Source organism: Actinoplanes sp. NPDC051861 (assembly GCF_040681145.1).
Classification (GTDB): domain Bacteria; phylum Actinomycetota; class Actinomycetes; order Mycobacteriales; family Micromonosporaceae; genus Actinoplanes.
In genome coordinates this window covers 452,881-510,041 of sequence record NZ_JBFAYE010000004.1, presented here as the reverse complement: position 1 = coordinate 510,041, position 57,161 = coordinate 452,881, and the positions used below count along the sequence as shown (strand labels likewise).

Genomic DNA, 57,161 nt, shown 5'->3' with positions numbered 1-57,161 from the left:
GGACGAGGCCCCGGTCGCGATAGGTTTCATAGAGGGTCTGGAGTCCGGCGTACTGCGGGGTCAGTCCGCAGAGTGAGGCCACATTGACCACGAGGACGACCGAGCCGCGGTAACGGTCCAATTCGGTCGGGCCACCGGTGAGGGCGTCAATGTCGACGTCGAAGATGGTCATGACGGAAGACTACGCGCTGTGCCCATCCGAATGCACGCCGTCGCGTCGCGCTCCGCGATGTTAAACAGACCTTAAAGCTGTTCACCTGGCTTGACTGTTGTTAATCGATGTGACTACGGTCTCTTCAACCCTCTCTCTGGAAAGTTTCCTAACTGTTGAGGAGACATCCCCGTGCACAAATCCGCCCGCCGGGCGATCTTCGTCGGCGCAGTCATGGTCGCCGGTGGTATCGCCGTCCCGGCCATGTCAGCCTCGGCAGCCGCCGCCTGTGCCCCCGCATGGAGCTCCACCGCCGTCTATGTGAAGGACAACGTCGCCTCGCAGAACGGCCATAACTACACCGCCAAGTGGTGGACGCAGAACGAGTCGCCGGCGACGAACAGCACCCAGTGGGCTGTCTGGATCGACAACGGCGTGTGTGGTGGTACCACGACGCCGCCCACCACCGCTCCCACGACGACTCCGCCGACGACCACCCCCACCACTCCGCCGACCACGTCGCCCACGACCAACCCGCCCACGGGCAGCAAGTGGGTCGTCGGCTACTTCGCCGAGTGGGGCGTCTACGGCCGCGGTTACCACGTGAAGAACATCGACACGTCGGGCTCGGCCTCGAAGCTCACCCACATCCTGTACGCGTTCGCCAACACCACCGGCGGCCGCTGCACGATCGGTGACTCGTACGCCGACTACGAGAAGGCGTACACCGCCGCGGAGAGCGTCGACGGCGTCGCGGACACCTGGGACCAGCCGCTGCGCGGTTCGTTCAACCAGCTCCGCAAGCTGAAGAAGAAGTACCCGCACATCAAGGTGATCTACTCGGTCGGTGGCTGGACCTGGTCCGGCGGCTTCACCCAGGCCGCCGCGAACCCGACCGCGTTCGCCGACTCCTGCTACAACCTGGTCGAGGACTCCCGCTGGGCGGACGTGTTCGACGGCATCGACATCGACTGGGAGTACCCGAACGCCTGTGGTCTCTCCTGCGACGCCAGCGGCCCGAACTCGTACGCCAACGTGATCACCGCGCTGCGCAACAAGTTCGGCTCCAGCAACCTGATCACCTCCGCCATCTCGGCGGACGGCAGCAACGGCGGCAAGCTCGACGTGGCCGACTACGCCGCGGGCATCGCGAAGCTCGACAAGGTCTTCCCGATGACCTACGACTACTTCGGCGCGTTCAACGCTCAGGGCCCGACCGCTCCGCACTCGCCGCTGACCTCGTACTCGGGCATCCCGCAGGCCGGCTTCAACTCCGACGCCGCCGTGCAGAAGCTCAAGAGCAAGGGTGTTCCGGCCAGCAAGATCCTGCTGGGCATCGGCTTCTACGGTCGCGGCTGGACCGGCGTCACCCAGGCCGCGCCGGGTGGTTCGGCCACCGGCGCCGCTGCCGGTACCTACGAGGCGGGCATCGAGGACTACAAGGTTCTCAAGACCAAGTGCCCGGCCACCGGCACTGTCGGCGGCACGGCGTACGCCTTCTGCGGCAACAACTGGTGGGGCTACGACACCCCGTCGACCATCGCCGGCAAGATGACCTACGCGAAGAACCAGGGTCTCGGCGGTGCGTTCTTCTGGGAGCTCTCCGGTGACACCACCAACGGTGAGCTGATCACCGCCATCAAGAACAACGTCGGCTGATACTCAGTGAGATGGGGGCACCGGCCGCGTGGCCGGTGCCCCTCTTCCGTAGGCTTGGAAACCATGCGCCGAGAGTGGCATCAGCTCAGTCACCCGGGAGTGGGCAACCCCGCCCTGCAGACCTCCCGCCCGTCCACCGACTCCGCCGAGGACGAGGCTCTCGGCCTCGACCACTGGCGGACCCTGCCGCGGGTGCAGATGCCGCCCTGGCCGGACATGGGCGAGGTCGCCGAGGTCTGCAAGGTCCTCGACAACGTCCCGTCGATCGTCGCGCCCTACGAGGTGGACCAGCTGCGGTCCCGCCTCGCAGAGGTGTGTGAGGGACGGGCGTTCCTGCTGCAGGGCGGCGACTGCGCGGAGACGTTCGCCGACAACACCGAGAGCCACCTGCTCGCCAACGCGCGCACGCTGCTGCAGATGGCGGTCGTGCTGACGTACGGGGCGTCGATGCCGGTGGTGAAGGTGGCCCGGGTGGCGGGTCAGTACACCAAGCCGCGCTCGTCGATGACCGACTCGCTGGGGCTCCCGGCGTACCGGGGCGACCTGATCAACTCGCTCGACGCGAACGAGGCGGCCCGGGTCGCCGACCCGCAGCGCATGATCCGGGCGTACGCGAACTCGGCCGCCGCCATGAACATGCTCCGGGCGTACCTTTCGGGTGGTCTCGCCGACCTGCACGGCCTGCACGACTGGAACAAGGACTTCGTCCGCGCCTCACCGGCCGGCGAGCGCTACGAGGCGATCGCGCGCGAGATCGACCGCGCCCTCGACTTCATCCGGGCCTGCGGCATGACCGACAGCGAGGCGCTGCGGACCGTCTCGCTGTACTGCTCGCACGAGGCGCTGGCACTGGAGTACGACCGGGCGCTGACCCGGGTGTCGGACGGCCGGGCGTACGGGTTGTCCGGCCACTTCCTCTGGATCGGCGAGCGGACCCGTCAGCTCGACCACGCGCACATCGACTTCATCAGCCGTCTCGCCAACCCGATCGGTGTGAAGCTCGGCCCCGGCACGTCGCCGGAGACCGCCATCGAGCTGTGCGAGAAGCTCAACCCGCACAACATCCCGGGCCGGCTCACGCTGATCAGCCGGATGGGCAACGGGAAGGTACGCGACACACTCCCGCCGATCGTGGAGAAGGTGACCGCGGCCGGCGCCAAGGTCGTCTGGCAGTGCGACCCGATGCACGGCAACACCCACGAGTCCTCGAACGGCTACAAGACCCGGCATTTCGACCGGGTCGTCGACGAGGTGCTCGGCTACTTCGAGGTGCACCGCGGCCTCGGCACCCACCCGGGCGGCATCCACATCGAGCTGACCGGTGAGGACGTCACCGAGTGCCTCGGCGGCGCGCAGGGCATCGAGGACCTCGACCTGCCGGACCGCTACGAGACCGCCTGCGACCCGCGCCTGAACACCCAGCAGTCGCTGGAGCTGGCCTTCCTGGTTGCGGAGATGCTTCGTGGCTGACCTGCGCTCCGACACCGTGACCCGCCCCACCCGCGCGATGCGGGAGGCGATGGCCACCGCCGCGGTCGGCGACGACGTCTTCGGCGACGACCCGACGATCAACGCGCTGGAGAACCACGTCGCGGCGCTCTTCGGGCACGAGGCGGCGCTGTTCGCCCCCTCCGGCACGATGGCCAACCAGATCGCCCTGCAGCTGCTCGTCCCGCCCGGTGGCGAGTTGCTCGCGGGCGCCGACGCGCACGTCGTGACGTACGAGGTGGGCGCGGCCGCCGCGCTCGGCGGCATCTCCACGCGGACCTGGCCGTCGGACGGCGCGGCCCTGGACGTGGACCGGATCGCCGGGATGATCCGGCCGGCCGGATACCCGTCGGTGCCGACCGCGGCGATCGCCGTCGAGCAGACCCACAACCTCGGCGGCGGGGGAGTGGTGCCGCTGTCGGTGCTGCGTGACCTGCGCGCGGTCGCCGACGCCCACCACCTCGCCCTGCACTGCGACGGCGCCCGGATCTGGCACGCGCACGTCGCCGACGGTGTGCCTCTGACCGAGTACGGCGCTCTGTTCGACACCCTCTCGGTCTGCCTCTCCAAGGGGCTCGGCGCGCCGGTCGGCTCCCTCGTGATCGGCAACCGGGAACGGATCGCGCGGGCTCGCGTGGTCCGCAAGCGGATGGGCGGCGGCATGCGGCAGGCCGGCATTCTCGCCGCCGCCGGCCGGTACGCGCTCGACAACCACATCGACCGGCTCGCCGAGGACCACGAGCGGGCGCACCGGATCGCCTCGGAACTCGCGGCCTTCGGCGTGGTTGACCCGGCCCGGGTGCGCACCAACCTGGTGCCGCTGGACCTGTCCAAGTCCGCGCTGGACGCGCCGACGCTGGCGACCGAGGCGGCCCGCCGGGACGTGCTGATCGCGGCCATGCTGCCCCGGACGGCGCGCCTGGTCACCCACCTCGACCTGGACGACGCGGCCGCCGATCACGCGATCACGGTACTGAGCGAGTTGCTCTCCAAATAAAACCTCAGGGGCGTGGCGGGACCCGCCGATATTGGGTCTCGCCATGACGAACTCATTCCGCGCCCGCAGGGCCACCGCGCTGGCAGCCACCGCTGCCGTCGTGGTAGCCGTCCTTCCACAGACCGCTGCCCTCTCCGCCCCGATGGCCGCGGCCGTCCCCTCGGCCCCGGCTGTCTCGGCGGCCGCGGTGCCCAAGATTTCGGGCCTCACGCCCGCTCTCGCGGACGTCGAGGGCGGCACGGTCGTCTCGATCGCGGGCACCGGCCTCAAGACCACCTCGGCGGTCACGTTCGGCGACCAGCCGGCGGCCCGGATCGTGGTGATGAGCGACACCCGGGTGATCGCGGTGGCGCCGCCCGGCACGATCGGTGCCGTCACGCTCACGGTCACCACCGGCGGCGGCGTCGTGACCGGCAAGTTCGGCTACCGGATGTCGCTGAGCGCCGATTTCGACACCGTCACCGCCGGCACCAGCGGCGGCACCGGGATCCCGGTCACGGTGACCGGTGGAACGGTGGGCGCGACCGCGGCGCAGTTCAAGACCCTGAAGATCACCGCGACCGTGGGCGGGGTGAACGCGCAGGTCGCCTACATGGACGCGAGTCACGTGCGGGTCGTCGTCCCGCCCGCGACGAAGATCGGATCGGCCGTCCTGCGGCTCGTCCACGACGGGTTCGCCGGGCCCGAGTCCGTCTCCACCGTCGACTACGTCGCGGCGGTCACCTCGGTCAGCCCGGCCAAGGTGAGCACCGAGGGCGGCGCGACGGTGCGGATCACCGGTTCGGGCTTCCTCGGCCTGGACGACTCCGACACGTCCCTGGTGACGTTCGCGGACGTTCCGGCGGAGTCGTTCCGGGTCGTGTCCCCGACGGTGATCGAGGCTCAGGTGCCGGCCGGCACGAACGGCTGGGCGGCGGTACGCGTCGGCGACAGTCTCGCCTCGGCGGGTGCGCGGATCGCGTACCGGACGCCGCTGTCGATCGACACCGCCGGTGACTGGGTCCTCAAGGCGGGCGGCGGCCCGGTCGTCATGACCGTCAGCGGCGGCGTGCTCGGTGCCGACGCGAAGGCGTTCACCGCCGAGGGAATCGTGGTGAAGTCGGGCGGGCGGTCGCTGCCGGCCACGTATCTCGACCCGACCCGGCTGCGGGTGACCCTGCCGATGCTGGCCGGTGAGGAGGCGACGCTTCAGGTCGTGCACGACACCATCGCCGGGCCGCCGGCCACGATCACGGTGGCGCCCGCGGTGGTCAGCCTCTCCGCGACCAGCGGCCCGCTCGCGGGCGGCAAGCGGGTGACCGTACGGGTGGCCGGCCCGGGAGCCGCGACGGCGACCGACTTCAAGTTCGGCGCGAACGCGGCCACCTGCACCGGATCGGCGTCGGTGTTCGTCTGCACCGTCCCGCCCGCCTCGCAGGCCGGGCCGGTCGGGGTCAGCTTCACCTCGGGCAGCGGCATCGCCAGCCGTTTCACGGTGCCCGCCACGTTCAACTACACCGATCTCGACTGAGAGGCCGACCGTGAAGAAGTCCCTGGCGACCGCCTGCGCCGCCGTCGTGACGGCCGGTGTCACCCTCGTCGCTGTCGGCGCGTCCGCGGCACCGGCCGTCCCCGCGGTGGCGAGCATCTCTCCCGCGAGGCTCAGCGCGGCCGGTGGCACGCCGGTGACCATCACCGGCTCGAACTTCACCGGTGTCACCGCGGTCAAGATCGGCGGTAGCGACGCGACAGAGGTCACCGTCGTGTCCGCCACCAAGATCACCGCCGTCGCGCCGGCCGGCTCCAACGGCAACGCCGCGGTGGCCGTGACCTCGTCCGCCGGCACCAGCGGAGCGCGCAACGTCATCTATCGCACGCCGCTCGGCATCGCCGCCTCCGGCGGCCTGGTGGTCAAGGCCCTGGGCGGCCCGCTGACCCTGGAGATCACCGGCGGGACGATCGGCGCCACCGCCCGGGACTACGCCGCCGAGCGGATCACCGTGAAGATGGGCCGCTCCGTGCTGAAGTCGGCGTACGTCGACTCCACCCACCTGACGGTCACCATGCCGGGGCTGGCGGCCGAGGAGGCTCAGATCACCGTGGAGCACGACACGGTTCCCGGTGCACCGGCCACGGTGGATCTGGCGCCGGTCGTGTCCAGCCTGTCGGCGAAGGAGGACACGGTCGTCGGCGGTAAGACGGTCACGGTGAAGGTGGCCGGGGCGAACATCGCCGGTGCGACGGGCTTCACGTTCGGCGGCGTGCCGGCCGACTGCGAGGCGAAGGGCACCGGGATGGCCACCACGTTCGCCTGTGTGGTGCCGCCGGCGACCGAGGCCGGCCCGGTCTGGGTGGCCTTCACCTCGGCCGCGGGCACGCCGAGCCGGTTCACCACCGCCGCGACGTTCAACTACACGGACTGAGCGGCGCGCACGAATCCGCGGATCACCGGGTGCGGTGTGTCGCCGCTGAGTTCGGGCTGGAAGAGCGTGGTCAGATGGAACGGGTGGCCGGGTAGTTCGGCCACCCGCACCGCGCCCTCGTCGTCGTGCCCGGTGAACCGGAGGCCGTGCTTCTCCAGCAGCCCGAGGTGTTCGGGAGCGACGCCGTAGGCGCAGTGGTAACGCTCGACGGTGCGTCCCGCGCCGATCAGGCGCTCGATCAGCGAGCCCGGGGTCAGGTTGATGGGGGCCTCGTGGCCGGCCAGGGAGCAGGCGAGCTCGACGATGAGCTCGTCATCGCCGGCGGGGCCGTACTCCGCGTGCCGCGCGGCCGGAAAATCGCAGACGTTGCGGGCGAACTCCCAGAGGGCATGCTGGAAGCCGCCGCAGGTGCCGAGGAACGGGATGCCCTCGACGCGGGCGGTGCGGGCTGCGGCGATGGCGCCTTCGGGACTACGGTACGGGCTTCCGGGCACGAGCCAGATACCGTCGAAATTCGATAAGTCGCCTATTTCGTGGGTCGGTATCCAATAGACGTCTATGTCGATGTCTTCACGAAGTGCGTCGAGCAGTCCCGGGATGCGGGTGTGCGCCCGCACGGACGGCGATCGGTCTCCCACCAGGGCAATCGAAATCATGCCCCCATCGTCGGCCGCGGCACGACATCACGTCCAACGATCAGTTCTGACGTTGTCATTAGCATTGCTGATGTGGATCCGCACCTGCTGCGCACCTTCGTCGCCGTCGCCGAGACCGGCTCGTTCTCGGCGGCCGCGCAGCGCCTGGCCTACACGCAGTCCGCCGTCTCCCAGCAGATCGCCGCCCTCGAGGCCGACCTCGGCACCGCGCTGCTGACCCGCCGCCCGGTGACCCTGACACCCGCGGGCGAGCGCCTGCACCGGCACGCCACCCTGATCCTGATCCGCGTCGAGGCGGCCCGCGCCGACGTCACCCGCGCTCTCGCCCCGCCCGGGCGCCTCCGGCTCGGCCTGACCCCGCTTGCCTGGTCACCGGCGGTCGTCACGGCGATCACCAGGGTTCGGGAGGCGCGGGTCGTGGCCGCCGACCGCGACCGGATCGTCACCGCGGTGTCCACCGGCGAACTCGACGCCGGACTCATCGACGGCTTCACCGCGCCCAGCGACCCGATCCGGCTGCCCGAGCGGACCGCCGTGGGTGTCTCCGAGAACCCGGCCGTGGTGGCGGTGGCCGCCGGGCACCCGCTCGCCGGCCGGACCGGCGTGAACCTCGCGGACCTGGCCGACAGCTACTGGATCGACGCGCCCTCGATCGCGCCGTTCTCCCGGCTCCCCGTCGACGGCCCGCGGGCCGGGCTGCGGTACGAGGGTGCCGACGTCACGATCCTCACCGGCCTGATCGCCGCCGGGCACGGACTGCTCGTCCTGCCCGCGGCCCTGGTCGCCGGGCGGCCCGGCCTGGCCGGGATACCGATCACGGCACCCCGGCTGGTGCACCGGGTCGAACTGCTGCACGCGCCGGGCAGCGAGGCCTCACTGAGTCCGCAGGCCCTTCAGTAGCGCGATGTCCGCGGCGTGTCCCTCGTGCTCCACCGTCGGCGTCTCCACGATGACCGGCACCCCGGCCGTCGCCGGGTGGGTGAACAGCGCGCCGAACGGCTCCACACCGATCCGGCCCTTGCCGATCGTCTCGTGCCGGTCCCGCGTCGACCCGCACTCGTCCTTCGAGTCGTTCGCGTGGATCAGCTGGAGCCGGCCCGGTCCGGCGGCGGCGACCAGCGCGTCCAGGGTCCCGGTCATGCCGGCCGGCGTGGACAGGTCGTGCCCGGCCGCCCAGGCGTGACAGGTGTCGAAGCAGACGCCCAGCCACGGGTGGTTCTCCACCGCCGCGAGATAGGCCGAGAGGTCCTGCACCTTCGACGCCAGGCTGCGGCCACCGCCTGCGCTCGGCTCGACCAGCAGCCTCGGCATGCCCTCGGCGGCGGCCCGGTCCAGCAGCGGCAGCAGCGACTCGTGCAGCTGGTGCATGGCCTTCTCGGCGTGCGCCTCGTCGACCGAGCTGCCGGCGTGGAAGACGACGGCCGTCGCGCCGATCGCCTGTCCCCGGTCCAGGGCGTGCGCCAGCGTCGCGATCGAGCGCTCCACGGTCAGCTCGGTGGGCGAACCGAGGTTCACCAGCAGCGACGCGTGGATGTACGCCGGAACGCCGCGCTCGCCGCACCCGTCCCGGAACAGCGTGTCCTGCTTCGGGTCGCCCGGTGGCAGCGCCCAGCCACGGGAGTTGGAGACGTACACCTGGAGGGTCTCCGAGCCCGCCGCGTCCACGTACGGCAGGGCGGCCTTGGCCAGCCCTCCCGACGTCTTCGTGTGTGAACCGATCCGCCGGTCTAGATGCACGTCAGGATGACCTCGGTGTCCGGCGGCACCGGCGTGTTCGGCCCCGGGTTCTGTGCGCGGACGAACGCGTTCGGGTTGATGTCCAGCCGGGCACGCAGGCCCAGGCCCTGCAGCGTCTGCGCCGCCTGCTGGCAGGGCTGGTTGGTCAGGTCCGGCACGGGCACCTGCGGCGGGCCCTTGCTCACGTCGAAGGTGATCTCGGTGCCGCGGTCCACACCGGTGCCCGGCTTCAGCGACTGGGCCAGGATGGTGTCGGCCGGCTGGTCGCTCTCCTTGGGCCGCTCGAGCGCGGTCAGGCCGAGCCTCTGCAGCTCGCCCCGGGCGTTGTTGATGTTCTGCCCGACCAGGTTCGGCACGGTGATCGGCGCCCGGCCCTTGCTGAGCACGACGGTGACCGTGTCACCCGGCTTGAGCTGCTCGCCCGCCTTCGGGTCGGTGGCGACGACCACGCCCTCGGGCGCGGTGTCGCTGTACTGCGCCTTGCCTTCCTTGACCTTGAGCTTGAGGCCCTCCAGGTCGGCCTTGGCCTGGGACAGCTCGACGCCGACGACGTCCGGCACCGGGTGGACCTCGGGGCCGAGCGACAGGTTCACCGTGATGGTGTCGCCCTTGACGATCTTCGAATTCGCCGCCGGGTTCTGGTTGACCACGGCGTCCTTGGGCACCGCGTCGTTGTAGACCCCGTCGCCGACCACGAGCTTGAAGCCCCGGTCCGTGGCGAGCGCGGAGGCCTCCGCCTGGGTCAGGCTGGTCAGCTGGGGCGTCTCCGTGTAGCGACCCGAGGTCACCCACCAGATGCTGCCCAGGATGACCACCGCCATCACGGCGAACAGCGAGGTGAGCACGACCTTGCGCCGGTCGTCGAAGAAACCGGCCGGTCCGGCGGCCCGCCCGTACGCCCCAGGACGGGGTGCTGCGCCCTGCTCGGGCAGCCGGGCCCAGGACGGGCGGTGTGAGGCTTGATATGTCCCGGCGGCCGGCACCGGCGGCACCATCGCGGTGGCGTCGGCGGAGGGAACCGCGGGCACGATGCTGGTGGCGTCCGCCGGGCGGCCCGGGACCTGGCGCAGCAGCGCGGTCTCCACGTGGGTGGCGCCGATCCCCTCACGGACCGCCTGCACCTCGCTGAGGAGCTGGCCGGCGTCGGTGGGCCGTGCTCCGGGGTCGCGGCGAGTGGCCCGCGCGACCAGCCGGTCCAGCACGCCGGGCAGGCCCGGTGTCACGGTCGACGGCGCGGGCACGTCGTTGTCGACGTGCTGCCAGGCCACCTCGACCGGCTCGTCGCCGTCGTAGGGCACCCGGCCGGTGAGCATCTCGAAGAGCACGATGCCGGCCGAGTAGACGTCGGTGCGCGCGTCGGCGTGCCCGGTCTGGACGAGCTCAGGAGCCACATAGGCCACCGTCGCCATGAGCTGGCCGGACTCGTCGACGGTGCTCGCCTCGATGGCCCGGGCCAGACCGAAGTCGGCCACCTTGACCACCGCGTCGACCAGGTCGGCGGTGCCGCCGCTGGGCGCCTCGGCGACCAGCACGTTCTCCGGCTTGACGTCGCGGTGCACCAGCCCGGCGCGGTGCGCGGCGGCGATGGCCGCGAGCATCTGCTCCAGGATGGCGAGGGCCTCGGCCGGGCTCAGCTTGTGGCGCTGGCTGAGCAGGTCGCGCAGCGTGCGCCCCTGCACGAACTCCATCACCAGGTAGGGCAGGCCCTGATGGCGGCCCTGGTCGTAGACGGCGACGACGTTCGGATGAGTCAGCCTGGCGATCGTTTTCGCCTCGTCGGTGAACCTGTCCACGAAGTGGACGTTGGTGGCCTGCGACGGGTGAATGATCTTGAGGGCGACCGTGCGCTCGAGCCGCTCGTCGGTGGCGCGGTAGACGGTCGCCATGCCACCACGGGCGACGCGACCGGTGATCCGGTAGCGCCCGTCAATCGTTGTGCCGATCAACGTATCGGCGACTGTGGTGTCCATCGGCGTGAAGTGTATGTGTCTTTCCGGTGGGGGTAAGTCAGGATGTCACAGCTGAGTCCAAACGGGTACCTGCACGCTTGTGACCTGCGTCGATTCCCCCGGAACCGGTTTCGCAAATCGGATTTTCAGGACCAATCACGGTGCCGGCGGCGGTGCGGGCGGTCACCGGTCGGTTCCGGTTCGACCGATTCGCTAGGTTCCGCGGGTTGAGCGGAGCCGCTCGGATCGGCGGATGGCGACCCGGACGTCGCCGACGGCGAGGGGCTTCCCGTACGGCTCGGCGACGGGCTGCTCGTCGCGGCCGTCGGCGTGGGCACCGGCGGGGTCGCGCAGTGGCACTCCGGGCCGGCACTCCGGGTCGGCGGCGGCGCCGTGGTGCTCCCCGGGCGGGTGACGGTCCGCGCCGATGTGGTCGCCGCGGCCCCGGACGTCCCGGCCGGCGGTGCGGACGGCGGCGTGGTCCGGGGCCGCACGACCTTCCCCGGCCCCGCGCCCATGCCCGACTGCTCCGCCCCGTCGGCCGCCACCGGCGCGGGCGCGGCCACCGCCTTCACCGGCGCTGCGGCCGCTCCACCCGCCGGCTCCTCCGCGAAAACGCTGGTGGCGGCGAAGTAGGACCCGCTCGCCCCGAGAACCGCCAGCATGCTGAACGTGACGACCGCGACAAATCGCCGCGGCGGCCGGGCGTCCGTCCGCACCGGCCCGGCCGGCATCTCCACCAGCGAACCCGGAAACGTGCCCATGCCCGTCGAGGTGACATCCGGCCCCTCGTCCGGGCCGTCCGCGCTTCGGCGCCCCAGGTCGTAACTGACCGAGCGCCACGCTCCGGCGACCTCGCCGTGCACCCTCCGCCACAGGCTCATCAACTGTTCTCCGATCGGTCTGGCACGCTGTACCGGTGAGCGAACCCGTAACCGCCCCGAGCGAATGGATCACCCTGCCGGACGTCTCCGAGAAACTCGGCGTCTCGATCAGCAAGGTGCACCAGATGATCCGCGAGGGAGCCCTGCTCGCCGTCCGTCGTGACGGCATCCGGCTCGTGCCCGCGGAACTGGTGGCCAACCCCACCGTGCTCAAGCACCTGCCCGGCGTTCTCACCCTCTTGCATGACGCGGGGTACAACGACGAAGAGGCCCTCGAGTGGCTCTACACCCCCGACGAGGGATTGGGGAATGCGGCTACGGCTCTCGGGGGCCATCAAGCGCGTGAGGTTAAGCGCCGGGCTCAGGCGTTGGGCTTCTGAGCGTTTCCCCAAGATCAAGATCAAGAGCTTGATGTCGTAGCGGGGTGGGGGGTACAGACCGCCGCTCCCGCCGAGGGCCGCGCGGCGGCGAGCTGGCCGCTGACGCGTCCAAAACACTCACCCCCACCCGGCAACCTGCGTAAGTGGTCACCCCCACCCCAACCCGGTTCCGTGTCGACTTACGCCCCGCCACGCACCCCAACTCCACACACCAAGCCCACACAAACGTTGCGTGTGAAGTTCGGCCCCGCTGCGCACCCCAACTCCACACGCTGGGTGGGGGTTGGCGGGTCAGAGCGCTCACCACCACCCGGCGACGTGCGTGAGTGGTTGCGCCCAAAACCGAAACCCCGTCGGTGTCGGCGCTTGCTCGTCGGTCAGACGGAGCGGCGGGTGGAGGCTTCGGCGAGGGCGTGGAGGACTGTGCGGGCCTCGTCGTCGATGGGTGCGTCGCGCAGGGCCGTGAGGGCCTGGGTGTTGAGGGTGTCGATGCGGCGCTCGGTGGCGGCCAGGGCGCCCGAGTCGCGGATGACGGTGCGCAGGCGCTCGACGCCGGTGTCGTCGAGTTTCGGGTTGCCGAGGGCGGTGTCGAGTTCGGAGCGGCCGGGCTCGTCGAGGGCGCCGAACGCGGCGGCGATCAGGTAGGTGCGCTTGCCCTCGCGCAGGTCGTCGCCGGCGGGCTTGCCGGTCTGTGCCGGGTCGCCGAAGACGCCGAGCACGTCGTCGCGCATCTGGAACGCCTCGCCCAGCGGCAGGCCGAACGCGGCGTAGGCGGCGAAGACGTCCGGACCGCCACCGGCGAGGGCGGCGCCGAGCAGCAGCGGCCGCTCCACGGTGTACTTGGCGGCCTTGTACCGGGCGACCTTTCCGGCCCGTTCGACAGAGGTGTCGGCGGTCGCCTGGGTGAGCACGTCCAGGTACTGGCCGACGGTCACTTCCGTACGCATCTGGTCGAAGACCGTCCGGGCCCGCGCCAGGTCCGCGAGCGGCAGCCCGCTCGCGTGCAGCATCTCGTCCGACCAGACCAGGGCGAGGTCGCCGAGCAGGACCGCCGCGGCGTCGCCGAAGCCGTCCGCCGGCCCGCGCCAGCCGGCACCGGCGTGCCGTGCGGCGAACCGGCGGTGCACCGAGGGCTCGCCGCGGCGGGTGTCCGAGCGGTCCATCAGATCGTCGTGGATCAGGGCGCTGGCCTGCACGAACTCCAGCGCGGCGACGGCCGTCACGACCTCGTCGGAGTCCAGGCCGCCCGCGCCGCGGAACCCCCAGTACGCGAACGCGGGCCGCAGTCGCTTGCCCCCGCCCAGCACGAAGTCCGCCACGGTCCCGGCCACCTCGTCGAGCGCCGGGTCGATCTCCAGGAGCCGGGCGCGCTGGGTGGCGAGGAAACCGGCGAGCGCCTTGTCGACACGCTGGCGCAGTCCGGCCAGGTCCTGGGGAGAGTTCGTCACGGCAACGACGCTATCTGGTCGAACAGCGCACGGCGCGAGCAGATCACCCGCCGGGGCGGCCCGGTACAGTGCTGACGTGTCTCTCGGACTTCCCTCACGCCTGCCCGGTACGCCGTCGATCGGCGCGCTGATCCGCGGTGAGACGCCGACGTTCTCGTTCGAGTTCTTCCCGCCGAAGACGGCCGAGGGGGAACGGCTGCTCTGGCAGGCGATCCGCGAGCTGGAGTCGCTGCGGCCCAGCTTCGTCTCGATCACCTACGGCGCGGGCGGCACCACCCGGGACACCACGGTCGCGGTGACCGAGCGGGTCGCGACCGAGACCACCCTGCTGCCGATGGCACACCTCACGGCGGTCAACCACTCGGTCGCCGAGCTGCGCAACGTGATCGGCCGGCTGGCGGGCGCCGGGATCCGCAACGTCCTCGCGGTCCGCGGTGACCCGCCCGGCGACCCGATGGGCGAGTGGGTTCAGCACCCGGAGGGCGTTCTCTACGCCGAGGACCTGGTCCGGCTGGTGCGCGAGGCCGGCGACTTCAGCGTCGGCGTGGCCGCCTTCCCCTACAAACATCCCCGGTCCGCGGACGTGGAGAGCGACACCCGCAATTTCGTACGCAAGTGCCGCGCCGGTGCCGACTTCGCCATCACCCAGATGTTCTTCGACGCCGACGAGTATCTGCGGCTGCGCGACCGGGTGGCGGCGGTCGGCTGCGACACACCGATCGTGCCGGGCGTCATGCCGGTGACCCGGATGGCCACGATCGAACGCTCCGGGCAGCTCACCGGGGCGCCCTTCCCGCCCGCGCTGCTCCGCCGCTTCGAGGCGCTGGCCGGCGACGACGAGGCGGTCCGCAAGCTCGGCATCGAGGTGTGCAGCGAGATGTGCGCGCGGCTGCTCGACGAGGGCGTGCCGGGCATCCACTTCATCACCCTGAACCGGTCCACGGCGACTCGTGAGGTGTGGCAGCAGTTGGCGCCGTCGCAGGTGGCCGCGGCGGCGTGACCTGGGACGAGTACGTCAGCGCCTGGTCAAGGCTGCACGGCGGATTCGACCCGCGGAACGCGTCGGTGCTGGTTCGCGGGTGGGTGCTCTGCGCGTACAAAATCGGCATTTTTCTCGGCAATCGCCGCATCTCACCGCTGACCGTGACCGTCGCCGGCGTCGTGCTCTGCCTCGCGGTGCCGGCGGCTGTCCTGCTCGGCCCGGCCGGCCTGATCGTGGGTGCGCTGCTGGTGCTGCTGGCGGCGATGGCGGACGGCCTGGACGGTGCGGTGGCGGTGCTGACCGGGCGGACGTCGCGGGCGGGCTTCGTCTACGACTCGGTGGCCGACCGGATCGGTGAGCTCGCCTGGCTGACGGCGTTCTGGCTGGCCGGGGCGCCCGGGCCCCTCGTCGTGGCGGCCGGCGTGACCAGCTGGCTGCACGAATACGTCCGGGCGCGCGCGGCTGCCGCCGGAGCACCCGAGATCGGCGCGGTGACCGTCGGTGAACGACCGACCCGGGTGGCCGTTTCCGCCGTCGCGCTGCTGGTCGGCGCGGTCCACCCGGCGGCCCTGGTCGTCGCCGTGACCGTCTGGCTCGTCCTCCAGGTCGCCGGTCTCGCGCAGCTCGTCGTGGCTCTGCGCCGCACCCTTCGCTGATCGGTTAATCGGTTGTCGGCGATTCCTGCCACACCTATCTTTACCTGCGAAATCCTTCTCTCCTAATTGCCCGGAGGTGACAACTATGAGCGCGGTACTGGTACTGAACGCCGACTGTGGGCCGCTGCACCGGGTCAGCCTCCGGCACGCGATCCGGATGCTGTTCCGTCAGGTGGCCGTGGTGCACGAGTCCCGCCCGGACGCGACGATCGGTGTGTACCCGGTGCCGACCGTCGTGCGGCTGGTCAGCTACGTCGTGACCCGCTGGCGCCGTGGCCGGGGCCCGGCGTGGTCCCGCGCGGGTGTGCTGGCTCGGGACCACCGGACCTGCGCCTACTGTGGCGACCCGGCGTCCACGATCGACCATGTGCTGCCGCGTTCGCGGGGTGGCCGCAACGAGTGGGCGAACACCGTTGCCGCTTGCGGGCGGTGCAACAACCGCAAGGGTGACCGTACGCCGTCCGAGGCCCGCATGCCGCTGCGCGTGACTCCGTCCGCGCCGGTGTGGGCGGTCTTCGGCTGAACCGGCGGCCGGCGGGTGAACACGGGGACCCGCCGGCCGCCCTCTTCCTCCCTGACGCCGGCATGCCGTGGTCAGGGCACGGGGACGGCGTCGGCTTCGGTGCGTTCGGGTCGGGTGGGTGAGCGGGGGCGGGAGCGGTCGCGTTCCAGCCACCACTCGGCGATCAGGAACGGGATCGTCCAGCCCAGCCAGGTGGTGGCCCCGGACGCGACCCACGCGAGCAGGCCCTCGTCGCCGTGGAACGTGGTCTCCAGCTGCGGGCTCAGCCCGATCACGAAGACGACTGCCCAGACGCGGTTGGTGATGATGGAGGCGGTCAGGGCGAAGCTGCGGATCATCCAGCGCCGGTGCTCGCCGTAACGGCGGTGCCGGGCGGCTTGCCACCCCTTGACGGTCACATAGATCCAGAGGATCGCCAGGACGACGTTGCTCGCGCGGCTCACCGGGCCGAAGGGGCTCAGCGCGCCGATGGTCAGCGCGGCCGTCGCGGCGGGTAACACGCCGCCGAAGACGTAGACCCGGCCGATCCGGCGGTGGGCGACGGGATGCCGTCTGCGGAACCACGGCCAGATCTGGAAGACCGTGGTGACCAGCGCGACGCTGCCGAACAGGACGTGCGGCACGAGCAGCCAGAAGTGCGCGACACCGAGCTCGGGCGGCTGTGGAACGCGCGACTGGGCGGGGTCGAAGCTGAGGTACGGCGGGATCGAGAAGGCCACGAAGATCACCACGATCGCCGCGAGCGGGACGATCCAGGGGCGGCGCCACCATCGGGTCATGTCGAGCTCCTAACTGCGTATGGCGTACGCATCGAGCGTACGGCATACGCAGTAGCGTCGGCAGCCCCTACGATGGGCCGGTGACGTCAGAGTTTCCCCGTACGCTCAAGGTTCTTTGGGGTCTGGAAGGCCGATCAACCCGTGGCCCGCAGCCGGCGCTCAGCCTGGACCGCATCGTTGCCGCGGCGATCGAGATCGCCGACCGGGACGGCCTCGCCGCGCTCTCCATGGCCCGCCTCGCGGAGCGGCTCGGCAGCGCGCCGATGTCGCTCTACCGGCACGTGGCCAACAAGGACGAGCTGCTCGTCTTCATGCAGGACGCGGCGCCGGGCGAGCCTCCCGCACTGCCGCCCGGCTGGCGCGCGAGCCTCGAGACGTGGGCGCGGGCGCTGCAGGCTGTCTACTTCCGGCATCCGTGGGTCCTGCAGGTCTCCGCCGGTCGACCGCCGCTCGAACCCGGGCAGCTGATCTGGTTCGAGTGCGGTCTGTCGGTGTTCGCGGGCACCCCGCTGACGCAGCGCGAGCGATATCAGGCACTGATGGCGACCCTCTATTTCGTACGCGGTCAGGCGCACGTCAACACCGTCCTGCTCGGCGACACCCCGGACGCGGTCGTCGGCTACGGCGAACTGCTCAGCGGGCTGGTCACCAGGGAACGTTTCCCGGCGCTCGCCGAGCTGATCTCGTCCGGTGAGTTCGGTCGCGAGGAGGAGGACGTCACGTTTGACGTCGGGCTGGCCCGGCTGCTCGACGGCATCGACTTGCTGATGTCAACAAAACGTTGACATATGCTAGCGTGGCTGCGTGGCTGATCTGACGGAGCTGCGGGAGATCCCCGCGCAGCGGGCGCGCCTCGACGCCGCCGAACTCGAGCTGATCGACCGGGCCCGGCGAGCCGGTGCTACGTGGCCGGAGATCGCCGAGGCGCTCGGCCTGGCCAGCCGGCAGGCCGCGGAGCAGCGCCGGTCCAGGCTGGCTCGTGCGGTGCCGACGCTTGATCAAGGGTACGGTGAGGCCGTCCCCTATCTGCGGGAATCCGCTGCTGACCTGCACCGGAGGATCGCCGCCGACCGTCGGTGGGATCGCCGCTTCGCCCGCGCGGCGCTGGTGCGCGAGACGCTCCGGAGCGCCACCGAGGCGCCGGCCGGAGGGCTGTTCGACCTGGTCGCCGCGGCGCTGTCCGACCTGTCCGGGGCCGACGTCCCGCCGCTGCCCGGCGCACTGCACCTCGCCGTCAACCGTCTCCGCGAACGATGGGCCGCGGCAACGCCGGATTGACACGGCTCCGCTCAATCGCCCAGGATGTGAGTCCAGCCGACTCAATTCCTGGAGGTGGTGGTGCGCCGCAACGCCACCCTGTTCGTGCTGATCTCGCTCTTCTCCGGCTTCGGCGGCACCGCCATGACCCTGGCCGCCGGCATCTGGATCCTCGACCTCACCGGCTCCGCGGCGCTGGCGGCCCTCGCGTCGTTCGGCATCTACGCACCCTCGCTGGCCGCTCCCTGGCTGGGTGTCCTCGTCGACCGTCTCCCGCGCCGGGCGCTGCTGGTCACCGTCGACGTCGTGGTCGGGTTGTCGCTGCTCGGACTGCTGACGGTTCGGTCACCGGCTCAGGCACCGCTCATCTACCTGGTCCTGCTGGTGCGAGGACTCGCCTATGTCCTCCTCGACGCCGCGGAGACGGCGTTGCTGCCGGCGGCGATACCGGCGAGCCGGCTCGGTGACGTGAACGGCTGGCGGTCCAGTGCGCAGGAGGGCATGCGGTTGCTGGCGCCGTTGGCGGGGGCGGCGTTGTACACGTGGGGTGGTCCGGTTCCGATTGTTGTGGTGTGCGCTGTTCTGCCTCTGGTGACGGCGGGTCTCTACGGTTTGGTCCGCCTTCCTGCTGGTCGGCTCGCTCCTGCTTCCGGCGGTGCCGGCCCGGGCCGCGCGCCCGGCGGGGTCTGGTCTGAGGTGCGTGCCGGGATGGTTGCTCTGTGGCGAGGTCCGGCACGCACCCCGGTACTGGTGGCTTCGACAGCGACCGCGGTGTCCGGGATGACGAACGCGGCTGTCCTGTCGCGAGTGGTTGACGGCCTGCATCTGCCGGCCACCCACCTCGGCTGTCTGGCGAGCGCGCAGGGTGCCGGCTCGGTGATCGGCGGTGTGCTGGCCGGACGGCTGCTCGCCCGGATCGCCCCGGGCCGGTTGGCGGTGATCGGTGCGGTGACGTTCGGGGTGGCCTGTGTGGCGTGGACTCTGCCCTGGTGGCCGATGCTGATCGGCGGAAGCGTGCTGGCCGGGCTGGGGCTGCCGTGGACGCTGATCGCCGCGCTCACCGCGATTCAGCTGAACACCCCGGATCATCTGCTGGGCCGGGTCGCCGCCACGGGCAACATGCTCATGTTCGGCGCCATCGCGCCGGCCGTGTTGCTGGGGGCGGCGCTGGTGCTTCAGGGTGCGCGTCTTCCGCTTCTCCTCGGGGCGGCGGTCGTGTTCACCAGTGCCGTCGTGGTGGTCGGACGCTCCCGGATCAGTGAGGGATCACTGAGGTAGCAGGGCTCCACTGATCTGCTCCGCATACGCCACGACGTCCGACGGGTTGTGGGTCGCGCACCCTACGTATCCGTCGGGGCGGATCAGGAACAGCGTCGGTTCGCGTACGTCATAGGCTTTGAACGCATCGACATGGTGCACGCGGATGCCGTCCGGCAGATCTGGCAGCCGCTCCGACCAGCCGAAGGCCAGCAGCGTCGCGTGCGGCCCGCGCAGCAGGTCGAAGATGCGTCCGGAATCGATCAGCGCGTCGGGAGCCCGGTCGCCCGCCTGCACCTCACCCGGCGACGTGCGGCATTCCGAGGCGAGCGGCCCGTGGCGGTAGTTCAGCGACAACTGGCGGAGCACCGGGTCGTCCCGCCGCACGGTCGACGAGGACTGTCCGTTCGTGACATGTCCCCGATGCAGGCGCGTGCTGATGCCCAGAACGTCCGCGGCTACCGGCAGGCGCTCCGCCTCATACGTGTCGAGCAGCGCCGAATCGCCGGTCGCCAGCTTCCAGCCCAGGTTGTAGGCGTCCTGAACGCCGGTGTTGAGCCCCTGCCCGCCAGCCGGCGAATGAACGTGCGCCGCATCACCGGCGAGGAACACGTTGCCTGATCGGAATCGGGCGGCCATGCGCATGTTCGCGCGGTACTCCGACGTCCACCCCACGTGCGTGACGGTGATCGACGGGTCAACTGAGGCGAGGAGCTCGACAATCGACAGCTCGGAGGGCGGCGCGGTCAGCTGGAACTGATCCGTGCCCGGCAGCGGGCAGAGCCCGACCCTGAGCTCCGGCCAGACATGCCAGTGTGACCGATCCAGACCGGTCACCGTGACGTCGGCGATCAGCATCCGCTCCTCTTCGCGCGTCTCGCCCTCGAACGGGATCCCGAGCGTCCGGCGCACCACGCTCCGGCCGCCGTCGGCGCCGACGAGATAGCGCGCCACGACGGTCTCGCCGGTGTCGAGGGACACGATCACGCTGTCGTCGCGCTGTTCGAATCCGGTCACCGCGACGCCGAATTCGACAGGCACCGACGACGCCAGAATCGAGGACGTCCGCCACTGCGGAATCATCAGCATGTTGGGGTACGGCACTGAGGGCGTCGCCTCGTGCAGCTCGTCCATGCGCCACGTCACGGTCGTTCCGTCGGGCTGGCGGACGAGCATCACCGGATATTCCGCCCCGAAAGCCGAAATTTCCGGTAGGAGCCCGAGGTCGTCGAGCACCTCGAGCGTCCGGGGTTGCAGTCCCTTGCCACGCGATCCCGCAAACGGTCCCTCAAGCGGAGCCGGCGGTCCCTCAAGCGGCGACAGCGGCGACGGTGACGGCGGCCCCTCTGTCGGAGACAGTCGCCCCGCGGAGGCCGGCCCCTCAGAACCCGGCGCCTGCTCGAAGATCCGGAACGGCACCCCGCGCCTCCCCAGGTCCCGGGCGAGCGTCAGCCCGGTCGGCCCGGCGCCCACGATTACTGTGAATACAGATTCAGTGAACATGGATTCACCGTAAGCGGCTGATAGCCTCCACGTCAAGGAGGCGGCATGACGGTTGCGGGAATCCGCAGGCAGCAGGCGGTGCAGACGGAGGCGGAGCTCAAGGCCGCCGCGATCCGGGTGTTCGAGCGCGTCGGCTATCTCAACGCCAAGATCACGGACATCACCGTGGAGGCCGGCCGTGCGACCGGCATGTTCTACAAGCACTTCGCGAGCAAGGAGAAGCTGCTCGAGGCGCTGCTGGTGGACCTGCTGGCCGAGGGTGACGTCAGTGCCGAGCAGCCCGATCACCCCACCGACTTCCGGGACCGGGCCGCGATCCGCTGGCACGTGGCCGCCTACTGGGGCTTTTATCGGCGGCACCGGGCGGTCATGACCGCGCTTCAGCAGGCCGCCATCGTCGACGAAGGGTTCGCCCAGCGCAGCCGGGAGCTTCTCGAACCCGATCTCGGCCACATCGCCGGACATCTCGCCGGGCTCGATCTGCCCGGGGATCCGCTGGTCGCGGCGTCGCTGTTCACCATGACCGTGTCCACCACAGCTGCTAACTGGCACTCCGGCGGCTGGCCCGGGCTCGACGAGAACGCTGCTGTCGAGACGGTGACCAGCTTTCTGCACACGGGCCTGGGCGGTTAGGTCCGGCTGCGCATTCCGGCAAAAACCACATTGAGCGTACGCGTGCGCAACTCACCATCCCACCCACCGTGCAGCGCGCCCTGGCACACGCTGACGAGGAGCGCTGTCACCTCGGGTAGTTCGAGCTGATCCGAAACGGTCCCCGCGTTCTTGGCCTGGTCGAGGAGCGCGCCCACCGCCTCGGAGAGGTGACCGACCGCCTCGGGCAGCCGGATGTCCACGCCCGAGCCGGCGAGCAGGTCCACAACCGTCTTCTTCTCCGCGGCCTGAGCCACCATGTACGTGAAGAACGCGAAGAGGTCGTGCCGCCCGGCCTCTTCCACGAGGCGGGCGAGCAGCCGCTTCATGATCGCGGCGAGCAGGTCGTTCTTGGTGGGGAAGTGCCGGAAGACCGTACCGATGGCAACACCCGCCCGCCTCGCCACCTCCTCGGTGGAAGCGCGCGGTCCGGCCTCCGCGAAGACCGCCTCCGCGGTGTCCAGGATGCGTGCACGGTTGCGCTGAGCATCGGCGCGCAGGGGACCCTCTGGCAAAATGAGTCTCCACTCACTATTCTCGCTACGAAGTCGAGTCGGCACTCATCTTAAGGGAGAGCGACAATGACACCGAGCGAGATCTTCGCGAGCATGCGCACCCGGTGGCTGGCCAACCGCCCCACCTACGACCCCGACCTGCTCGCCGACGACGTGGTGGTCGAGACCCCGTTCGCCGCCCCCGGCCACCCGACCCGCCGCGAGGGCAAACAGCAGGTGCTCGCGTTCACCGAGGCCGGCCGCGCCTCGTTCCCCGTCCACTTCACCGACTGCCGCGACGTGGTCATCCACCAGACCGCCGACCCCGACGTGATAGTCGTCGAATACGAACTGGTGGGCACCCACACCACCACCGGCGTCTCCGCCGCGGCCCCGTTCATCGGCGTCCTACGAACCCGAGCCGGCAAACTGACCCACTGGCGCGAATACCAGCACACCCTGGCGATAGCCCAGGCCCTCACCCAGCCCACCGGATAACGCAGCCCCACGCCGCCCCGCGCCTCGCGCCGTCTCGCGCCTCGCGCCGTCTCGCGCCTCGCGCCTCGCGCCGTCTCGCGCCTCGCGCCGTCTCGCGCCTCGCGCCCCGCGCCCCTCCGGGTCGTGGGGCCGCTCTGGCCGGCGCCGGAAAGCCAGGTGCCGGGCACGTCGTTGTGCCCGGCACCGTGGATCCTGTGCAACCCGCCTCGCCGAGGCGGGTTGCCGTGCGTCAGCGCTTGGCGATCGCCTTGCGGTAGTCGCTGTTGAGGCGGCCGATCAGGCTCAGCGGGATGCCCTTCGGGCAGACCTCAGCGCACTCGCCCATGTTCGTGCAGCCGCCGAAGCCCGCGTCGTCCTGCGCCTGGAGCATGTCGATCACCCGGCTGTCGCGCTCCGGCTGACCCTGCGGCATCAGTCCGAGGTGGGTGATCTTCGCGGCGGTGAAGAGCATCGAGGAGCCGTTCGGGCAGGCCGCCACGCAGGCGCCGCAGCCGATGCAGGTGGCCGCCTCGAACGCCGCGTCGGCGTCCTTCTTCGGCACCGGCGTCGCGTGCGCGTCCGGCGCGGTGCCGGTCGGTGCGCTGATGTAGCCGCCCGCCTGAATGATCTTGTCGAAGGCGGTCCGGTCGACGACCAGGTCCTTGATCACCGGGAAGGCGGCGGCGCGCCACGGCTCGACGTCGATCACGTCGCCGTCAGAGAAGTGCCGCATGTGCAGCTGGCAGGTGGTGGTCGCCTTCTCCGGACCGTGCGCCACGCCGTTGATGACCATGCTGCACATGCCGCAGATGCCCTCACGGCAGTCGTGGTCGAACGCGATCGGGTCCTCGCCACTGAGGATCAGCGTCTCGTTGAGGACGTCGATCATCTCGAGGAACGAGGCGTCAGGGGAGATGTCCTTGACGTCGTAGGTGACCATCTTCCCGGAGGAGACGGGGCCGGACTGACGCCACACCCGTACCTTGATGTTCATTACTTGTAGCTCCGCGTGCTCGGGTGGACGTACTCGAAATCGAGCGCTTCCTTGTGCAGGGTCGGCTTGCCGTCCTCGGCCGTGGCGTACTCCCAGGCGGCGACGTAGCTGAACTCGTCGTCGTGACGCAGCGCCTCACCGTCGGGGGTCTGGCTCTCCGCCCGGAAGTGGCCGCCGCAGGACTCGCGGCGGTGCAGCGCGTCGATGCACATCAGCTCACCGAGCTCCAGGAAGTCGGCGACGCGGCCGGCCTTCTCCAGGTTCTGGTTGAGCTCCTCGCCCTTGCCCGGCACCTTCACCCGGGTCCAGAACTCCTCCTTGAGCGCCCGGATCAGGCCGATCGCCTTGGTCAGGCCCTCCTCGGTGCGCTCCATGCCGCAGTACTCCCACATGATGTGGCCGAGCTCGCGGTGGAAGGAGTCGACGGTCCGGTCGCCGTCGATCGAGAGCAGCTTGCTGATCCGGTCCTCGACCTGCCGGCGGGCCTCGACGACGGGCGCGTCGTTGTCCGACAGGGAAGGGAACGGTCCCGCTGCCAGGTAGTTGTTGATCGTGTTCGGCAGGACGAAGTAGCCGTCGGCCAGGCCCTGCATCAGCGCGGACGCGCCGAGCCGGTTGGCGCCGTGGTCGGAGAAGTTCGCCTCGCCCACCACGAACAGGCCGGGGATCGTCGACTGCAGGTCGTAGTCGACCCAGAGACCACCCATCGTGTAGTGCACGGCCGGGTAGATCCGCATCGGCGTCTCGTACGGGTCGTCGCCGGTGATCCGCTGGTACATCTCGAAGAGGTTGCCGTACTTCGCCTCGACCGCCTTGCGGCCCAGCCGCTTGATGGCGTCCGCGAAGTCCAGGTACACGCCGAGACCGCCGGGGCCGACACCACGGCCCTCGTCGCAGACGTTCTTGGCGGCCCGCGACGCGATGTCACGAGGCACCAGGTTGCCGAACGAGGGGTAGATGCGCTCCAGGTAGTAGTCGCGCTCGTCCTCGGGGATGTCCGCGGCCTTGCGGGTGTCCCGCTGCCCCTTCGGTACCCAGACGCGGCCGTCGTTGCGCAGCGACTCCGACATCAGGGTCAGCTTCGACTGGTGCGAGCCGGACTCCGGGATGCAGGTCGGGTGGATCTGCGTGTAGCAGGGGTTCGCGAACAGCGCGCCCTTGCGGTGCGCCCGCCACGAGGCCGTGACGTTGCAGCCCTTGGCGTTCGTCGACAGGAAGAAGACGTTGCCGTAGCCGCCGGAGGCGAGCACCACGGCGTCGGCGTACTCGGTCGTGATCTCGCCGGTGACCATGTCCCGGACGACGATGCCGCGGGCCTTGCCGTCGACGATGATCAGCTCGAGCATCTCGTGCCGGGAGTTCATCTCGACGTTGCCGAGGCCGATCTGCCGCTCCAGGGCCTGGTACGCACCGAGCAGCAGCTGCTGCCCCGTCTGCCCCCGGGCGTAGAACGTCCGGGACACCTGCGTGCCGCCGAACGAGCGGTTGTCGAGCAGGCCGCCGTACTCACGCGCGAACGGGACGCCCTGAGCCACGCACTGGTCGATGATGTTCACCGACACCTGGGCGAGCCGGTACACGTTCGACTCGCGGGCGCGGAAGTCGCCGCCCTTGACCGTGTCGTAGAAGAGCCGGTAAACGGAGTCGCCGTCGTTGCGGTAGTTCTTCGCCGCGTTGATGCCACCCTGCGCGGCGATCGAGTGCGCGCGCCGCGGGCTGTCCTGGTAGCAGTACGACTTGACCCGGTACCCGGCCTCGGCCAGCGTCGCCGCGGCCGAACCGCCGGCCAGGCCGGTGCCCACCACGATCACGGTCAGCTTCCGGCGGTTGGCCGGGTTGACCAGCTTGGCGGAGAACTTGCGCCGCTCCCAGCGGGTCTCGACCGGCCCGTCCGGCGCGGCCGTGTCGGCGATCGGGTCGCCCTCGGTCCAGAAGTCGGTCATCGGTAATCAGCCCACCAATCCGGTCGTCACCGCGAACGGCACCGAGAGATACATCGCGACCAGGACCACCGCGAGCACCAGCGCGATCGCCTTGGCCCGCCGCTCGCCCTGCTTGGTCTGCTGGCCCAGGGTTCGTGCCGCGCTGAAGATGCCGTGCCGCAGGTGGAAGCCGACGGCGACGACTGCGACGACGTAGAAGAGCGTCACGTACCACCGCTCGGGAGCGAAGTCACCGATCACGTTCGCGGAGGGGTGCTCCGCGTCCTTGACCGGGTTCAGGTGGTGGGTGGTCAGGTCGAGGATGTGGTAGATCACGAAGAGCACGATGATCACGCCGCCCCAGCGCATCGTCCGGGCGGCGTAACTGCCCTGGACCTTGGGCCGGTGCGCGTACTTGACCGGGCGTGCCTTCTTCGCGCGCCTGGTCAGTGCAGTCGCGGCGTAGATGTGCGCGAGAATCGCGACCAGCAGGCCGATCCGCTGGATCCAGAGGAACCAGGCGTCCGGCAGCAGGGGCGTGCCGATGGTGCGCAGCCAGTGCGCGTAGTGGTCGAAGGCCTCGTCGCCCACGAAGATCTTGAGGTTTCCGGCGGCATGCGCGTACAGGAACAGGATCAGGAGTACGCCGCTGACCGCCATGATCAGCTTGAGGACGACCGATGAGGGCCGAACCGGCTTGCGCGGGGCGGGGCGTGCCGTCGCGCCCGCCGCGTTCGCCGTCTTGGAAATTGAGGTGTCTACCGCCACAAGCTTGAAGGTAGAAAGGCCCTGGCGATTCGTCTAATGCATGATCGAGGGGCGCTTGATAGCTATAAGCTATTAGAGTGCAGCTGCAACAACTTAGGTACTTCGTGGAGGTGGCGGAGACCCGACATTTCACCCATGCGGCGGACAATCTGGGCGTCGCGCAACCCACCTTGAGTAAGCAGATTCACACCCTTGAAGCATCCCTCGGGGCGCCCCTTTTCGAGCGGATTCGCGGTGATGTGTCCCTAACCGTTGCGGGCATCGCGCTGCTTCCCCTGGCTCGCCGCATGGTCGCCGACGCCGACGCCGCCCGCGATGCCGTTCAGGACATCGTCGGCCTGCGCCGCGGTGAGGTGCGCCTGGGTGCCACCCCCAGTCTCTGCTCCTCCCTGGTCCCGGCCGTCCTGCGCGCGTTCCGCGAGTACCACCCCGCCATCCAGTTGTACGTGAACGAGGGCAGCTCGCAGGACCTGATCGCCGAACTGCTCGCGCACACCCTCGACCTGGCGCTGATCGTGCATCCGGAGCACGGCGCCGACGCCAACCTGGAGGCCACCGAGCTGCTGCGGGAGAGCCTCGTGGTCGCCTCGGTCGCGGACGGCCCGCCGCTCACCGTCGGCCGCCAGCTCGACCTCGTGGAGCTCCGGCACACGCCGATGGTGATGTTCCGGGCCGGCTACGACATCCGCGACGTCACGCTGCAGGCATGTGAGCGGGCCGGCTTCACCCCGAAGTTCGCGGTCGAGGGCGGCGAGATGGACGCGGTGCTGGCGTTCGTCGAGGCCGGCCTCGGTGTCGCCCTGGTGCCAAGCATGGTCCTGGTGAATCGGCCGCTGCTGCGGGCGACGCCACTCGCGCCGCCCGGCATGCGCCGGACGATCGCGCTCGCGCAGCGCCGGGGTGCGGTCCTGCCACACGCGGCGTCCGCGTTGCGTGAGGTTCTGCTCGAGCACATCGCGTCAGGTCAACTACCTTTAGGGGTACGGGCGTTGTGAGCGCGATTTTTGACCGTCCACATCGGGTGGTCAACCGGTCACCGCGCGTTTAGCATCCGAACGTGTGGCATGGCGAGTACCGGCATCCGCGACTGGTCGATGTCTACGACGCCGAGTACCCGTGGGGCTGGGAGGACGACTTCTTCCTGTCCGTGCTCGCCGAGCACAGCTCCTCGCGGGTGCTGGACCTCGGGTGCGGCACCGGCCGGCTGGCGATCGCGATGGCCGCCGCGGTCCATGAGGTCACCGGCGTCGACCCGGCCCGCGCGAGCCTCGACGCCGCGCGCCGCAAACCGGGTGCCGAGCGGGTGCGCTGGATCGAGGGCTCGGTCGAGAGCCTTCCGGCGCGGGCGTTCGACGCGGCGTTCCTGACCGGCCACGTAGCACAGTTCTTCGTAGACGACGCCGAGTGGGAGAACGTTCTTTCTGCCCTTCGCCGCGCGCTGGACGACGGCGGGCGGCTGGTCTTCGACAGCCGGGACCCGGCGGGCCGGGCCTGGGAGCAGTGGAACCCGGAGGACTCGCGGCGCTCCGTCGTGCTCCCGGGTGGCGAGGTCGTCGAGGTGTGGACCGAGGCGGCCGAACCCGGCGGTGACGGCGTCGTGGCGCTCACCCACCACTACCTGTTCCGCGACGAGCAGGAGCTGACCAGTTCGGCACGGCTGCGCTTCCGGAGCGAGGAGGAGATCCGGGACTCGCTGTGGACGGCGGGATTCCGGGTGGACCAGCTCTACGGCGGGTGGGGCCGGGAGCCGGTCGGCCTCAGCGCCGACGATGAACTCATAGTGATCGCGGTCGCCGAAACGCGGGGCGTATAGATGATCTTGTCCTGAATGTGCCGAGATCTAGCCGATACCTTGCTAACCCATTGCGATATGTGAATCCGGGATTAGTATCCGCGCACCGGTCTCGATCCCCCCGACGTCACGAGCGAGGTGGCATGTCCGACAACGAGTGGCCAAAACCGGCGCCCATGCCGGGCGACACCGACGAGTGGGGACAGAAACACGCTCCACACCGGATAGTCATCTCGTCGGTGCTGGTCTTCGTGGTCCTGCTGGTCGCCGGCGGCGTCACCTGGCAGTTGATGCGCAACGGATCCTCACGCCCGGCCGCACAGCCCAGCGCCGCGCCGTCACCGGCGTCCACCCAGCCCAGCGTCACGCCGTGCCCCGAGCCGGAGCTCACCGTGGTCGCCGCGCCGGAGATCGAGCCGATCGTCCGGGAGGCCGCGGACACCCTCAACCCCGACGGGCAGCGCTGCGCGCCGATCGTCGTCCGGGCGGAGGAGCCGGGTGTCACCGTCAACGCGGCCGAGAAGCCCGGCGTATGGGTGCCCTCCAGCAGCGCCTGGCTGCCGATCGCCGCCGCCGCGGGCGCCTCATACACCGCGGTGGGCAAGCCGATGGCCTGGTCGCCGGTGCTGCTGGCCGCTCCGGAGAGCGTCGAGAGTCTCTACATCACCGACGAGAAGAGCGGCTGGACCAACGTGATCCAGGGGATCTCCGGCGGGCGGATCCCGAGCGTCACCATGCCCGATCCGCTGCGCTCCACGATCGGGCTGCTCAGCGTGCACGGTGTGAACACCGCGACGGCACGGACCACCAAGGACGCCGGCATCGCCCAGCTGCGGGCACTCACCCTGCGCAGCCGGGTCAACGTCTCCGGCGGCGACCAGGCGGGCCTGCTCAGCCGGATGGCCGCCCAGCCGGACGCCACCACGGCCGTCTACGAGGTCGGCGTCTTCCCGGTGATCGAGCAGCAGCTGCGGGTCTACGAGAAGGCCGACAACCGGGTCCAGCTGGTCGGTGCCCCGCCGGTCGACGGGCGCGTGGAGGCCGACTATCCGTACGCGGTGGCCAAGGACGCCAAGAAGGACCTGGCCGACCGCCTCCGCAACGCGATCACGAAACAGGCGCTGACCGCCGCCGGATTCCGCACCGAGCCGACCGCCGGCGCGCTGCGGTTGCCCACCCAGGCCGACAAGCTGCTCGGGCCGGCCCGGCAGTGGTCGCAGTATCAGAAGATCCAGTTCCAGGTGCTGCTGCTGATCGACTCGTCCGGCTCGATGAACGAGCGGATCACCGGCCCCGGCGGCAAGACCACCACGAAGGCGGAGCTGCTGCGCCAGTCCGGCGCCGCGGCGGCCGGTCTCTTCGACGACGACGCCTCCCTCGGGATGTGGTTCTTCGGCACCGGCGACAAGAACGGCCCCGCACACACCGAGCAGGTCTCGTTCGGGCCGGTCCAGTCCGACGCCGGTGGCAAGCCGCGGCGCACCGCGCTGGTCGACGCCATCAAGGCGTATCGGCCGGAGCCGAACGCCGGCACACCGCTCTACCAGGCGGTGCTGGACGGAGTGGCGGAGATGCGGGCCAAGGTCAAGCCGGACACGGCCACCACGGTCGTGGTGCTCACCGACGGCGACGACGGCGGCAGCCGGTTCGCGATGTCCCAGCCGGAGTTCCTGAAGCGCCTCGCGGCCGGCCAGGACCCGGCCAAGGCGGTGCCGATCTTCGCGGTCGGCTACGGCCCTGACGCGAACACCGGCGCCCTCCAGGCCATGGCCCGAGCCACCGGCGGCAAGGCCATCGAAGCACGCGACCCGGCCGACCTGGCCTCCGCAATGGCCCAGGCCTTCCTTGCCGCACACACCAAGCCCTGACCCGCAGCACTTCAACCGGCAAGCCGCGGCATTCAAGCTGATAAGTCGGAAAAATCGGTCCTGGGCGACCGACCCAGGAAGACCGGCCGAAGGGAGAAACGCACCCGAACCGAGAACCGGAGCCGGGCCGACGAGGGCGAGCGGCGTCGGAGGCGGGCTGCGCCCGGACCGGTTGCGGCGGGCGGTGAGGGAGGCGGGCTGCGCCCGGACCGGTGGCGGCGGGCGGCGTGGGAGGCGGGCTGCGCCCGGACCGGTGGCGGCGGGCGGCGTGGGAGGCGGGCTGCGCCCGGACCGGTGGCGGCGGGCGGTGAGGGAGGCGGGCTGCGCCCGGACCGGTGGCGGCGGGCGGTGAGGGAGGGGCGGGCTACGCCGGGCCTATCCGGTTGGCGACGATGGCTGCGGAGAGGGTGACCATCGGGAGGCCGCCGCCCGGGTGGGCTGAGCCGCCGACGAGATACAGGCCGTCGACCGGGCCCTGATTGGCGGGGCGCAGGAGGCCTCCCGTGGTGCCGTAGATGGCTCCGCCCGGAGCCGCGACCGCCTCGGCCAGGTCGGCCGGGGTGCGGACCTCGGCGAACTCGAGGCGATCGCGGACGTCCAGGCCGCGGCGGGCGAGCAGCTCCAGGACGTGGTCGCGGTAGGCCTCGGCCAGCCCCGGGCGACGCCAGTCCACGGCGGAGTGTTCGGTGCCGTGCCGGGGTGTGTTGACCAGGACGAACCAGGCCTCGCGGCCGGGTGGGTGCACCGTGGGGTCGGCAGCGCGGGTGACGAAGACGGCGGGATCGTCGGCGGGGCGGGCGCGGCGGCCCGGCGAGCCGAAGATCGCGTCGAACTCGGCGTCGTAGTTGTGGGGGAAGAAGACGGTGTGGTGGGCGAGTTCGGGTGTCTCGCCGCGGACGCCGAGTAGCAGGACGAAGCCGGCGAGGCTGCGGTCGGCCAGGCCGCCTAGCCGGCCTGGAGTGGGCAATAGGTCGCGGTAGAGGGTCACGGCGTCCGCATTGGAGACAACGATGTCGGCCGGAAAGAACGTTCGTTCTCCCAACCGAACCCCACGCACAGCGCTGTCCGCCTCGATCGCGGTCACCGGTGAGTGCAGCTCTACCCGTACCCCTGAAGCAACGCACGCAGCGTGCAGCGCGTCGGCCAGCGTGCCCAGCCCGCCGGCCAGATACCACCCACCGTGGGTGAGTTCCGCATAGGGAATCGCCGCCAGCGCCGCTGGAGCGCGGCGCGGATCGGTGCCGGTGTACGTCGCGTAGCGGTCGAGCAGCATCCGCAGCCGGGGATCGCGCAGGTAGCGGCGGCCCAGGTCGCGCAGGGAGCGGCCGGGAGCGATGGCGGCGAGATCGCGGAAGCGCCAGGAGAGCCGGGCGAGCGAGGCCGCCGTCACCGGGCGGGTGAGTACGGAGTCGTAGGAGGCGTGCCAGATGCGTTCGGCGCGGTGCCAGAAACGGTCCCAGTCGGCGCTCGCTGAAGGGCCCAGCGCGGCGGTGATCCGGTTGAGGAACGTCGCGTGGTCCGGGGAGGAGTCCAGGGTTGTGCCGTCGGGGAAGACGTGCCGGACTACCGGGTCGAGGGGTTGGGGCTGCAGGTTCAGGTCCTCGAACAGGTGCGGGAGCGTGAGCAGGCTCGGGCCGGTGTCGAAGCGGTAGCCGTCGCGCTCGTGGACGGCCAGCTTGCCGCCCACGGTGCCGGACTGTTCGAAGACGGTCACCCGATGGCCTGCCGCGGCCAAGCGGGTGGCGACGGAGAGACCGCCGACCCCGGCTCCGATCACTACGACGTCGCTCATGCGAGGAATGATGCCGTGTCTCAGACCGGGCGGCCGCGCCAGGCCAGACGGCCCCGGCGGCGCAGGTGGAACGAGCGGGCCACGAGCCAGGCGAACAGCGCGACGGAGAGTGGGTGCGCCAGCGGGTCGGGGAAGGGGCGGCTGCCGGTGGCGAGGGCGGTGATGATCCGGCCGAGGACACCGAGGGCGTAGGCAGCCAGGACCCAGGGAGCCGGCAGGAAGGCGAGCGGAGCGGCGTACAGAAGAAGGAGAAGGACCACGACGGCGGCCGCGCCGGACCGGGAGCCGAACGACGCCCAGAGGGATTTGCTGTAGCCGTCGGTGAGGTCGCGCCAGGAGTCGTACATGCGGCAGGTGGCCAGCCGGGAGCCGTCGGCGAGCGCGATGCGGCCGCCGGAGCGTTTCACCGCGCGGGCCAGGCCAATGTCCTCCAGGATGTCGCCGCGCACGGCCGCGTGACCGCCCGCTCTCCGGTAGGCCGCGCGGTCCGCGACCAGCCATTGGCCACCGGCTGCGGCGAGCGACGTGCGCGGGGAGCGTTCCATGCCGCGAAGCGGCAGGAAGGTGAGCCAAGACCATTGGAGCAAGGGTTGGACCAGGCGGCCGGTTCCGGAGATTCTGGGGTACGGGCTGAGCAGCGCGACTCGGCTCCGGGAAAGCAGTTCGGCGGCCCCGGCGATCGCGTCGGGTTCGAGCACCACGTCGGCGTCGACGAAGACCAGCAGGTCCACGTCCCCGGCTGCCTCGGACAGCAGGTGGCAGGCGTGCGGCTTGCCCAGCCAGCCGGGCGGCGGGGGAGTGCCGGTGTGTAGCCGGACCCGGTCACCGGCGATCGCGCGGACGACGTCGGCGGTGCCGTCGGTGGAGCCGTCGTCGAGGACGTGGATCGTGAGGTTGCCGGCGCCCCGCTGGGCGAGCAGCGAGCGCAGGCAGGGTTCGACGCGGCCGGCCTCGTCGCGCAGCGGCAGCAGGATCGCGATCCGGGCGGTGGTGGTGGCGTTCCGCTTCGGGCGGCGCAGGAGCAGGGCGTTCACGGCCGTGTGCGCGGTGAGCAGGAGCAGCGGGGTGAGGAGCAGCCAGGTCACGTGCGTCGTCTCCGCAGCTGTGGCAGCACCGTGGCACCCATGAGTACTCCGCCCCAGACGGCTGAGGCGGGCAGGTCGAGGAAGACCGCGTGCGCCAGGACCGAGGAGAAGTAGGTCCAGAGCCAGAGCGCGAGCATCGGTGTGTCGCGCTGTCCTGACCTGTCCGATTTCAGGGTGATGGTGAGCGCGGTCATCACGAGGAGGGCGAAGGCCAGCCAGCCCAGGTAGTTGCTGACCGGGATGCCGGGGAGGCCGGGCAGGTGGGGCGACGGATCGTGCCAGCGCCAGTAGCCCTCGGCGACCATCTGCGGATCCAGGAAGAGGTCCCAGGCGGCCAGCCCGGCGGCGGCCAGGGCGATCCGGGACGCGCGGCCGTGGGTGAGGCGGCCGGCGGCGAGCCACGCCGGCCAGGACATCCAGGTCCAGGCGAGCGGGATGATCAGGGGTACGCCGAGCAGCTTCGGGCCGAGTTGACCCGAGTAGTCGTACGTGCCGAACGGGAAGCCGGTCGCCACCCCGATCGCCTCCACCGCGAACCCGCCGAGACCGGCGGTTGCGAGAAGCACGGCCGCCGCTCGGGTACCGCGGGTGAGGAAGGCGTGCGACACGGAGAGCAGAACCCCGAGGAGCACGGTGGTGACGGTGAGTGCGGCGCGGACGTCACCGTCGGTGAGCGGATAGCAGATCTGGACCAGGACCAGGGTGCCGAGCAGCGCCCAGGGGACTCGGTCAGCCACCCACTATCCCGGGTGAGTCCTCGACCGGCCGCTCGGCGGTCAGCGGCAACTCCCGGCCCAGGATGGCGAAGGCGCGCTCGTCGCCGGGGAACAGGAAGTCGCGCAGCACGTCGACGAAGCCGAACCGCCGGTACAGCCGCCAGGCGCGGGACGCCTGCTCGTCGGCCTCCGGAGTGGAGAGCAGCACGGTGCGGCCCTCGGCCATCGCGAGCAGGGCGCGCAACTGCCGGGCGCCCACGCCGTGGCCCTGCGCGACCGGGCGGACGTGCAACTCGACGACCTCGAAGCAGCCGGTGAGCCAGTGCCGCCGGGCCGGCTCGTCGAGCGAGGACCGGACCTGGTCGTGCCACCACTGGCCGGGGGCGGACGTGTAGCCGTACCCGAAACCGGCGACCCGGCCCTCCGGGGTCAGCGTGGCGACCGCGCGGAACCCTGGCCGGCGCACGTGCGAGCCGATGTAGCCGCGCCGGGTCTGCAGCAGCTCCTGGCGGTAGCCCATCGCCTCGCCGTACACCGCGACCACGTCGTCGAGCCGCCGCAGCAGGTCGTCCGGTTGCCAGGCAACGAGCCTCATCGCTCCGTGTGCTCCTTCGCTGTGTCCTGCTCCTCGGACGGTTCGTGCCTGTCGTCGGACGGTTCCGTCCAGCCCAGCACGGTGCGGTCGCCGCTGACATTTTGCACCGCGAACCGGGTGAAGAGCTCCTCCGCGTACCACCGGTCGGCCGGTGTGCGGGTGATCGCGGCGCGGTGCTGCGGCTGACGGTACGCGAAAGCGGTGAGGTCCGCCGCGCTGCGCCACACGCTGACCGTGCCCTGCCAGCCGATCGGCGCCTCACCGACCCCGAACCGGGCGAGCAGGCCCGGCGCGGCGGCCACCTCCCGCGCCACGGCCGGGATCGCCCGCCAGAACCGCAGCGCCCGGGAGGGCCGCAGCCGGGCGCGGGTGAGGGCCAGGACCGTCCCGCCGGTGCGGCGGCCGGTCGGGCGGAACGGGCTGCCGCCGGACCACGCGCCGCGGCTGATCAGCGGTTCGAGGTCGAGGCGGGCGTGGTTGACGGCGATCCGGTCCCAGGCCGGGAAGGAGACCGGGCGGTCGCTCACGGTGATTGCCGCCCATCGGGTGAGGTCGGCGTCGCGCGGGCCGAAACCGGAGCCGGTACCCGTACCCAGGAATTTGCCGAACCGGATGCCCGGCCCGCGTCGCCTCGCGAAAGCCATGCGCAGCATCGCGGAGCCCACGGCGCGGGGTGGCACTCGCCAGACATGCAGGCTGACCAGATCGGCGGTCACCGCGCCACGTTACCGTCCGGGGCCGGTTGCGCCACCCTCGACCACATCCGTCTATCCTCCATCGATCTTGGAGGGTGTGGGAGGTCACATTTGCGCGATCGGTACTTCGACCTGCTCCGGGCGGCCGCGATCGTCCGGGTGGTCCTGAATCACTCGTTCATGTCGCTGCCCGTCGTGTCACTGCTCTTCCCGTCGATGGGCCTGATGTTCGCGCTCGGCGGATCGCTCATGACGGCGTCGGTGGACCGGGGTGCCGCGCGGGCGGTGCGTAACCGGCTGCGCAGGCTGCTGCCCTCGGTCTGGGCGATGGGCCTGATCCTGGTGCCCCTGATGCTCCACAACGGCTGGGAGCCGGGGCCGTCACTGGCGCTGTGGATCCTGCCGCTGGCGGAACCTCCCAGGAACGAGATCGGCGATCAGCTCGGGGTGGGCGTGCTCTGGTACGTCTACACGTACATCTGGATGGTTCTTCTCTCCCCGATTTTGATCCGCCTCTATCGGCGGTGGGATCTGCCGGCCGTGCTCGCCCCGTTCGTCGGGCTGCTGCTGCTCTTCGGCTATCCCGAGGTCGTGCAGCCCAACATGGACGCGTTCTGGTGGCTGGCGAACCTGTGCACCTACGGCACCTGCTGGATGATCGGGATCGCGCACCGGGAGGGCGGCCTCGCCAGACTGCGGCCGGCGCTCGTGCTGAGCCTCGCGGGCGCGTGTGCCGTCGTGGCGCTGACCTGGGCGTGGGCGCACCCGTGGGAGGGCCGCTTCGATCTCGTCGCGCAGCGGATCGCCTACCCGCTCTACATGATCGGCTTCGTGCTCGTGCTGCTGCGCTGGTCGCCGCCGATGGGCTGGCTGGCCCGCGTGCGGCCGCTGGACCGCCTCGTCTCCGTGATCAACAACCGGGCGGTGACGATCTATCTGTGGCACGTCGCGGCGATCGCGGTCGCGGCCCGGCTCTGCGCGCCGCTCGGGCCGCCCACGGATCCGGTGCGGGGCGGGGCCTGGCCGGGTATCTCGCTGAGCAACTGGCCGGCTCTGGTGACCGGCCTGGCGGTCGTGGTCGCGCTGCTCGCCGTGGCGGTGCTCGCGCTGGGCTGGGTGGAGGACCTGGCTGCCCGGCGGCGGCCGCGGCTGTCCCCGTTCCCTTACGCCACCTCGGTGGGGGTGCCGGCGGTGATCCGCACCAACTCGGCGTAGGTGATCGGGAAGACCGACTGAGGTACCCCACCCGCGGCCCAGACCACCGGATACTGCTCCAGGTCGACGTCGACCAGCGTGCGCACCGGCTTCGGGTGGCCCACCGGGGCGACGCCGCCGATCGCCTGGCCGGTGTGCAGCCGGACGAACTCGGGAGTGGCCCGGCGCAGCTTGGCCACACCGAGCGAGGCGGCGACCTTGGCGGTGTCCACCCGGTGCGCGCCGGAGGTCAGCACGAGCAACGGCTCGCCGTCCGCGTCGAAGATCAGCGAGTTGGCGATCTGGCCGACCTCGATCTCCAGGGCGGCGGCGGCCGCGGCCGCGGTGTGCACGGCCTCGTCCAGGACGACGATCTCGGCGGTGGCACCGGCCGATTCGAGGGCGTCCCGGACTGCTGTCACGTTGGGGTGGTTGTGCATCGCTCCATCCTGGGCCATGCGCCTGTTGCGGTGGCGGCGGCTTCCCACAACCTGGGTCCTCCGACCTGGGTTCTCAGGCGCCTGTTGCGCTGGCGCTGGCTTCCCACAGCTTGGCGGCGAGGGCGTTGTCGCGGGCGTGTGGGGCCGGGGTGGCGGGTTTGTGGCCCACGTAGTAGCCGCCGTTCAGCAGTTCGCCGGCGGGCGCGGTGGCCAGCCACACCAGCAGTTCGCCGGCCTTCTCCGGCGGGACCAGGCCCGGTGCGTACTTGTAGAACAGCCGGGTGACCCGGCCGGCGCCGAAGTTGCTGCGCACCACGCCGGGGTGGAAGGACACGCTCGTGACGTCCGGCCAGCGCCGGGCGGCCTCCGCGGCGAACAGGATGTTGGCGGCTTTGCTCGCCCCGTACGCCCGCCAGGAGTTGTAGCTGCCGGGGTCGCCGGCGAGCCGGTCCGGGTCGGGAACGCCCTGCCCGTGCGCGCGGGACGCGGTGCTGACCACCCGGCCGCCCTGCAGCCGCACCAGCAGCAGGGAGGTGAGCAGGAACGGGGCCAGGTGGTTGCCCTGGACGGTGGCCTCGTAGCCGTCCACGGTGCGCCGGTAGTCGCCGACCATGCCGCCGGCGTTGCTGGCCAGGACGTCGATCTTGGGGTACGTGGCGAGCAGGTGGGAGGCGAGTTCGCGTACCTCGGTGAAGGACTCGAAGTCGGCGCGGAAGTGCGCTGGTCTCGCCCCGCCGGCCCGGGTGACCCGCTCGACCGCGGTGGCCAGTCGCTGTGGGTCGCGCCCGACCAGGACGACCTCGTCGCCGCGGGCGGCGAACTGTTCGGCGGCGGCCAGCCCCACGCCGGAGCTGCCACCGGTCACCACGATCGTCGATGCCACTCGAGTGCCTCCCGTCTCGATGCCGTCACCCATCGTGCATGGTTCGGCGCTCCACGGGTATCGATCATGTGTTCGAAAAAGATGGTGGGGGGACGGTCGCTCGGGTTGCGATTTTGTCGTACGGGGGTGTTAGTCTCTGCGGTAGTTAGAACGGATGTTCGAAAGCCCTAGGTTGAATGAGCCCTGCGGCCGGACAACAGACGTTCTGATCGACCGGGAGCGTGTTTCGCGGCGCGCCTCCCGGCGCGGCACCCGCGAAGTGCCGCACGAGGTTCGGGCATTCGCGGGCCCGGACCGTTCAAAGGCAGGCCGTCGCTCGCCGCCCCCGACCCCCGGTGGCGGGCGACGGACCCGCCGGGCGGCACTCGGCCGGGTGTGGTGTGGGGAAGCTTCACACCCGGTCGGTTCGCCGCCGGGGTGGGCCTTTCACGGCCGGCCCGACAGGGCTTCGGCGCTGCCCGCCGGGGCCCTGTCTCGGCCCTGGGCCCTGTCTCGGCCCCCGGGCCGGGACGTGAGTCATGCAGTGCTGTGTCTTCCTCCGCAGCGGATCGGTTCGACCAGACAAGTCGGATGCGGAACAGGCGAGGAGAAACGACCATGGCGAGCACCACTGCCCCGGGCCTCAAGCCGGCTCCCGGTTCGGCGCACGCCGGCACGGCGGCCCGTGCGGACGCGCCGGCGGTCCCGGCGCACATGCTGCCCCACCGGACCCCGGCCCAGCTGCTGACGATCGCCCGGGAGGGCTTGATCGAGGCGGCACACACGACTCCCGACGGCTTGCGTTACGCGGCGGCGCACATGGCCGCCCTGCGCGCGGCCGCCGCCCTGCTCGCCGCCCGCGCCCGCCCGTCCGCCGGTGGCCGCCGGACCCGTGCGGCGACCAGCGTCTGGTCACTGCTCGTTCTGGTGGCACCGGAGTTCGGGGACTGGGCGGGTTACTTCGCGCTCGGCGCCGGCAAGCGCGCGGCCGCCGAGGCGGGGATCCCGCACGTGGTGAGCGCGCGGGAGGCGGACGACCTGCTGCGCGCGGCGGAGCAGTTCGTGACGGTGGTCGAGGGATCGCTGGGGCTGAGCTATCAGCCGCGGCTGGCGGCGTGACAGGGGACGGCTCGTGACGTGACCGGGCGGTGAGGTGCGAAGCGGGGCGAGGAACGTGGCAGGGCGAATGATCGACGGCTCGGCCGCCCTCGCCGAGCTGGTGCGGACGGCGGAGGCCTCCGATGCGCGGGGGGCGCATCGGATGCTTCCGGTGTCCGCCGAGCTGAGCGGGCTGCTGCCCGGCCGAGGGCTTCGTCGGGGCAGCACCGTGGCGGTCACCACCGGGCGGTCCGCCCCAGCGGGCGGGGGCACCTCGCTGATGCTGGCGCTGCTCGCCGCGGCCTCGCGAGAGGGGGCCTGGTGCGCGGTCGTGGGCGTCCCCTCACTGGGCGCGCTCGCCGCCGCGGAGAGCGGCGTGGTGCTGGAGCGGCTCGCTCTCGTGCCCGACCCGGGGCCGGACTGGCCCACGGTGGTGGCGGCTCTCATCGACGGGGTGGATGTGGTGGTCACCGCGGTCCCCGGCCCGGTGTCCGCCGGAACAGCCGGCCGGCTGGCGGCGCGGGCGCGACAGCGGGGGAGTGTGCTGGTGCCGTTCGGCGACTGGCCCGGTGCGGACGTGACGCTGCAAGTCGCGCGCGGGCGTTGGGAAGGTCTCGGGCCGGGCCGCGGCCGACTGCGCCGCCGCGAGGTCACCGTGGTGGCGGCCGGGCGCGGGGCGGCGGCGCGGCCTCGGGAGATCACACTCTGGATGCCGGCCGTGGTCAACCGAGCCTCGGCGATCCCACCGGTGCGCTCAGCGGGCACCACCCCGGCGGCCTCCTCAGCGGCCTCCTCGACCTCCTCGGCCGCCTCGGTCGCCTCTTCGGCGGCGGGCACCTCTTCGGCGGCGGCCTCTTCGGCGGCGGGCACCTCTTCGGCGGCGGCCTCTTCGGCGGCCTCCTCGGTGGTGGGTACCTCCTCAACCGCCTCCTCGGCGGCGAGCGGGGTGGAGGTGGCTTTGCCGGAAATATCGGACTTTCGCGGGATGAGTGAGTTCAAGGCGGCCCGGCGTCCCGCGGTGGGGGAGCCCGAGGTGGGCCGGCTTCCCGCGGTGGGGTCTGAGGCGGTGGGTGGTTAGTGGAGAGCGGGGTGCGGACGCTGCTCATCTGGTGCCCGGACTGGCCGGTTGTCGCGGCGGAGATTGTGGATGGGGTGCCGGGGGAGGAGCCGGTGGTGGTGATCGCCGGTAATCGGGTGCTCGCGTGTTCGGAGGCGGCTCGGCGGGAGGGTGTGCGCCGGGGGCTGCGGCGGCGGGAGGCGCAGAGCCGGTGTCCGCGGGTGATCGTGGTGGAGCATGACCCGGGGCGGGACGCGCGGGCGTTCGAGGCGGTGGTGGCGGCCGTCGAGGACGTGGTGGCCGGGGTCGAGGTGATTCGGCCGGGAGCCTGCGCGGTGGCGGTGCGCGGGCCGGCCCGTTACTTCGGCGGTGAGGAGGTGGCGGCCGAGCGGATCGTCGAGCAGGTGGCGCAGGCGTGCGCGGTGGAGTGTCAGGTCGGGATCGCCGAGGGTGTGTTCGCGGCGGGGATCGCGGCCAGGACCGGGTTGATCGTGGCGGCGGGGGAGACCAGGACGTTTCTGTCCGGCGTACCCGTTGAGGCTCTGGAGAGGCCGGACCTGACCGGCCTGCTGCACCGGCTCGGGGTCAAGACGCTCGGCGAGTTCGCGGCGCTGCCGGCGGGTGACGTGCTGACGCGGTTCGGCTTCGACGGTGCGCTGGCCCACCGGCTCGCGTCCGGGGCCGACCACCGGCCGCTCGCTGTCCGGCAGCCGCCGCTCGACCTGGCCGTCGAGGAGACCTACGACGAACCGCTCGAACGGGTCGACACCGCGGCCTTCGCCGGTCGTGCCCTGGCCGAGCGGCTCCACGAGGGGCTGGCGGCGCACGGGCTGGCCTGCACCCGGCTGGGAGTGGAGGCGGTCACCGCGGACGGCCTCGAGCTGTACCGGGTGTGGCGGCACGACGGCACCCTGACCGCCGGTGCCATCGCCGACCGGGTGCGGTGGCAGCTGGACGGCTGGCTCACCGGTGCCCGGCGCGGTGCTGCGGCACAGCCGACCGCGGGCCTGGTCCGGCTGCGCCTGGTACCGGACGGGGTGCTGGTCCATCTCGGACTGCAGCCGGGGCTCTGGGGTGACGCCGGTGCCGAGCGGGACCGGGCGCACCGGGCGTTCAGCCGGGTGCAGGGCCTGCTCGGGCCGGGCGCGGTGGTGACGCCGGTGCTGGGCGGCGGGCGCTCGGCGGACGATCAGGTGTTGCTGGTGCCGTGGGGCGACGAGCGGGAACCGGCCCGGGCGTCGGCGGTGCACAGCGATCCGGTCCCGGGTGTGGACACGGTCCCGGTGCTGGACCGGGGTGCGGCTCAGCCCCGGCCCGGGAAGCACCTCCGGCCGGTACCGGATCTCCCAGCGGAGTTTCTCCTGGCGGATGGGGCGCGATCGGCGGAGGGGCCGCGACGGGTGGAGGGAGTGCGGCCGGCAGAGGGGGCGCGACCGGCGGAGGGGCCGCGACGGGTAGAGGGGGTGCGGTCGGCAGAGGGGGTGCGGCCGGTGGAGGAGGCGCGGCCGGCGGAGGAGGCGCGGCCGGCCGAGTTCCCCGAGGTGGAGAGCCGGGCACGGCAGGGAAGAAGGCGGAAGGCTGTCGCGCTGCCGCCCTGGCCGGGGCGGCTTCCCCGGCCCGCGCCGGCGATCGTTCCGGAGCGGCCGATTCCCGCGGTCGTGCTGGACAGCGGAGGGCGGCCGGTCGGGGTGAGCGCCCGCCTGGAGCTCACCGGGGCGCCGGCGACGATCGCGGTGGAGCGGGGTGCGCCGGCCATGATCGCGGTGGAGCGGGGTGCGCCGGCCGAGATCGTGGGCTGGGCCGGGCCGTGGCCGGTGGACGAGCGCTGGTGGGCGGAGGAGGAGTCCCGGCGCCGGGCCCGGTTCCAGGTGATGCTCGCGGACGGGCGGGCCCTGCTGCTCTCATTGTCGGCGGGTTTCTGGACCGTGGAAGCGATCTACGACTGATGGGCTTCCACAATCCGCAGATGCCGTGGTCGCAGCTGGAGAGGACGCTGTCCGGCCCGGCCGTGATCGATCCGCTGGCGATCGACGGTGACGGCGGTGACTCGCCCGCCTGGAGCCGCAAGCGGGAACCGTACAAAGCTCCCGGGTTGGTCCGGGCCGAGAGCAGCACGCCCTACGCCGAGCTGCACTGTCACACCAACTTCAGCTTCCTGGACGGGGCCAGCCACCCCGAGGAGCTGGCCGAGGAGGCGGCCCGGCTCGGGCTGACCGGGCTGGCCGTGACCGATCACGACGGCTTCTACGGTGTGGTCCGGTTCTCCCAGGCGGCCCGCGAGCTCGGGCTGCCCACGATCTTCGGCGCCGAGCTGTCGCTGGGGCTGTCCAGGCCGCAGAACGGCGAGGCCGACCCGGAGGGCATGCACCTGCTGGCCCTGGCGCACGGCCACGAGGGGTATTCACGGCTGGCGCGGGTGATCTCCCAGGCCCACCTGCGCGGCGGGGAGAAGGGCAAGCCGGAGTACGAGAGTCTGGAACGGGTCGCCGAGATTCTGAAGGATCACGTGCTGGTGCTGACCGGCTGCCGCAAGGGCCCGGTGCCGCAGGCGCTGGCGACCGGCGGTGTGGAGTCCGCGGCGTACGAAATGGATCGTCTTGTGGATCTTTTCGGCGCACCGAACGTGGCCGTCGAACTGACCGATCACGGCGACCCCTACGACGGTGACCGCAACGACGTCCTGTTCGCGCTGGCCGCCAGCCGCCGCCTGGAAGTGGTGGCGACGAACAACGTCCACTACGCGACCCCGGCCCGCCGCCGTCTGGCCACCGCGCTGGCAGCGGTCCGGGCCCGCCGCTCGCTGGACGACATGGACGGCTGGCTGCCCGCCGCCGGCACCGCTCACCTGCGCAGCGGCGACGAGATGGCCCGCCGGTTCGCGGACTATCCGGGTGCGGTGGAGAACGCTGCGATCTACGGCCAGGACCTCGCCTTCAACCTGGATCTGGTCGCGCCAAAACTGCCGGATTATCCGGTTCCGGCTGGCCATTCGGAAATGTCCTGGCTCCGCCACCTCACCATGGACGGCGCACGGCAGCGTTACGGGGAGAACAATCCGGCGGCCTACCGGCAGATCGAATACGAACTCCGGATGATCGAAGAGCTCGGCTTCCCCGGCTATTTCCTAGTCGTGTACGACATAGTTCGATTTTGTATAGAAAAAAATATCTACTGCCAGGGCCGCGGCTCCGCCGCCAACTCCGCTGTCTGCTACGCGCTCTGGATCACCAACGTCGACGCGGTCCGCTACGGCCTGCTCTTCGAGAGATTCCTCGCCCCGGAACGCGACGGCCCACCCGACATCGACGTCGACATCGAGTCCGACCGCCGCGAGGAGGTCATCCAGCACGTCTACGGCAAGTACGGCCGTGAGCACACCGCCCAGGTCGCCAACGTCATCTCGTACCGTCCCCGCTCAGCGGTGCGCGACATGGCGCGGGCGTTCGGGTTCTCCCCGGGCCAGCAGGACGCGTGGAGCAAGCAGATCGACCGCTGGGGTGACGTCGCCACCGCCGACAACGACATCCCTTCCCAGGTGATCAACGCCGCCAACGAGGTGCAGAACTTCCCCCGGCACCTCGGCATCCACTCCGGCGGCATGGTCATCTGCGACCGGCCGATCATCGAGGTCTGCCCGGTCGAGTGGGGCCGGATGCCGAACCGCAGCGTGCTCCAGTGGGACAAGGACGACTGCGCCGCCGTGGACCTGGTCAAGTTCGACCTGCTCGGGCTCGGCATGCTCTCGGCGCTGCACTACGCCTACGACATGATCGAAGACGAGTTGGACATCGCCACGATGCCGCTCGACGACGACGAGGTCTACGACATGCTCTGCCGCGCGGACTCGGTCGGCGTCTTCCAGGTGGAGAGCCGCGCTCAGATGGCCACGCTGCCGCGACTCAAGCCCCGGAAGTTCTACGACCTGGTCATCGAGGTGGCGCTGATCCGACCTGGTCCGATTCAGGGCGGTTCGGTTCACCCGTACATCAGAAGAAAAAACGGCCTTGAGGCGCCGCACGTGCCGCACCACCGCATGGAGAACGCGCTGGCCAAGACGCTTGGCGTGCCGCTCTTCCAGGAGCAGCTCATGCAGCTGGCGATCGACGTCGCCGGATTCGACCCGTCCGAGGCTGATCAGCTGCGGCGCGCCATGGGCTCGAAGCGGTCCGTGGAGAAGATGGAAAGGATCAAAAAGCGACTGTACGAGGGGATGGCCGGCAACGGGATCACCGGTCCGCTGGCCGACGACCTCTATCTGAAGCTGTCCGCGTTCGCCAGCTACGGCTTCCCGGAGAGTCACGCGATGAGCTTCGCCTACCTGGTCTACGCGAGCGCCTGGCTGAAGCGGTACCACCCGGCGGCGTTCTGCGCGGCACTGCTCAACGCGCAGCCGATGGGCTTCTACTCGCCACAGACGCTGGTGGACGACGCGCGGCGGCACGGTGTCGAGGTGCGGCGGCCGGACATCAACCTGAGCGACGCGGCGGCGACGTTGGAGACCACGCCGGCGAGCCGGCGAAAGAGCGAGGCCGGGGAGCCTCCGCACGCTTGGGGAATCGGGGGCCCGGCCGTCCGCCAAGGGCTTTCCAGCATTCGTACGATCGGAGCCGACCTGGCCGAGCGGATCGAGAACGATCGTCGCGCCAGTGGTCCTTTCCGGTCGATGACGGACCTCGCTCGGCGTACCGGATGCTCCACCGCCAACCTGGAGGCCCTCGCCACGGCCGACGCCTTCGCGGGTTTCGGCCTGTCCCGCCGCGAGGCGCTCTGGGCCGCCGGGGCCGCCGCACAGGACAAGCCGGACCGGCTGCCCGGCACGGTGACCGGCACCGAGGCGCCGATGCTGCCCGGCATGAACGAGGTGGACGTGCTGGTCGCGGACGTGTGGGCGACCGGGCTGTCGCCGGACACGCACCCGGCGCGGTTCATCCGGGAGGAGCTGGACCGGGCCGGCGCGCTGCCGATCTCCCAGCTGCCCGATGTGGAGGCCGGCACCCGGATCCGTGTCGGCGGGATCGTCACCCACCGGCAGCGGCCGGCGACCGCGGGCGGGGTGACGTTCGTGAACCTGGAGGACGAGACCGGGATGCTGAACGTGACCTGTTCGCCGGGGCTCTGGCAGCGGTACCGCCGAGTGGCCCGGAGCAGCACGGCGCTGCTGGTCCGCGGGCGCCTGGAGAAGGCCGAGGGCGTGCTGAACCTGGTGGCGGACCGTTTGGAGACGGTGGTGCCACCGGTGACACCCGCATCCCGCGATTTCCGATAATTCCCGGTTTAGTGGCGTATTGTGCAACTCCATGGTTTCCACGGCGATCGGTCTTGTCGCGCTCACCGCCGCGCTCGTGGGTGCTCCGGCGCCCGCGTCCAGCCTGTCCCTCACCTACACCGGTGCGAAAGCCGTCAAGCTCACCTGCGACCCGGCCGGCGGTGGCCATCCCCAGCCGGCCCAGGCGTGCGCGGCCCTGCGGCGCGCCAAGGCAGACCCGGGGAAGCTGAAGCCGGGGGACTCGCTCTGCATCCTGCTCTACAAGCCGGTCACCGCCCGCATTGCCGGCAAGTGGCGGGGCAAGGCCGTCAAGTGGCAGCACACGTACGGCAACACCTGCGAGATGAACCGCGCAACGGGTGTCCTCTTCGACTTCTGAGCAGGACTAGTCTGCTCGGGTGGAAACTTCAGCGCGCACCGGGCGCCCGCACGTCACGGCACGCACCGCGGCGGTCTGGGCGGTCCTTCGCCGTGAGTTGGAACGGCACGCCGGCCGGGAGCTGACCGTGCTGGACGTGGGCGGCGGGACCGGCGGGTTCGCGGTGCCGCTGGCCGAGGCGGGACACCGGGTCACGGTGATCGACGCCAGCCCGGACGCGCTCGCCGCGCTCACCCGGCGGGCCGCCGACGCGGGCGTCGCCGACCGGATCCAGGCCGTGCAGGGCGACGGCGACGCGCTGGCCGCCCTGGTCGAGCCGGGCACCGCCGACCTGATCCTGTGCCACTCGGTGCTGGAGGTCGTCGACGACCCGGGCCGCGTGGTCACGGCGATAACCGCGGCGCTGCGGCCGGGCGGTGCGGTCAGCCTGCTGGTCGCCGGTCGCGCGGCGGCGGTGCTGGCGCGCGCGATCAACGGCCACCTGGGCGCGGCGTCCGCGCTGGTCACCTCCCCGGAGGGCCGCGCCGGCACGCGCGACAACCTGCTTCGCAGATTCGATGCGGACAGCGCCGTGGCTCTGCTCGCGGAGGCGGGGCTCGAGGTCGAGGAAACCCATGGGGTACGGGTGGTGGCCGACCTCCTTCCCGCCACCGTCCTCGAGGAGGACCCCCAGGCGGTGCTCGAGCTGGAACTGGCACTGAGCTCCCGCCCCCCGTTCCGCGACATCGCCTCCCAGCTCCACCTCTTCGCCCGCCGCTCATGAGCGTTCCCGAGGACGGGCTGCATCCCGACGCGTTGCGCGTGCTGGCGCCTGCCTACGGGTCGGGCAGCCTGGCCGACCTGTTGCCCAGCGTGTGCGCGGTGCTCGGCGTACCGGGTGCGGTGGACGTCCTCGGCCTCGGCGCCCGCCTCGACGGGATCGACCGGATCGGCGTGCTGCTCGTCGACGGCATGGGTGCGTACCAGTTGCCCCTCGTCGCGCCGCACGCCCCGATCCTCGCCGACCTGGCCGCGGGCGGGCGCGGTCACGCCGGCACGCTGACCGCGGGGTTCCCGTCCACCACGCCGGTCAGCCTGGTCACCCTCGGCGCCGGTGTGCCGCCGGGCGCGCACGGCATCCTCGGCTTCACCGTTCGCCGGCCGGACGGGCGGGTGCTCACCCACATCTACTGGCAGGACGACCCGGACCCGCGGCAGTGGCAGCCGGTGCCGACCTGGATGGAGACCGCCGCGGCCGCCGGGGTGCGGGTCACCGTGGTGAGCAAGCCGGCGTTCGAGGGCAGCGGGCTGAGCCTGGCGGCGAACCGGGGCGGCGTCTACCACGGCGCCGGCGACGGCCCGGCGGTCGCGGCCGGGATGCTCGCCGCGCTGCGCTCGGCCGACGGACCCGCGCTGGTCTACGGCTACCACCCGGACCTCGACCACTTCGGCCACGAGGACGGGGTGAACTCGGAGACGTGGCGCGCGGCGGCCCGCGGCGTGGACGACCTGCTGGACCGGATCGTGCACGACCTGCCGCCGAACGCCGCGCTGCTGGTCGTCGCCGACCACGGCCAGCTCAACATCCCGCCGGACGGCCGCTGCGACATGGCCGCGATCCCGGAACTGAGCGACGGCGTGATCGCCGTGGCCGGTGAGCCGCGGGTCCGCTACCTCTACGCGGCGGACGGTGCGCTCGACTCGGTGCTCGCCAACTGGCGCGGCGTGTTCGGCGACGGCGCCCTCGTGATGCACCGGGACGAGGCGATCGCGGGCGGCTGGTACGGCCCGGTGCCGCCGGCCCACGTGGACCGGATCGGGGACGTGGTGGTGATCTGCCAGGGGAGGGCGGTGGCGGTGGCCTCGGGGTGGGAGCCGGACAAAGCGGGCAAGCTGGTGGCGTATCACGGGTCGGTCACCGCGGCGGAGATGACCGTCCCGCTGTTGGTCGTCCGCTGATCGGTCTCGTCCGCTGAGCGTTCTTGTCGGCTGAGCGTTCTTGTCGGTTGATCGGTCTCGTCGGCTGATCGGTCTCGTCCGCTGAGCGTTCTGTCGGCTCGTCGTTCTCATCCGCTGGAGATGATCCGGATCTGCTTCTTCTTTGATCCTGCCGCGATCCGGATCGATTGGCACGGATTGCCCGGGTGTGTCGGGACCGTGCCGTACGATCATGCAACAGCCCAGCTCACCGGCCGTGAGCGCCGTTGCTTCGGTCGGTGATGGACAGCCGGACGGCCCGGGTAGTCGGTCTTTTGGGACGAACCGATCTTCGGGGCATGGAAAATCACCCGCACTCGGCGGTCGTCCCGCTTTCCGACCCGCCAACCCGCTCGTAGACTTGCGTGATAAGGCAGCCGACGGCTGCCCCGTAACTACACCTGCACCACCCCGACCCCACCACGGGGCCGGACAGCGCCCGGGGAGGAATGCCGTGCCGCTCTCGGAGCACGAGCAGCGGCTGTTCGATCAGATCGAGCGGTCGCTTGCCGAGGACCCCAAGTTCGCCTCGGCTGTGCGGGCCAGCGACCCGCGTTTCCACGCACGGCGCCGGCTCCTAATCGCCGCGTTCGTGATCGTCCTTGGTCTCGCCCTTGTCGTCTACGGGACGGTGAGTCAGAACACGCCACTCGGCGTGGCCGGATTCGTCGTCATGCTGGGCTCGGCGGCTTTCGCGATGCAGTCGCGGCGCCGCAGCCAGGCACCCGACCTCAAGTCAGTCGGCGGCACCGCGACACGTCGCACACGGCAGGGCCGCAAGGGTGGCCTGATCGACAGGCTCGAGGACCGGTGGCGCCAGCGCCCGGAGGGACATCGCTGACCTGCTGAGCCGGCCACAGAGCCGGCTCCCGACGAACGGCGGCCGGCCTCCGGCCGCCTTCGTCGTTTCCCCGTGCCCTCCCGCTCCTGGATCTAGGGCACCCAAGCCCCACACCCGGCAGACCTGGACCGCCCACGCCGCCCAGAGGCCGCCCCGCCGCCCAAGATCCGCCCTGGCCGCGCGAAGCGCAGGCCTCGCTGCCTCGCTGCCTCGCTGCCTCGCTGCCTCGCTGCCTCGCTGCCTCGCCCGCCGGCCGCTCGCCCGCCGGCCGCCTGGCGCCGGGGCGCTCTCGTTGTCGCTGTCACTGTCACTGTCGCGACCTTGGGCGCTTTGGCCGGCGCGAGGGTGCTCGGCGACCCAAGGTTCGCGGGTTGCGTGGCTCTGGGGCCGGGGGCGAAGCCCCGGCCCCAGGTGATCGGCGGGCTCGGGTGATCAGCGGGCTCGGGACAGCAGGCGGCGTGGGCTGAAGCGGCCCAGGGTGTCGCCTGCTCGGCCGGCCCACTCGGCGGTGCGGGTGGACCACTCGGTGATGGCCAGGCGCCAGGCGAGCAGGACCGAGGGTGGTAGCAGCGCCGCGCGCAGGCGGGTGCCGGTGGTGGCTGAGCCGGAGACGCCGGAGCGGACCCGGTTGAGGGCCGTGGTCAGTTCGGCGCCCTGGAGGGGGACGCGAGCGTAGCGCGCGCGTTCCTCGGCCGAGCCCAGCAGCGTGGCGGCCTCGGCCGGGTCGCCGGTCAGTTCGGTCTCGCGGATCAGGCGCTGGGCGGTGATCCGTGGTGTTTCGGTCGGGTCGACCTGGACGCGGTAGTCGATCATCGTGTCGAGGAGTTCGTCCCAGGCCGCGTGGGCGTCCGCCTTGGCGCGGGCTGACTCGCTGGTGACCACGATGTCGGAGACCGCGCCGGACCCGCCTTCGATGACCACGGCCGGCGGTGCGCCGACGGTGACCGAGTGCCGGCGCCGGCGCAGCAGGGCGCGGCGCATGGCCGGCACCAGGAGCAGCAGGACGATCAGCACGATGCCGCCGGCGATGAGCAGCGGGGTCCAGGAGCCGTTGTCGGTGGTCGAGCCGCTGCCGGACGCCGTGTTGCCACCGTCGTTGGCCTGGTCCTGGCGTTCCGGCGTGTTCGGCGCCGCGGAGGAGTCCGGGCCCGGTGCCGTGGTGCCGGTCGACGAGGAGGCGGTCGGCGCGGGCTGGTCGACGTTCTCGGCCCAGGCCGTCCGGGTCGAACCGGTCACGCCGGAGGCCGGGGTGGCGTCGAACGGCACCCAGCCGAAGCCCTCGAAGTAGACCTCGGTCCACGCGTGCGCGTTGCGGTTGGTGATCTGGAACCAGCCGTCGCCCTGCGCGGTGCCCTTGGTGAAGCCGAACGCCACCCGCGCCGGGATGCCGGCGGCCCGGACCATCCATGCCATGGCCGCCGCGTACTGCTGGCAGTAACCGGACTTGTTCTGCAGGAACGACGCGATCGCCGAGGCGTTGTTGTTGTTCTCGGTCTGCAGTTCGTACTTGAAGCCGTACTTCGCGGCGAACGACTCGTAGATGGCCAGGACCCGGTCGTAGTCGGTGTCCTTACCACGGATCAGCTGGTTGACCTTGCTCTGCACGGTCGGGTCGCTGGGCGCCTGGAGGTACTTGCGCAGCGGGCTGTCCCGGTCCAGCGGCTCAGCGCTGCGCAGGTTCGCCTTGCTGTACTGCGCCTTCTGGTAGTTGAACGAGTACTTCTGGTTCGCCGTCGTCGTCCGGGCGGAGAAGAGGACCTGTTGGGTCTGGTCGTACGCCCACTGCCCCTCGAGATCACGCACGTCCGTCGCGAACCCGTAGAGCGGCACCATGCTCTGCCGCAGCGCGTCGCTGATCTCCACCTCGGCGGTGAACTCGGCGTACGCCGCCTGGGGCCCGAGCTCTCGCGGGTCGGGCAGGCCGCGTGCCAGTGAGCTGCCGCGCGGCGACTCGTTGCCGAAGCCCTCGGCGGTCAGCACGTCGGCGACCGCGAACCGCAGGTAGAACGGCTCCGGGTCGTTCGTCTTGACCCGGACGATGTTGACCGTCGCGTTCTGGTTGAGCTGGCCGCTGAGCGCCGCGAACAGGTTGATCCGCCCGCCGCCGGTGCCGCCGCCACCGGGGCCGACCCCGCCGCCGGACTGGGTCCACCGGGAGAGCAGGCCGCCGCTGACCGTGGGCACCACGAGTGGCAGCAGCACCGCCACGAGCACGCCGAGCACGCCGATCCGGCGGCCGGCCGCGGCGAGCGGCGACGGTTCCCAGACGTCGACGTCGCGGCCGTCGCCGGTGAAGCGGCGGCCGAAACGGCGTACCCGGTCCACGTTGTCCGCCACCAGCAGCCACATGTAGCCGGCCGCGCCGATGATGAACGGGAACACCGGCACGCTGTCCAGGTAGACGGCGACCGGGATCGAGTAGATCGCGAGCATCGGCAGACCGGCCAGGGCCGGGCGGCGGAACACCGCGGCCAGCAGGTCCACCACGATCGCCACGGCGCCGATGCCCAGGACGGCCACGAAGTGCAGGCTGTCCCGGTCGGGAACCGGTACGCCGTACGACCGGGTGTCCTCGCCGGCCTGCCGGATCAGGTCCGCGAAGTGCGCGAACGTGGCCGGCTGCGGGATCAGGATCTCCTTGCCGCTCGGGAAGATCCAGGTGAGCGCGAGCGCGAGCGCGACGACCATGCACAGGGTCTGCGCCCAGGTCGGGAACCGCAGCGTCCGGGCGCCCACCGCCGCGCCGGCGACGAGCAGCACGGTGAGCAGGCTCTGCAGGAGCCAGGTCCAGGAGTCGAAGATCGAGGAGAGGGGCGCGGCGGCGAGCAGTGTCGCCGCAGCCGCGACCAGTCCGAGTCGGCGCCGCCCGGTCACCGGACCACCCCGCTCACGGTCTCGGCCATCGCCGCGCGGTAAGCGAAGCCCTGCGAACCGCGGCCCACCGAGGGCCACAGCGCCTGAAGGGTGTCGCCGTGTGTCACCGGCAGTGACCGCCAGCCGCTGCGCACCAGCGCGAGCGACGCGGCCGAGTGCTCGCGGTCCGAGGCCTCCCGGTCGCCGGAGGTCATCGGCACCCACGTGGCGCTGTCGATGGCGAAGCCGATGCAGCTGGCGCCGTTGCCGCGCAGCCCGCTGAGCAGTTCCGCCTCGGCCACGGTGAGCGTGCCGAACAGGCCGATCACCAGGCCGCCGTCGGAGCGCCTCCGGACGTTCTCGACCAGGCCGGTGATGTCGCCGCCCTCGCTGAGCTTCACGTCCGCCAGGGTGTCCAGGATGACGCCCTCACCGGCGGCCTCGGTGGCGTCGATGTCCACGCCGGTGCCGGTCACGAGCCGTAGCTTGTAGCCGGCCTGCCGCAGGTGGACCGCGATGCTGGCGGTCGCCGAGACGGCCCACTCGAAGCTGGCGGTCGGGCCCTCGCCGCGATGCGCGTACGCCCGCGTGTCCAGCACGACCGTGGCGCGGCTCTCCCAGGGCTGCTCCTCGCGGCGCACCATCAGCTCGCCGGTCCGCGCGGTGGACCGCCAGTGCACCCGGCGCAGGTCGTCGCCCCGCCGGTACTCACGAGTGGCGGCGTCGTCCTCGCCGTGCACGGCCACCGACCGGGCGCGGCTCTCGCCGGTGCCCGCGTACTCACCCGCGAGACGCACCCGTGGCAGCGCGACCACCTGCGGGATCACGGTCAGCCGGTCGACGCTGGGGAACGAGCGGGTCAGCTCACAGAGCCCGAACGGGTCGGTGAGCCGGACCATGAGCGGGCCGATCGGGTAGCGGCCGCGGACGTCGGCGCGCACGGTGTATGCCACCGAGCTGGCCTGGTGTGCGCCGAGGCGCTCCAGGACGACGCGCGGACGGCTGCCGAGTGCGTACGGCAGGCGGTCCTCCAGCAGCATGGTGCCGGTGGGCAGCCGGGACAGGTTCTGCAGGCGCAGGATCACCCGCGCGCTGGAGCCGACCGGGGTGCGGCCCGGCTCCAGCGAACGCGTGCAGGCCAGTTTGTACCGGCTGCGGCCGACGTACCAGGCGGCCATCAGGGGCAGGGCCGCCAGCAGAACCGCGACCCGGAGCAGGTCACGTTCGCCGAGGATGAGCGCGGAGACCGCGGCGGCGACGGCCGCGGCCAGGAACGAGCGGCCGCGCGTGGTGAGTCCCCGCAGCGCCTCCCGCATGCTCAGCGCCCCCGTGACTCGTACGACGTACGGCCGTCACGGGTGTCGTAGGGATTGCGCGCCCGGTCGTGCGGCAGCGGCAGCCGGTGCACGATCTCCGAGACGATCGTGTCGGTGGTCCGGCGGTTGAGCTGCGCGTCCGCCGTCGGGATGATCCGGTGGGCGAGCACCGGCACGGCCAGCGTCTGCAGGTCGTCCGGGAGCACGTAGTCGCGGCCCTCGAGCGCGGCGACCGCCTTGGCCGTGCGGATCAGCTGCAGCGTGGACCGCGGTGACGCGCCGAGGCGGATCTCCGGTGCCTCACGGGTCGCGGTCACGAGGGCGATCGCGTACTGCTGGACGACGTCGGCGGCGTGCACGTGCCGGACCATGTCGATCAGCCGCCGCACCAGGGCGGCGTCCGCCACGGCCCGCAGGTCGTTGAGCGGGTCGTGATCGCCGTGGCCGCTGAGCATTGCCAGCTCCGCGCGGGGATCCGGGTAACCCATCGCGATCCGGGCGGTGAACCGGTCCCGCTGCGCCTCCGGCAGCGGGTAGGTGCCCTCCATCTCGATCGGGTTCTGCGTCGCGACCACCATGAACGGCGCCTGCAGCTCATAGGTCGTGCCGTCGACCGTGACCTGACGCTCCTCCATGCACTCCAGGAGGGCGGACTGGGTCTTCGGCGAGGCCCGGTTGATCTCGTCGCCCACCACCAGGTTGGCGAAGACCGCGCCCGGCTTGAACTCGAAGTCGCGCGTCTCCTGGTTGTAGACGCTGACCCCGGTCACATCGCTGGGCAGCAGGTCGGGCGTGAACTGGATGCGCCGGACCGAACAGTCGATCGAGCGGGCGAGGGCCTTGGCGAGCTTCGTCTTACCGACGCCCGGCACGTCCTCGATGAGCAGGTGCCCCTCGGCCAGCAGCACCGCGAGCGCCAGTCGCACTGTCGCGCTCTTGCCCTCGATGACCTGCTCGATGTTGGCCATGATGGCTTGGGTCGCGGCAGCGAACTCGGCGCTCGTCAGCGGGCCTGCCGGCTCGCCCCAGGTCGGCGTTGTCACGGGCCTCCTCCAAAAGCGTGTAATGCCCCCGTCGAACGGATATCACCCACCGTCAAGGGGCACCGAAGGTGCGGGCGCCCAGCGGCCGTGGGCCTCCGGCGCTCGCCGCCCGTCCCCACAGGTTATCTCCGTCCGCACGCATCGCCGAAAGGGCTGATCGACGGATGTGCCCTTCCGCGCCGGTATACCCGGTCGCGGTGCGTGATGAACGCCGGGTATCATGCCATGCATGGCTCGGTTCGTTCTGCTCCTTAGCCGGCCGTGCTGATCCGGTAACGGACCAGGCACGGCTTCCCCTCCTGCGTGAGGGGCTTTTTTGTGCCCTTTGCGCCCCGACGTTCCAGCGATTCGACGAGATGGTGAAGATGAGCGACACCGAGACCCCGCCGTTCCGTTACACCGCCGCGCTGGCCGGGCAGATCGAGCAGCGCTGGCAGGACTACTGGGGCGCGAACGGTACTTTCCACGCGCCCAACCCGGTTGGCGAGCTGGCCGACCCGGCGCACCCCCGCGCGGGCGCGCCCAAGCTGCACGTCCAGGACATGTTCCCGTACCCGTCCGGTGCCGGCCTGCACGTCGGGCACCCGCTGGGCTACATCGGCACCGACTGCTACACCCGCTACCAGCGGATGGCCGGCTTCAACGTGCTGCACCCGATGGGCTTCGACGCGTTCGGCCTGCCCGCCGAGCAGTACGCGGTGCAGACCGGCACCCACCCGGCGGTCACCACCGCCGCGAACGTCGAGCGGTATCGCGGTCAGCTGCGCCGGCTGGGCCTGGCGTACGACGAGCGCCGTTCGTTCTCAACGACCGACCCGGAGTACTACCGCTGGACCCAGTGGATCTTCCTGCAGGTGTTCAACTCGTGGTTCGACCCGTCGGTGGGCCGGGCGCGGCCGATCAGTGAGCTGATCCCGCAGCTGGAGGCCCGCGAGGACTGGGCCGGCCTGACCCCCGTCGAGCGACGCAAGCTGGTCGACGACCACCGCCTGGCCTACGTGAGCGAGGCCCCGGTCAACTGGTGCCCCGGGCTGGGCACGGTGCTGGCCAACGAGGAGGTCACGCCGGACGGGCGCAGCGAGCGCGGCAACTTCCCGGTCTTCCAGCGCAGCCTGAAGCAGTGGATGATGCGGATCACCGCGTACGGTGACCGCCTGATCGACGACCTGGACACGCTGGACTGGCCGGAGCCGGTCAAGCTGATGCAGCGCAACTGGATCGGCCGGTCCCGTGGCGCCAACGTCAGCTTCTCGGTCGCCTCCTCCCAGGTCGATGTCTTCACCACCCGCCCGGACACCCTGTTCGGCGCCACCTACATGGTTCTGGCTCCCGAGCACCAGCTGGTCGACGACATCGTCCCGGCAGCCTGGCCCGAGGGCACCAGGGACGTGTGGACCGGCGGCGCGGCGACCCCGGCCGAGGCGGTGGCCGCCTACCGTGCCGCCACGGCTGCCAAGACCGCCGAGGAGCGGACCGCCGACGGCAAGGTCAAGACCGGTGTCTTCACCGGCGCCTACGCGGTGAACCCGGTCAACGGCGCTCAGATCCCGGTGTTCATCGCCGACTACGTGCTGGCCGGTTACGGCACCGGCGCGATCATGGCGGTGCCCGGGCAGGACGAACGCGACTGGGCCTTCGCGGAGGTCTTCCAACTGCCCATCATTCGTACGGTGGAAGCGCCCGAGGGCTTCGAGGGCGCGTACACCGGCGAAGGCCCGGCGATCAACAGTGCCTGGCTGGACGGCAAGGGTGTCGCCGAGGCGAAGTCCGCGATGATCGCCTGGCTGGAGGAGCAGGGCAAGGGTTCCGGCGCCACCACGTACCGTCTGCGGGACTGGCTGTTCAGCCGCCAGCGGTACTGGGGTGAGCCGTTCCCGATCGTCTACGACGAGACCGGCCTGCCAATCGCGCTGCCCGAGTCGATGCTGCCGGTCGAGCTGCCCGACGTGGACGACTTCTCGCCGCGCACCTTCGACCCGGACGACGCGGACACCGAGCCGGAGACGCCGCTGTCGCGCAAGAAGGACTGGGTGCAGGTCGAGCTGGACCTGGGCGACGGGCCGAAGACGTACACCCGCGAGACCAACACCATGCCGCAGTGGGCCGGCTCCTGCTGGTACGAGCTGCGCTACCTGGACCCGCACAACGACAAGGCGCTGGTCGACCCGGCGAACGAGGCGTACTGGATGGGCCCGCAGCGCGACGGCGACTGCGGCGGCGTCGACCTGTACGTGGGTGGCGTCGAGCACGCGGTGCTGCACCTGCTGTACGCGCGCTTCTGGCACAAGGTGCTGTACGACCTGGGCCACGTGTCGTCGTTCGAGCCGTTCCGGAAGCTGTTCAACCAGGGGTACATCCAGGCGTACGCGTACCAGGACGCACGCGGGTTCTACGTGCCGGCGGAGGAGGTCGTCGAGCGCGACGGCAAGTACTTCTACGGCGCCGACGAGGTCGTCCGATCGTACGGAAAAATGGGTAAATCTCTGAAAAATGTCGTCACGCCCGACGAGATGTGCGAGCAGTACGGCGCCGACACGTTCCGGGTGTACGAGATGGCGATGGGCCCGCTGGACGTCTCCCGCCCCTGGGAGACCCGCGCGGTCGTCGGCTCCCAGCGCTTCCTGCAGCGCGCCTGGCGGCTGGTGATCGACGAGGAGTCCGGCGCGGTCCGGGTCACCGACGAGCCACTGGACACCAAGACCCGCAAGGTGCTGCACCGCATCATCGCCGGTGTCCGCGAGGACATGGACGAGCTGCGGTTCAACACCGCGATCGCCAAGCTGATCGAGCTGACCAACACGCTGACCCCGCTGCCCACGGTGTCGCGCGAGGCGGTCGAGCCGCTGGTGCTGATGCTGTCGCCGTTCGCGCCGCACCTGGCCGAGGAGCTGTGGGGCAAGCTGGGGCACTCCGGGACTCTGGCGTACACGGACTTCCCGGTCGCCGACCCGGCCCAGCTGGTCGCCGACTCGATCACCTACCCCGTGCAGATCAACGGCAAGGTGCGAGGCCGCGTCGAGGTCGCGCCGGACACGGCCGAGGCGGAGGTCCGTGCGGCCGCCCTGGCCGCGGTGGCCGACGCGCTGGGCGGCCGCGAGCCGAAGAAGGTCATCGTGGTCGCCGGCCGGCTGGTCAGTGTGGTCGTATAGAGGACTGTGTCGATCGAGCTGATCCCCACCGAGTTCCTGATCCGGGCGGACATCCTCGCACCGGGGCTGATCGAGGGCCTCTACCTGCAGGGTTCCGCCGCGCTCGGGGACTACCGGCCGGGGATCAGCGACATCGACTTCGTCGCGGTCACCGACGAGCCCGCCTCCCTCGACCTGGTCCGGGAGATCCACGGCGGGATGCCGCGCCGGCCGCACTTCGACGGTCTCTATGTCACCTGGGCGGATCTGCGGGCGGATCCGTCGGGTCTGCCGCCTGGCCCGGCCGTGCACGAGGGCCGGGTCTCGTCGTCGCGTTTCGAGCGGAACCTGGTCACCTGGCACGTGCTCGCGCAGGCCGGGGTCCCGATGCGCGGGCCGGAGCGGCCGGAGGTGTTCACCGACTGGCCGGCGCTGGCCGCGTCGACCCGGGAGAACATGGAGTCCTACTGGCGGCCGTGGGCGCGCCGTGTGCGCCTCAGCCCGGCCGGGTTGAGCTCGTGGGCGGTCGCGTGGGGCGTGCTCGGGGTGTCCCGCCTGCGGCACACGCTGGTCACCGAGCGGGTGACGTCGAAGACCGAGGGCGGCCGGTACGCACTGCGCAGCTATCCCGGCTGGGAACGGATCATCGAGGAGGCGCTGCGGATCCGGTGCGGGGGAGAGCCGCGCTATCGCTCACCGTTCCGCCGCCGCGCTGATCTGCTGGCTTACCTGGAGTTCGCGCTGGACCCGTCGGCCCCGCCCGACGCTGCGCTGCTCCACTGACCGCTCCCGCCGGCGGCGCCTCCAAGTCTGCCGAGATCTTGGAGGGTTCGGGCTCAAATACGGGCGCAACTCTCCAAGATCTCAGCGGAGAGCGGGAGCGGGAGCGGGAGCGGGAGCGGGAGCGGGAGCGGCGGCGCGGCGGGACGTGTAGCGCCACCGCAGCACGATCGCCGTCGACAGGGCGAAGCCGATGGCGGCCGGTGCGAGGGTGATCGCGTTCATCTCGCCGGGGGCGGCCACCGCGGCACCGATCACGGCGTAGGTGACCGTAGACGGGATGGCGGCGATCGTCGTGCCGAGCAGGTAGCGCTTGCGGCAGACGCTGGTGGTTCCGTACGCGTACCCGACAAGGCCGAACGGTGCCAGTGGCAGGAATCGGACCAGCAGG

General features: G+C 71.1%; 51 protein-coding genes and 1 pseudogene (2 of these 52 only partly in view). 29 read left to right on the top strand and 23 right to left on the bottom strand.

The annotated features are described in order from the left end of the window. Positions 1-172, bottom strand: partial view of a glutathione peroxidase gene (locus AB0M02_RS16525; RefSeq protein ID WP_364227247.1) — the 5' portion only. 302 nt of this gene lie to the left of the window's left edge; 172 of the gene's 474 nt are visible here — the first part of the coding sequence; its start codon is at positions 170-172; its stop codon lies beyond the left edge, outside the window. Positions 173-343: 171 nt separating this feature from the next. Between AB0M02_RS16525 and AB0M02_RS16520 the strand changes: the two genes are divergently transcribed. The 5 genes from AB0M02_RS16520 (at position 344) to AB0M02_RS16500 (ending at position 6,697) form a co-directional block, all read left to right on the top strand. Then, positions 344-1,810: a glycosyl hydrolase family 18 protein gene (locus tag AB0M02_RS16520; protein ID WP_364227245.1), complete on the top strand. Its 1,467-nt coding sequence runs from the start codon at positions 344-346 to the stop codon at positions 1,808-1,810. Between the two features lie 63 nt (positions 1,811-1,873). Beyond that, a complete protein-coding gene (locus AB0M02_RS16515; RefSeq protein WP_364227242.1) occupies positions 1,874-3,280 on the top strand; it encodes a class II 3-deoxy-7-phosphoheptulonate synthase in 1,407 nt (468 codons plus the stop codon). Beyond that, positions 3,273-4,295, top strand: coding sequence for a threonine aldolase family protein (locus tag AB0M02_RS16510; RefSeq protein ID WP_364227239.1), 1,023 nt, complete (start codon positions 3,273-3,275; stop codon positions 4,293-4,295). The genes AB0M02_RS16515 and AB0M02_RS16510 overlap by 8 nt, the downstream gene beginning before the upstream one ends. A gap of 43 nt (positions 4,296-4,338) precedes the next feature. Next, the gene (locus AB0M02_RS16505; RefSeq protein ID WP_364227236.1) at positions 4,339-5,805 is read left to right on the top strand and encodes an IPT/TIG domain-containing protein; all 1,467 of its coding nucleotides are present in this window, start codon (positions 4,339-4,341) and stop codon (positions 5,803-5,805) included. A 10-nt stretch (positions 5,806-5,815) separates the two neighbouring features. Continuing rightward, positions 5,816-6,697: an IPT/TIG domain-containing protein gene (locus AB0M02_RS16500; RefSeq protein ID WP_364227233.1), complete on the top strand. Its 882-nt coding sequence runs from the start codon at positions 5,816-5,818 to the stop codon at positions 6,695-6,697. Here AB0M02_RS16500 and AB0M02_RS16495 read toward each other — a convergent pair. Further along, positions 6,685-7,353, bottom strand: a complete 669-nt coding sequence (locus tag AB0M02_RS16495) for a hypothetical protein (RefSeq protein ID WP_364227230.1) — start codon at positions 7,351-7,353, stop codon at positions 6,685-6,687. The genes AB0M02_RS16500 and AB0M02_RS16495 overlap by 13 nt on opposite strands. A 72-nt stretch (positions 7,354-7,425) precedes the next feature. Between AB0M02_RS16495 and AB0M02_RS16490 the strand changes: the two genes are divergently transcribed. Next, positions 7,426-8,253, top strand: a complete 828-nt coding sequence (locus AB0M02_RS16490; RefSeq protein ID WP_364227227.1) for a LysR family transcriptional regulator — start codon at positions 7,426-7,428, stop codon at positions 8,251-8,253. On the opposite strand, the gene AB0M02_RS16485 is transcribed toward AB0M02_RS16490, so the two are convergent. The 3 genes from AB0M02_RS16485 to AB0M02_RS16475 all read right to left on the bottom strand — a co-directional run bounded on the left by AB0M02_RS16485 (position 8,227) and on the right by AB0M02_RS16475 (position 11,923). Then, positions 8,227-9,090 carry a deoxyribonuclease IV gene (locus AB0M02_RS16485; RefSeq protein WP_364227224.1) on the bottom strand — a complete coding sequence of 288 codons (864 nt, stop codon included), beginning with the start codon at positions 9,088-9,090 and terminating at the stop codon, positions 8,227-8,229. The two genes, AB0M02_RS16490 and AB0M02_RS16485, sit on opposite strands and share 27 nt — an antisense overlap. Continuing rightward, positions 9,081-11,060, bottom strand: coding sequence for a Stk1 family PASTA domain-containing Ser/Thr kinase (gene pknB / locus AB0M02_RS16480; protein ID WP_364227222.1), 1,980 nt, complete (start codon positions 11,058-11,060; stop codon positions 9,081-9,083). Before pknB ends, AB0M02_RS16485 begins: the two co-directional genes overlap by 10 nt. 125 nt (positions 11,061-11,185) lie before the next feature. After that, on the bottom strand, positions 11,186-11,923 hold the full coding sequence (locus tag AB0M02_RS16475) for a hypothetical protein (RefSeq protein WP_364227219.1): 738 nt from the start codon (positions 11,921-11,923) through the stop codon (positions 11,186-11,188). A gap of 35 nt (positions 11,924-11,958) precedes the next feature. Between AB0M02_RS16475 and AB0M02_RS16470 the strand changes: the two genes are divergently transcribed. Further along, positions 11,959-12,303: an Rv2175c family DNA-binding protein gene (locus AB0M02_RS16470; protein WP_364227216.1), complete on the top strand. Its 345-nt coding sequence runs from the start codon at positions 11,959-11,961 to the stop codon at positions 12,301-12,303. Positions 12,304-12,680: 377 nt separating this feature from the next. On the opposite strand, the gene AB0M02_RS16465 is transcribed toward AB0M02_RS16470, so the two are convergent. Further along, positions 12,681-13,751, bottom strand: coding sequence for a polyprenyl synthetase family protein (locus AB0M02_RS16465; RefSeq protein ID WP_364227213.1), 1,071 nt, complete (start codon positions 13,749-13,751; stop codon positions 12,681-12,683). 76 nt (positions 13,752-13,827) lie between these two features. On the opposite strand from AB0M02_RS16465, the gene metF reads away from it, so the two are divergent. The 3 genes from metF (at position 13,828) to AB0M02_RS16450 (ending at position 15,912) form a co-directional block, all read left to right on the top strand. Then, on the top strand, positions 13,828-14,751 hold the full coding sequence (gene metF / locus AB0M02_RS16460; protein WP_364227210.1) for a methylenetetrahydrofolate reductase [NAD(P)H]: 924 nt from the start codon (positions 13,828-13,830) through the stop codon (positions 14,749-14,751). Continuing rightward, positions 14,748-15,389, top strand: a complete 642-nt coding sequence (locus tag AB0M02_RS16455; RefSeq protein WP_364227207.1) for a CDP-alcohol phosphatidyltransferase family protein — start codon at positions 14,748-14,750, stop codon at positions 15,387-15,389. The genes metF and AB0M02_RS16455 overlap by 4 nt, the downstream gene beginning before the upstream one ends. Positions 15,390-15,474: 85 nt before the next feature. After that, entirely contained in the window at positions 15,475-15,912 is a 438-nt protein-coding gene (locus AB0M02_RS16450; protein WP_364227204.1) for an HNH endonuclease, read from the top strand. A gap of 71 nt (positions 15,913-15,983) precedes the next feature. Here the strand turns inward: AB0M02_RS16450 and AB0M02_RS16445 are convergent, their stop codons facing one another. Continuing rightward, positions 15,984-16,691, bottom strand: a complete 708-nt coding sequence (locus AB0M02_RS16445) for a DUF2306 domain-containing protein (RefSeq protein WP_364227201.1) — start codon at positions 16,689-16,691, stop codon at positions 15,984-15,986. A gap of 80 nt (positions 16,692-16,771) precedes the next feature. Between AB0M02_RS16445 and AB0M02_RS16440 the strand changes: the two genes are divergently transcribed. The 3 genes from AB0M02_RS16440 to AB0M02_RS16430 are packed head-to-tail and all read left to right on the top strand — an operon-like array spanning position 16,772 to position 19,226. Beyond that, the gene (locus tag AB0M02_RS16440; protein WP_364227199.1) at positions 16,772-17,476 is read left to right on the top strand and encodes a TetR/AcrR family transcriptional regulator; all 705 of its coding nucleotides are present in this window, start codon (positions 16,772-16,774) and stop codon (positions 17,474-17,476) included. A gap of 19 nt (positions 17,477-17,495) precedes the next feature. Further along, positions 17,496-17,969: a hypothetical protein gene (locus AB0M02_RS16435; RefSeq protein ID WP_364227196.1), complete on the top strand. Its 474-nt coding sequence runs from the start codon at positions 17,496-17,498 to the stop codon at positions 17,967-17,969. 60 nt (positions 17,970-18,029) lie between these two features. Beyond that, positions 18,030-19,226, top strand: coding sequence for an MFS transporter (locus AB0M02_RS16430; RefSeq protein ID WP_364227194.1), 1,197 nt, complete (start codon positions 18,030-18,032; stop codon positions 19,224-19,226). Here AB0M02_RS16430 and AB0M02_RS16425 read toward each other — a convergent pair. Further along, positions 19,215-20,708, bottom strand: coding sequence for an FAD-dependent monooxygenase (locus AB0M02_RS16425; protein ID WP_364227191.1), 1,494 nt, complete (start codon positions 20,706-20,708; stop codon positions 19,215-19,217). The two genes, AB0M02_RS16430 and AB0M02_RS16425, sit on opposite strands and share 12 nt — an antisense overlap. 45 nt (positions 20,709-20,753) lie before the next feature. Here AB0M02_RS16425 and AB0M02_RS16420 point away from each other — a divergent pair, with 45 nt between their 5' ends. Next, the gene (locus AB0M02_RS16420; RefSeq protein WP_364227188.1) at positions 20,754-21,341 is read left to right on the top strand and encodes a TetR/AcrR family transcriptional regulator; all 588 of its coding nucleotides are present in this window, start codon (positions 20,754-20,756) and stop codon (positions 21,339-21,341) included. Here the strand turns inward: AB0M02_RS16420 and AB0M02_RS16415 are convergent. Then, positions 21,338-21,874, bottom strand: a complete 537-nt coding sequence (locus AB0M02_RS16415) for a helix-turn-helix domain-containing protein (RefSeq protein WP_364227185.1) — start codon at positions 21,872-21,874, stop codon at positions 21,338-21,340. The two genes, AB0M02_RS16420 and AB0M02_RS16415, sit on opposite strands and share 4 nt — an antisense overlap. A gap of 66 nt (positions 21,875-21,940) precedes the next feature. Here AB0M02_RS16415 and AB0M02_RS16410 point away from each other — a divergent pair, with 66 nt between their 5' ends. Next, the gene (locus tag AB0M02_RS16410) at positions 21,941-22,351 is read left to right on the top strand and encodes a nuclear transport factor 2 family protein (RefSeq protein ID WP_364227183.1); all 411 of its coding nucleotides are present in this window, start codon (positions 21,941-21,943) and stop codon (positions 22,349-22,351) included. A 229-nt stretch (positions 22,352-22,580) separates the two neighbouring features. Here AB0M02_RS16410 and AB0M02_RS16405 read toward each other — a convergent pair whose 3' ends face one another. Genes AB0M02_RS16405 through AB0M02_RS16395 form a run of 3 tightly spaced genes read right to left on the bottom strand, consistent with a single transcriptional unit; the run spans position 22,581 to position 25,996 of the window. Continuing rightward, on the bottom strand, positions 22,581-23,324 hold the full coding sequence (locus tag AB0M02_RS16405) for a succinate dehydrogenase/fumarate reductase iron-sulfur subunit (RefSeq protein WP_364227181.1): 744 nt from the start codon (positions 23,322-23,324) through the stop codon (positions 22,581-22,583). Continuing rightward, a complete protein-coding gene (locus AB0M02_RS16400) occupies positions 23,324-25,267 on the bottom strand; it encodes a fumarate reductase/succinate dehydrogenase flavoprotein subunit (protein WP_364227180.1) in 1,944 nt (647 codons plus the stop codon). Before AB0M02_RS16400 ends, AB0M02_RS16405 begins: the two co-directional genes overlap by 1 nt. A gap of 6 nt (positions 25,268-25,273) precedes the next feature. Next, on the bottom strand, positions 25,274-25,996 hold the full coding sequence (locus tag AB0M02_RS16395; protein ID WP_364227495.1) for a succinate dehydrogenase cytochrome b subunit: 723 nt from the start codon (positions 25,994-25,996) through the stop codon (positions 25,274-25,276). An 89-nt stretch (positions 25,997-26,085) separates the two neighbouring features. On the opposite strand from AB0M02_RS16395, the gene AB0M02_RS16390 reads away from it, so the two are divergent. The 3 genes from AB0M02_RS16390 (at position 26,086) to AB0M02_RS16380 (ending at position 29,674) form a co-directional block, all read left to right on the top strand. Further along, on the top strand, positions 26,086-27,009 hold the full coding sequence (locus tag AB0M02_RS16390) for a LysR family transcriptional regulator (RefSeq protein WP_364227492.1): 924 nt from the start codon (positions 26,086-26,088) through the stop codon (positions 27,007-27,009). A 62-nt stretch (positions 27,010-27,071) separates the two neighbouring features. Beyond that, on the top strand, positions 27,072-27,827 hold the full coding sequence (locus AB0M02_RS16385; RefSeq protein ID WP_364227179.1) for a class I SAM-dependent methyltransferase: 756 nt from the start codon (positions 27,072-27,074) through the stop codon (positions 27,825-27,827). Between the two features lie 122 nt (positions 27,828-27,949). Beyond that, complete coding sequence (locus tag AB0M02_RS16380; RefSeq protein ID WP_364227176.1) at positions 27,950-29,674, top strand: substrate-binding domain-containing protein; 1,725 nt, start codon at positions 27,950-27,952, stop codon at positions 29,672-29,674. Positions 29,675-30,038: 364 nt separating this feature from the next. Here the strand turns inward: AB0M02_RS16380 and crtI are convergent, their stop codons facing one another. From crtI to AB0M02_RS16355, 5 genes are read right to left on the bottom strand one after another with little or no spacing between them, the layout of a single operon-like run. Further along, complete coding sequence (gene crtI / locus AB0M02_RS16375; protein ID WP_364227175.1) at positions 30,039-31,466, bottom strand: phytoene desaturase family protein; 1,428 nt, start codon at positions 31,464-31,466, stop codon at positions 30,039-30,041. A gap of 20 nt (positions 31,467-31,486) precedes the next feature. Then, a complete protein-coding gene (locus AB0M02_RS16370; protein WP_364227172.1) occupies positions 31,487-32,551 on the bottom strand; it encodes a glycosyltransferase family 2 protein in 1,065 nt (354 codons plus the stop codon). Further along, positions 32,548-33,288, bottom strand: coding sequence for a carotenoid biosynthesis protein (locus AB0M02_RS16365; RefSeq protein WP_364227170.1), 741 nt, complete (start codon positions 33,286-33,288; stop codon positions 32,548-32,550). Before AB0M02_RS16365 ends, AB0M02_RS16370 begins: the two co-directional genes overlap by 4 nt. Further along, a complete protein-coding gene (locus AB0M02_RS16360) occupies positions 33,281-33,862 on the bottom strand; it encodes a GNAT family N-acetyltransferase (RefSeq protein ID WP_364227167.1) in 582 nt (193 codons plus the stop codon). Before AB0M02_RS16360 ends, AB0M02_RS16365 begins: the two co-directional genes overlap by 8 nt. Next, positions 33,859-34,515, bottom strand: coding sequence for a monooxygenase (locus tag AB0M02_RS16355; RefSeq protein WP_364227489.1), 657 nt, complete (start codon positions 34,513-34,515; stop codon positions 33,859-33,861). Before AB0M02_RS16355 ends, AB0M02_RS16360 begins: the two co-directional genes overlap by 4 nt. A 153-nt stretch (positions 34,516-34,668) precedes the next feature. On the opposite strand from AB0M02_RS16355, the gene AB0M02_RS16350 reads away from it, so the two are divergent. Beyond that, complete coding sequence (locus AB0M02_RS16350) at positions 34,669-35,772, top strand: acyltransferase (RefSeq protein WP_364227164.1); 1,104 nt, start codon at positions 34,669-34,671, stop codon at positions 35,770-35,772. Here the strand turns inward: AB0M02_RS16350 and AB0M02_RS16345 are convergent. Further along, positions 35,721-36,191: a YbaK/EbsC family protein gene (locus tag AB0M02_RS16345; protein ID WP_364227161.1), complete on the bottom strand. Its 471-nt coding sequence runs from the start codon at positions 36,189-36,191 to the stop codon at positions 35,721-35,723. The genes AB0M02_RS16350 and AB0M02_RS16345 overlap by 52 nt on opposite strands. 73 nt (positions 36,192-36,264) lie before the next feature. Continuing rightward, positions 36,265-37,074, bottom strand: a complete 810-nt coding sequence (locus tag AB0M02_RS16340; protein ID WP_364227159.1) for an SDR family NAD(P)-dependent oxidoreductase — start codon at positions 37,072-37,074, stop codon at positions 36,265-36,267. A gap of 693 nt (positions 37,075-37,767) precedes the next feature. Here AB0M02_RS16340 and AB0M02_RS16335 point away from each other — a divergent pair. The 8 genes and pseudogenes from AB0M02_RS16335 (at position 37,768) to AB0M02_RS16300 (ending at position 47,650) form a co-directional block, all read left to right on the top strand. Beyond that, entirely contained in the window at positions 37,768-38,172 is a 405-nt protein-coding gene (locus tag AB0M02_RS16335) for an SAV_6107 family HEPN domain-containing protein (RefSeq protein ID WP_364227486.1), read from the top strand. A gap of 55 nt (positions 38,173-38,227) precedes the next feature. Further along, positions 38,228-38,866 (top strand): annotated as a pseudogene (locus tag AB0M02_RS16330) (hypothetical protein); the annotation flags it as partial. A gap of 362 nt (positions 38,867-39,228) precedes the next feature. After that, positions 39,229-41,154: a DNA polymerase Y family protein gene (locus tag AB0M02_RS16325; protein WP_364227157.1), complete on the top strand. Its 1,926-nt coding sequence runs from the start codon at positions 39,229-39,231 to the stop codon at positions 41,152-41,154. Then, on the top strand, positions 41,154-44,474 hold the full coding sequence (locus tag AB0M02_RS16320; protein WP_364227154.1) for an error-prone DNA polymerase: 3,321 nt from the start codon (positions 41,154-41,156) through the stop codon (positions 44,472-44,474). Before AB0M02_RS16325 ends, AB0M02_RS16320 begins: the two co-directional genes overlap by 1 nt. A 31-nt stretch (positions 44,475-44,505) precedes the next feature. Continuing rightward, on the top strand, positions 44,506-44,853 hold the full coding sequence (locus AB0M02_RS16315; RefSeq protein ID WP_364227151.1) for an SSI family serine proteinase inhibitor: 348 nt from the start codon (positions 44,506-44,508) through the stop codon (positions 44,851-44,853). A gap of 19 nt (positions 44,854-44,872) precedes the next feature. Beyond that, on the top strand, positions 44,873-45,616 hold the full coding sequence (locus tag AB0M02_RS16310; RefSeq protein WP_364227148.1) for a methyltransferase domain-containing protein: 744 nt from the start codon (positions 44,873-44,875) through the stop codon (positions 45,614-45,616). Then, the gene (locus AB0M02_RS16305; RefSeq protein WP_364227145.1) at positions 45,613-46,791 is read left to right on the top strand and encodes a nucleotide pyrophosphatase/phosphodiesterase family protein; all 1,179 of its coding nucleotides are present in this window, start codon (positions 45,613-45,615) and stop codon (positions 46,789-46,791) included. The genes AB0M02_RS16310 and AB0M02_RS16305 overlap by 4 nt, the downstream gene beginning before the upstream one ends. Before the next feature lie 472 nt (positions 46,792-47,263). Continuing rightward, the gene (locus tag AB0M02_RS16300; RefSeq protein ID WP_364227143.1) at positions 47,264-47,650 is read left to right on the top strand and encodes a DUF3040 domain-containing protein; all 387 of its coding nucleotides are present in this window, start codon (positions 47,264-47,266) and stop codon (positions 47,648-47,650) included. Between the two features lie 432 nt (positions 47,651-48,082). Here the strand turns inward: AB0M02_RS16300 and AB0M02_RS16295 are convergent, their stop codons facing one another. The 3 genes from AB0M02_RS16295 to AB0M02_RS16285 are packed head-to-tail and all read right to left on the bottom strand — an operon-like array spanning position 48,083 to position 52,787. After that, positions 48,083-50,524: a DUF3488 and transglutaminase-like domain-containing protein gene (locus AB0M02_RS16295; protein WP_364227140.1), complete on the bottom strand. Its 2,442-nt coding sequence runs from the start codon at positions 50,522-50,524 to the stop codon at positions 48,083-48,085. Continuing rightward, positions 50,521-51,819 (bottom strand): DUF58 domain-containing protein, encoded by a 1,299-nt coding sequence (locus AB0M02_RS16290; protein ID WP_364227138.1) that lies wholly within the window; start codon positions 51,817-51,819, stop codon positions 50,521-50,523. The genes AB0M02_RS16295 and AB0M02_RS16290 overlap by 4 nt, the downstream gene beginning before the upstream one ends. Before the next feature lie 2 nt (positions 51,820-51,821). Next, a complete protein-coding gene (locus AB0M02_RS16285) occupies positions 51,822-52,787 on the bottom strand; it encodes a MoxR family ATPase (RefSeq protein ID WP_364227484.1) in 966 nt (321 codons plus the stop codon). Between the two features lie 431 nt (positions 52,788-53,218). Here AB0M02_RS16285 and leuS point away from each other — a divergent pair, with 431 nt between their 5' ends. Together leuS and AB0M02_RS16275 are read left to right on the top strand one after the other, a co-directional pair. Beyond that, on the top strand, positions 53,219-56,011 hold the full coding sequence (leuS, locus tag AB0M02_RS16280) for a leucine--tRNA ligase (RefSeq protein WP_364227136.1): 2,793 nt from the start codon (positions 53,219-53,221) through the stop codon (positions 56,009-56,011). Positions 56,012-56,017: 6 nt separating this feature from the next. Next, positions 56,018-56,773, top strand: coding sequence for a nucleotidyltransferase domain-containing protein (locus AB0M02_RS16275; protein WP_364227134.1), 756 nt, complete (start codon positions 56,018-56,020; stop codon positions 56,771-56,773). An 81-nt stretch (positions 56,774-56,854) separates the two neighbouring features. Here AB0M02_RS16275 and AB0M02_RS16270 read toward each other — a convergent pair whose 3' ends face one another. Then, on the bottom strand, positions 56,855-57,161 hold the 3' portion of the coding sequence (locus AB0M02_RS16270; RefSeq protein ID WP_364227131.1) for a VTT domain-containing protein. It continues 455 nt past the right edge of the window; 307 of the gene's 762 nt are visible here — the last part of the coding sequence; its start codon lies beyond the right edge, outside the window; the stop codon is at positions 56,855-56,857.

Excerpts from the sequence above, each read along its gene's own strand:
- AB0M02_RS16400 (WP_364227180.1), bottom strand. The coding sequence starts at position 25,267 with ATGACCGACTTCTGGACCGAGGGCGACCCGATCGCCGACACGGCCGCG.
- AB0M02_RS16380 (WP_364227176.1), top strand. The coding sequence starts at position 27,950 with ATGTCCGACAACGAGTGGCCAAAACCGGCGCCCATGCCGGGCGACACC.
- AB0M02_RS16285 (WP_364227484.1), bottom strand. The coding sequence starts at position 52,787 with ATGGCCAACATCGAGCAGGTCATCGAGGGCAAGAGCGCGACAGTGCGA.
- AB0M02_RS16475 (WP_364227219.1), bottom strand. The coding sequence starts at position 11,923 with ATGAGCCTGTGGCGGAGGGTGCACGGCGAGGTCGCCGGAGCGTGGCGC.
- pknB (WP_364227222.1), bottom strand. The coding sequence starts at position 11,060 with ATGGACACCACAGTCGCCGATACGTTGATCGGCACAACGATTGACGGG.
- crtI (WP_364227175.1), bottom strand. The coding sequence starts at position 31,466 with ATGAGCGACGTCGTAGTGATCGGAGCCGGGGTCGGCGGTCTCTCCGTC.
- AB0M02_RS16290 (WP_364227138.1), bottom strand. The coding sequence starts at position 51,819 with ATGCGGGAGGCGCTGCGGGGACTCACCACGCGCGGCCGCTCGTTCCTG.
- AB0M02_RS16420 (WP_364227188.1), top strand. The coding sequence starts at position 20,754 with ATGACGGTTGCGGGAATCCGCAGGCAGCAGGCGGTGCAGACGGAGGCG.
- AB0M02_RS16305 (WP_364227145.1), top strand. The coding sequence starts at position 45,613 with ATGAGCGTTCCCGAGGACGGGCTGCATCCCGACGCGTTGCGCGTGCTG.
- AB0M02_RS16345 (WP_364227161.1), bottom strand. The coding sequence starts at position 36,191 with ATGCACAACCACCCCAACGTGACAGCAGTCCGGGACGCCCTCGAATCG.
- AB0M02_RS16410 (WP_364227183.1), top strand. The coding sequence starts at position 21,941 with ATGACACCGAGCGAGATCTTCGCGAGCATGCGCACCCGGTGGCTGGCC.
- leuS (WP_364227136.1), top strand. The coding sequence starts at position 53,219 with ATGGTGAAGATGAGCGACACCGAGACCCCGCCGTTCCGTTACACCGCC.
- AB0M02_RS16445 (WP_364227201.1), bottom strand. The coding sequence starts at position 16,691 with ATGACCCGATGGTGGCGCCGCCCCTGGATCGTCCCGCTCGCGGCGATC.
- AB0M02_RS16425 (WP_364227191.1), bottom strand. The coding sequence starts at position 20,708 with ATGTTCACTGAATCTGTATTCACAGTAATCGTGGGCGCCGGGCCGACC.
- AB0M02_RS16405 (WP_364227181.1), bottom strand. The coding sequence starts at position 23,324 with ATGAACATCAAGGTACGGGTGTGGCGTCAGTCCGGCCCCGTCTCCTCC.
- AB0M02_RS16495 (WP_364227230.1), bottom strand. The coding sequence starts at position 7,353 with ATGATTTCGATTGCCCTGGTGGGAGACCGATCGCCGTCCGTGCGGGCG.
- AB0M02_RS16450 (WP_364227204.1), top strand. The coding sequence starts at position 15,475 with ATGAGCGCGGTACTGGTACTGAACGCCGACTGTGGGCCGCTGCACCGG.
- AB0M02_RS16505 (WP_364227236.1), top strand. The coding sequence starts at position 4,339 with ATGACGAACTCATTCCGCGCCCGCAGGGCCACCGCGCTGGCAGCCACC.
- AB0M02_RS16320 (WP_364227154.1), top strand. The coding sequence starts at position 41,154 with ATGGGCTTCCACAATCCGCAGATGCCGTGGTCGCAGCTGGAGAGGACG.
- AB0M02_RS16355 (WP_364227489.1), bottom strand. The coding sequence starts at position 34,515 with ATGCTGCGCATGGCTTTCGCGAGGCGACGCGGGCCGGGCATCCGGTTC.
- AB0M02_RS16335 (WP_364227486.1), top strand. The coding sequence starts at position 37,768 with ATGCTGCCCCACCGGACCCCGGCCCAGCTGCTGACGATCGCCCGGGAG.
- AB0M02_RS16360 (WP_364227167.1), bottom strand. The coding sequence starts at position 33,862 with ATGAGGCTCGTTGCCTGGCAACCGGACGACCTGCTGCGGCGGCTCGAC.
- AB0M02_RS16515 (WP_364227242.1), top strand. The coding sequence starts at position 1,874 with ATGCGCCGAGAGTGGCATCAGCTCAGTCACCCGGGAGTGGGCAACCCC.
- AB0M02_RS16315 (WP_364227151.1), top strand. The coding sequence starts at position 44,506 with ATGGTTTCCACGGCGATCGGTCTTGTCGCGCTCACCGCCGCGCTCGTG.